This is a genomic window from Sphingomonas sp. P4_G3, from assembly GCF_056401105.1.
The window spans coordinates 281123-338591 of the sequence record NZ_JBFUJZ010000004.1; the positions used below are offsets into that span (position 1 = coordinate 281123).

General features: G+C 64.8%; 53 protein-coding genes (2 of these 53 cut by a window edge). 19 read left to right on the forward strand and 34 right to left on the reverse strand.

What is annotated here, in order from left to right; all coding sequences use genetic code 11:
• Positions 1-370, forward strand: partial view of a carbonic anhydrase gene (locus AC1DQQ_RS13180; protein WP_478045437.1) — the 3' portion only. 260 nt of this gene lie to the left of the window's left edge; only the last 370 of its 630 coding nucleotides appear in the window; its start codon lies off the left edge, out of view; the stop codon is at positions 368-370.
• 9 nt (positions 371-379) lie between these two features.
• On the opposite strand, the gene AC1DQQ_RS13185 is transcribed toward AC1DQQ_RS13180, so the two are convergent.
• The 6 genes from AC1DQQ_RS13185 to aspS form a co-directional block, all read right to left on the reverse strand.
• Positions 380-757 carry a hypothetical protein gene (locus AC1DQQ_RS13185; RefSeq protein WP_478040921.1) on the reverse strand — a complete coding sequence of 126 codons (378 nt, stop codon included), beginning with the start codon at positions 755-757 and terminating at the stop codon, positions 380-382.
• Positions 758-815: 58 nt separating this feature from the next.
• Complete coding sequence (locus tag AC1DQQ_RS13190) at positions 816-2171, reverse strand: FAD/NAD(P)-binding protein (RefSeq protein WP_478040922.1); 1356 nt, start codon at positions 2169-2171, stop codon at positions 816-818.
• Position 2172: 1 nt separating this feature from the next.
• The gene (locus AC1DQQ_RS13195; RefSeq protein ID WP_478040923.1) at positions 2173-2460 is read right to left on the reverse strand and encodes a DUF6356 family protein; all 288 of its coding nucleotides are present in this window, start codon (positions 2458-2460) and stop codon (positions 2173-2175) included.
• Between the two features lie 23 nt (positions 2461-2483).
• Positions 2484-3257 carry a polyphosphate kinase 2 family protein gene (locus tag AC1DQQ_RS13200; RefSeq protein ID WP_478030148.1) on the reverse strand — a complete coding sequence of 258 codons (774 nt, stop codon included), beginning with the start codon at positions 3255-3257 and terminating at the stop codon, positions 2484-2486.
• A gap of 43 nt (positions 3258-3300) precedes the next feature.
• A complete protein-coding gene (locus tag AC1DQQ_RS13205; RefSeq protein ID WP_478040924.1) occupies positions 3301-3906 on the reverse strand; it encodes an NAD(P)-dependent oxidoreductase in 606 nt (201 codons plus the stop codon).
• Positions 3907-3995: 89 nt separating this feature from the next.
• Positions 3996-5831 (reverse strand): aspartate--tRNA ligase, encoded by a 1836-nt coding sequence (aspS, locus tag AC1DQQ_RS13210; protein ID WP_478045438.1) that lies wholly within the window; start codon positions 5829-5831, stop codon positions 3996-3998.
• Between the two features lie 171 nt (positions 5832-6002).
• Between aspS and rnd the strand changes: the two genes are divergently transcribed.
• Together rnd and AC1DQQ_RS13220 are read left to right on the forward strand one after the other, a co-directional pair.
• Entirely contained in the window at positions 6003-7178 is a 1176-nt protein-coding gene (gene rnd / locus AC1DQQ_RS13215; RefSeq protein ID WP_478045439.1) for a ribonuclease D, read from the forward strand.
• Positions 7175-7468 carry an I78 family peptidase inhibitor gene (locus AC1DQQ_RS13220; RefSeq protein ID WP_478030152.1) on the forward strand — a complete coding sequence of 98 codons (294 nt, stop codon included), beginning with the start codon at positions 7175-7177 and terminating at the stop codon, positions 7466-7468. Before rnd ends, AC1DQQ_RS13220 begins: the two co-directional genes overlap by 4 nt.
• A 246-nt stretch (positions 7469-7714) precedes the next feature.
• On the opposite strand, the gene AC1DQQ_RS13225 is transcribed toward AC1DQQ_RS13220, so the two are convergent.
• Positions 7715-8980, reverse strand: a complete 1266-nt coding sequence (locus AC1DQQ_RS13225; RefSeq protein WP_478045440.1) for a M24 family metallopeptidase — start codon at positions 8978-8980, stop codon at positions 7715-7717.
• 75 nt (positions 8981-9055) lie between these two features.
• On the opposite strand from AC1DQQ_RS13225, the gene AC1DQQ_RS13230 reads away from it, so the two are divergent.
• Positions 9056-10363, forward strand: coding sequence for a dicarboxylate/amino acid:cation symporter (locus AC1DQQ_RS13230; protein ID WP_478030154.1), 1308 nt, complete (start codon positions 9056-9058; stop codon positions 10361-10363).
• A gap of 4 nt (positions 10364-10367) precedes the next feature.
• Here the strand turns inward: AC1DQQ_RS13230 and AC1DQQ_RS13235 are convergent, their stop codons facing one another.
• The 3 genes from AC1DQQ_RS13235 to recA all read right to left on the reverse strand — a co-directional run bounded on the left by AC1DQQ_RS13235 (position 10368) and on the right by recA (position 13179).
• A complete protein-coding gene (locus AC1DQQ_RS13235; RefSeq protein WP_478045441.1) occupies positions 10368-10994 on the reverse strand; it encodes a glutathione S-transferase family protein in 627 nt (208 codons plus the stop codon).
• 31 nt (positions 10995-11025) lie between these two features.
• On the reverse strand, positions 11026-11844 hold the full coding sequence (locus tag AC1DQQ_RS13240; RefSeq protein ID WP_478040930.1) for a class I SAM-dependent methyltransferase: 819 nt from the start codon (positions 11842-11844) through the stop codon (positions 11026-11028).
• A 252-nt stretch (positions 11845-12096) separates the two neighbouring features.
• Entirely contained in the window at positions 12097-13179 is a 1083-nt protein-coding gene (gene recA, locus AC1DQQ_RS13245; protein ID WP_478030157.1) for a recombinase RecA, read from the reverse strand.
• Between the two features lie 170 nt (positions 13180-13349).
• On the opposite strand from recA, the gene AC1DQQ_RS13250 reads away from it, so the two are divergent.
• Both AC1DQQ_RS13250 and AC1DQQ_RS13255 read left to right on the forward strand, forming a co-directional pair.
• Positions 13350-14369 (forward strand): adenosine deaminase, encoded by a 1020-nt coding sequence (locus AC1DQQ_RS13250; protein ID WP_478040931.1) that lies wholly within the window; start codon positions 13350-13352, stop codon positions 14367-14369.
• Entirely contained in the window at positions 14369-14884 is a 516-nt protein-coding gene (locus AC1DQQ_RS13255; protein WP_478030159.1) for a phosphoribosyltransferase, read from the forward strand. The genes AC1DQQ_RS13250 and AC1DQQ_RS13255 overlap by 1 nt, the downstream gene beginning before the upstream one ends.
• A 31-nt stretch (positions 14885-14915) precedes the next feature.
• On the opposite strand, the gene AC1DQQ_RS13260 is transcribed toward AC1DQQ_RS13255, so the two are convergent.
• From AC1DQQ_RS13260 to AC1DQQ_RS13290, 7 genes are all read right to left on the reverse strand, one after another.
• Positions 14916-15260, reverse strand: coding sequence for a response regulator (locus AC1DQQ_RS13260; protein WP_478030160.1), 345 nt, complete (start codon positions 15258-15260; stop codon positions 14916-14918).
• An 8-nt stretch (positions 15261-15268) separates the two neighbouring features.
• Positions 15269-16006 (reverse strand): polysaccharide deacetylase family protein, encoded by a 738-nt coding sequence (locus AC1DQQ_RS13265; RefSeq protein ID WP_478045442.1) that lies wholly within the window; start codon positions 16004-16006, stop codon positions 15269-15271.
• On the reverse strand, positions 16003-18405 hold the full coding sequence (locus AC1DQQ_RS13270) for a hybrid sensor histidine kinase/response regulator (RefSeq protein WP_478030162.1): 2403 nt from the start codon (positions 18403-18405) through the stop codon (positions 16003-16005). Before AC1DQQ_RS13270 ends, AC1DQQ_RS13265 begins: the two co-directional genes overlap by 4 nt.
• An 89-nt stretch (positions 18406-18494) precedes the next feature.
• Entirely contained in the window at positions 18495-19076 is a 582-nt protein-coding gene (locus AC1DQQ_RS13275; RefSeq protein WP_478030163.1) for an LptA/OstA family protein, read from the reverse strand.
• A 150-nt stretch (positions 19077-19226) separates the two neighbouring features.
• Entirely contained in the window at positions 19227-21242 is a 2016-nt protein-coding gene (locus AC1DQQ_RS13280) for a M13 family metallopeptidase (protein WP_478045443.1), read from the reverse strand.
• 118 nt (positions 21243-21360) lie between these two features.
• Entirely contained in the window at positions 21361-21846 is a 486-nt protein-coding gene (gene smpB / locus AC1DQQ_RS13285) for an SsrA-binding protein SmpB (protein WP_066806604.1), read from the reverse strand.
• A 41-nt stretch (positions 21847-21887) separates the two neighbouring features.
• Positions 21888-22514, reverse strand: a complete 627-nt coding sequence (locus AC1DQQ_RS13290; RefSeq protein ID WP_478030165.1) for a DUF805 domain-containing protein — start codon at positions 22512-22514, stop codon at positions 21888-21890.
• Between the two features lie 515 nt (positions 22515-23029).
• Between AC1DQQ_RS13290 and AC1DQQ_RS13295 the strand changes: the two genes are divergently transcribed.
• The 3 genes from AC1DQQ_RS13295 to AC1DQQ_RS13305 are packed head-to-tail and all read left to right on the forward strand — an operon-like array spanning position 23030 to position 27811.
• Positions 23030-25435 carry a TonB-dependent receptor gene (locus AC1DQQ_RS13295; protein ID WP_478045444.1) on the forward strand — a complete coding sequence of 802 codons (2406 nt, stop codon included), beginning with the start codon at positions 23030-23032 and terminating at the stop codon, positions 25433-25435.
• Positions 25436-25443: 8 nt separating this feature from the next.
• Positions 25444-26850: an MFS transporter gene (locus tag AC1DQQ_RS13300; protein WP_478045445.1), complete on the forward strand. Its 1407-nt coding sequence runs from the start codon at positions 25444-25446 to the stop codon at positions 26848-26850.
• A gap of 28 nt (positions 26851-26878) precedes the next feature.
• Positions 26879-27811, forward strand: a complete 933-nt coding sequence (locus AC1DQQ_RS13305) for a TauD/TfdA dioxygenase family protein (RefSeq protein ID WP_478045446.1) — start codon at positions 26879-26881, stop codon at positions 27809-27811.
• Positions 27812-27899: 88 nt separating this feature from the next.
• On the opposite strand, the gene dapA is transcribed toward AC1DQQ_RS13305, so the two are convergent.
• Positions 27900-28781, reverse strand: coding sequence for a 4-hydroxy-tetrahydrodipicolinate synthase (dapA, locus tag AC1DQQ_RS13310; RefSeq protein ID WP_478045447.1), 882 nt, complete (start codon positions 28779-28781; stop codon positions 27900-27902).
• Between the two features lie 154 nt (positions 28782-28935).
• Here dapA and AC1DQQ_RS13315 point away from each other — a divergent pair, with 154 nt between their 5' ends.
• The 4 genes from AC1DQQ_RS13315 (at position 28936) to AC1DQQ_RS13330 (ending at position 32793) form a co-directional block, all read left to right on the forward strand.
• Complete coding sequence (locus AC1DQQ_RS13315) at positions 28936-30855, forward strand: lytic transglycosylase domain-containing protein (protein ID WP_478045448.1); 1920 nt, start codon at positions 28936-28938, stop codon at positions 30853-30855.
• Positions 30856-31023: 168 nt separating this feature from the next.
• The gene (locus AC1DQQ_RS13320; protein ID WP_478045449.1) at positions 31024-31524 is read left to right on the forward strand and encodes a GreA/GreB family elongation factor; all 501 of its coding nucleotides are present in this window, start codon (positions 31024-31026) and stop codon (positions 31522-31524) included.
• 91 nt (positions 31525-31615) lie between these two features.
• A complete protein-coding gene (locus AC1DQQ_RS13325; protein ID WP_478030173.1) occupies positions 31616-32005 on the forward strand; it encodes a DoxX family protein in 390 nt (129 codons plus the stop codon).
• A 56-nt stretch (positions 32006-32061) separates the two neighbouring features.
• The gene (locus AC1DQQ_RS13330; protein ID WP_478030174.1) at positions 32062-32793 is read left to right on the forward strand and encodes an NYN domain-containing protein; all 732 of its coding nucleotides are present in this window, start codon (positions 32062-32064) and stop codon (positions 32791-32793) included.
• A 27-nt stretch (positions 32794-32820) separates the two neighbouring features.
• On the opposite strand, the gene recR is transcribed toward AC1DQQ_RS13330, so the two are convergent.
• Positions 32821-33417 carry a recombination mediator RecR gene (gene recR / locus AC1DQQ_RS13335; protein WP_066806585.1) on the reverse strand — a complete coding sequence of 199 codons (597 nt, stop codon included), beginning with the start codon at positions 33415-33417 and terminating at the stop codon, positions 32821-32823.
• A 55-nt stretch (positions 33418-33472) separates the two neighbouring features.
• Between recR and fmt the strand changes: the two genes are divergently transcribed.
• The gene (gene fmt / locus AC1DQQ_RS13340) at positions 33473-34381 is read left to right on the forward strand and encodes a methionyl-tRNA formyltransferase (RefSeq protein ID WP_478040943.1); all 909 of its coding nucleotides are present in this window, start codon (positions 33473-33475) and stop codon (positions 34379-34381) included.
• Entirely contained in the window at positions 34378-35127 is a 750-nt protein-coding gene (truA, locus tag AC1DQQ_RS13345; protein WP_478040944.1) for a tRNA pseudouridine(38-40) synthase TruA, read from the forward strand. Before fmt ends, truA begins: the two co-directional genes overlap by 4 nt.
• On the opposite strand, the gene AC1DQQ_RS13350 is transcribed toward truA, so the two are convergent.
• The 7 genes from AC1DQQ_RS13350 to AC1DQQ_RS13380 form a co-directional block, all read right to left on the reverse strand.
• On the reverse strand, positions 35117-36304 hold the full coding sequence (locus tag AC1DQQ_RS13350; protein WP_478045450.1) for a class I SAM-dependent RNA methyltransferase: 1188 nt from the start codon (positions 36302-36304) through the stop codon (positions 35117-35119). The genes truA and AC1DQQ_RS13350 overlap by 11 nt on opposite strands.
• The gene (locus tag AC1DQQ_RS13355; protein ID WP_478045451.1) at positions 36301-37695 is read right to left on the reverse strand and encodes an NAD(P)H-hydrate dehydratase; all 1395 of its coding nucleotides are present in this window, start codon (positions 37693-37695) and stop codon (positions 36301-36303) included. The genes AC1DQQ_RS13350 and AC1DQQ_RS13355 overlap by 4 nt, the downstream gene beginning before the upstream one ends.
• Complete coding sequence (locus AC1DQQ_RS13360) at positions 37692-38123, reverse strand: hypothetical protein (protein WP_478045452.1); 432 nt, start codon at positions 38121-38123, stop codon at positions 37692-37694. The genes AC1DQQ_RS13355 and AC1DQQ_RS13360 overlap by 4 nt, the downstream gene beginning before the upstream one ends.
• A complete protein-coding gene (gene ilvD / locus AC1DQQ_RS13365) occupies positions 38104-39825 on the reverse strand; it encodes a dihydroxy-acid dehydratase (protein WP_478030181.1) in 1722 nt (573 codons plus the stop codon). The genes AC1DQQ_RS13360 and ilvD overlap by 20 nt, the downstream gene beginning before the upstream one ends.
• 249 nt (positions 39826-40074) lie before the next feature.
• Complete coding sequence (locus AC1DQQ_RS13370; protein WP_478045453.1) at positions 40075-40995, reverse strand: 4-(cytidine 5'-diphospho)-2-C-methyl-D-erythritol kinase; 921 nt, start codon at positions 40993-40995, stop codon at positions 40075-40077.
• Positions 40992-42461: a tetratricopeptide repeat protein gene (locus tag AC1DQQ_RS13375; RefSeq protein WP_478045454.1), complete on the reverse strand. Its 1470-nt coding sequence runs from the start codon at positions 42459-42461 to the stop codon at positions 40992-40994. Before AC1DQQ_RS13375 ends, AC1DQQ_RS13370 begins: the two co-directional genes overlap by 4 nt.
• A gap of 118 nt (positions 42462-42579) precedes the next feature.
• The gene (locus AC1DQQ_RS13380; RefSeq protein ID WP_478030186.1) at positions 42580-44238 is read right to left on the reverse strand and encodes an electron transfer flavoprotein-ubiquinone oxidoreductase; all 1659 of its coding nucleotides are present in this window, start codon (positions 44236-44238) and stop codon (positions 42580-42582) included.
• Positions 44239-44358: 120 nt separating this feature from the next.
• On the opposite strand from AC1DQQ_RS13380, the gene AC1DQQ_RS13385 reads away from it, so the two are divergent.
• The 3 genes from AC1DQQ_RS13385 (at position 44359) to moaB (ending at position 47565) form a co-directional block, all read left to right on the forward strand.
• Positions 44359-45093, forward strand: coding sequence for a uracil-DNA glycosylase (locus AC1DQQ_RS13385; RefSeq protein WP_478030188.1), 735 nt, complete (start codon positions 44359-44361; stop codon positions 45091-45093).
• Positions 45090-46826: a lytic transglycosylase domain-containing protein gene (locus tag AC1DQQ_RS13390; protein WP_478045455.1), complete on the forward strand. Its 1737-nt coding sequence runs from the start codon at positions 45090-45092 to the stop codon at positions 46824-46826. The genes AC1DQQ_RS13385 and AC1DQQ_RS13390 overlap by 4 nt, the downstream gene beginning before the upstream one ends.
• A 211-nt stretch (positions 46827-47037) precedes the next feature.
• Entirely contained in the window at positions 47038-47565 is a 528-nt protein-coding gene (moaB, locus tag AC1DQQ_RS13395; RefSeq protein WP_478040954.1) for a molybdenum cofactor biosynthesis protein B, read from the forward strand.
• Here the strand turns inward: moaB and AC1DQQ_RS13400 are convergent, their stop codons facing one another.
• A complete protein-coding gene (locus AC1DQQ_RS13400; protein WP_478030192.1) occupies positions 47566-48066 on the reverse strand; it encodes a YbjN domain-containing protein in 501 nt (166 codons plus the stop codon).
• 60 nt (positions 48067-48126) lie between these two features.
• Positions 48127-48468, reverse strand: coding sequence for a VOC family protein (locus tag AC1DQQ_RS13405; RefSeq protein ID WP_478030194.1), 342 nt, complete (start codon positions 48466-48468; stop codon positions 48127-48129).
• 53 nt (positions 48469-48521) lie between these two features.
• Here AC1DQQ_RS13405 and AC1DQQ_RS13410 point away from each other — a divergent pair, with 53 nt between their 5' ends.
• Complete coding sequence (locus AC1DQQ_RS13410; protein ID WP_478030195.1) at positions 48522-49592, forward strand: PA0069 family radical SAM protein; 1071 nt, start codon at positions 48522-48524, stop codon at positions 49590-49592.
• A gap of 36 nt (positions 49593-49628) precedes the next feature.
• Here AC1DQQ_RS13410 and rutA read toward each other — a convergent pair whose 3' ends face one another.
• The 6 genes from rutA to dnaE form a co-directional block, all read right to left on the reverse strand.
• Positions 49629-50690 carry a pyrimidine utilization protein A gene (rutA, locus tag AC1DQQ_RS13415; RefSeq protein ID WP_478030197.1) on the reverse strand — a complete coding sequence of 354 codons (1062 nt, stop codon included), beginning with the start codon at positions 50688-50690 and terminating at the stop codon, positions 49629-49631.
• 11 nt (positions 50691-50701) lie between these two features.
• Positions 50702-51499, reverse strand: a complete 798-nt coding sequence (rutD, locus tag AC1DQQ_RS13420) for a pyrimidine utilization protein D (RefSeq protein WP_478045456.1) — start codon at positions 51497-51499, stop codon at positions 50702-50704.
• 154 nt (positions 51500-51653) lie between these two features.
• Positions 51654-52037 (reverse strand): pyrimidine utilization protein C, encoded by a 384-nt coding sequence (rutC, locus tag AC1DQQ_RS13425; RefSeq protein ID WP_478030199.1) that lies wholly within the window; start codon positions 52035-52037, stop codon positions 51654-51656.
• A 4-nt stretch (positions 52038-52041) separates the two neighbouring features.
• On the reverse strand, positions 52042-52773 hold the full coding sequence (gene rutB, locus AC1DQQ_RS13430; protein ID WP_478045457.1) for a pyrimidine utilization protein B: 732 nt from the start codon (positions 52771-52773) through the stop codon (positions 52042-52044).
• A gap of 44 nt (positions 52774-52817) precedes the next feature.
• Positions 52818-54416 (reverse strand): long-chain fatty acid--CoA ligase, encoded by a 1599-nt coding sequence (locus tag AC1DQQ_RS13435; RefSeq protein ID WP_478045458.1) that lies wholly within the window; start codon positions 54414-54416, stop codon positions 52818-52820.
• Between the two features lie 78 nt (positions 54417-54494).
• Positions 54495-57469 carry the 3' portion of a DNA polymerase III subunit alpha gene (dnaE, locus tag AC1DQQ_RS13440; RefSeq protein ID WP_478045459.1) on the reverse strand. Its footprint extends 541 nt past the window's final position, so only the last 2975 of its 3516 coding nucleotides appear in the window; the start codon falls outside the window, past its right edge; the stop codon is at positions 54495-54497.

Sequence of the window (57469 nt, forward strand, 5' to 3'; positions counted from 1 at the left end):
ATTCGCGGTGACCCAATTGGAAGTCGAAGAAGTCGTCGTGCTCGGCCACGGCTCATGCGGCGGCGTCGCCGCGGCGTTGTCGAAGGCATTTGCGGGCGCTCCTCCCGGAGCAGGCGGCTTTATCGACCATTGGGTCGACATGCTGGATGAGGCGCGCGACCGCATCGTCGCGGAATACGGCACCGGACCCGAGGCGATCCGTGCGCTCGAGCTGGAAACGGTGCGAGTATCGCTGCGCAACCTGCGGACTTTCCCGTGTATTCCCGAGCGCGAGGCGGCAGGCACGCTCAAGCTGCGCGGCGCCTATTTTGCGATCGCCGACGGCGTGCTCCACGTCATGGACGACGAGGGCAGCTTCGCACCCGCCTGACGATCAAGGTCAGCCCGCGGCGGCATTTCCGATCGCAATACCTTGCCGGTAGTGATCCCAGTTGCGCTCCGCAGACTGGATCGCGACGACGAATGTTATCGCGAGCCCGATCAGTGACACGCTGACCGTCCATTGGCGGCTCGCCTGATCGAGCAAGTCACGACGAAACAAGCGCACGCCCTCGACGAAAGTCGAGATGACCATGAGCCCCCAGAATATCGCAACGACGGTGAGGAACATCCGCACCGTCAAGCCGGCCGCGAAGAATTTCAGCCCGACGGCGCCGAGTAGGATTGATAGCGGGATTGCGACCCCGAGGCCGTATTGAGACGAGGCAAGCCAGATAGCCAATGCCCAGAAACCGATGGCGAAAAGAATTCGTCCCACGCTTTGCCCTTTCTCGCCAAGGGCTTAATTGCGCGCAGTTAATAAGGAGTGAGGGTCGTCAGAGCCCTTCCCAGCCGACCCATTGCGCGTTGGACAGGCGCCGCGCGAGGTTCCAGGTCTGCTGCCGGATGTCAGGCACCGCGACGATTTCCCAGAAGGCGCCGCGCGTCATCGGCCCAAGCGCATAGAGCCAGTCGTTGCTGGTGCCGTCGGCGGCAATCGTTTGCGCGCGCGAATCGACGTCGAGCCCGAGATGCGCGGGATCGGGTCTGATCACGCCGCGCTGCTGCAACGTCGCGAGCAACGGCTCGGTCGTGCGGGTCAGATCGCCTTGCGGGCCGGTGCAGTTGATGATGCGCTGCGCGGTCAGCGTTTCGGGCGAGTCGCTGCCGCGGCGACGCCAGCTCACGTCGATGCCGCCGGCATCCTCGACCGCCGAGATCGTCTTGCCGGCAACGATCTCCAGTTGCCCGCGCGCCTGCATCGCGGCCAGGCGATCGGCGACGCTCGGCGCCAGGCGGTGGCGGTGCACGTCCCACCAGGGACGAAGGTGGCGGAGGAAACGCGCACGATCGGCATCGCTGCCATTCGCCCACATCGCCTGAGTATAAGGGCGCAACTCGTCGACCGCATTGCGCCATCCGATCGCATCGCCGCGCTCGCGGACCCTGCGGACCAGGTCGGACGGCGGCGCGACCGGACGCTCGGCGAGCTTGGGGACCATCGGGCCGGGCGAATCGTGGCGATGCGGCACCAGCCCGCGCCGTGACAGCGCGACGATCCGTCCCTTGAACCCACTTGAGTCGAGCAGCAGCGCGATGTCGACCATCGTCAGCCCGGTACCGATCAACAGCACCGTGTCGTCGTCGCTGAGCCCGAGCGGCACGCTGCGATCCCAGGGATCGCTCTTGTAGCGCTCGTCCGACAGGCCGGCTCCGGCAAAGCCAGGCGGATCGTGCGGCGGCAGGTTGCCTACCGCGAGCACCGCTGTGTCGGCGGCGATCGTCGCGCCATCGGCCAGCGAAACGCGCGCGCCGTCGCCCGATCGCACCACATCGGTGACATCGCCGTGCACGACCTTCAGGCGGTCGCCGCCACTGGCCAGCGCCCTTGCCAGCAGGTCACGCAAATAGGTCCCATAAGTGACGCGCTGGACGAAGGTCGCGCCAGCGTCGCCCTCGCCATTCTCGGCGAGCCAGCGGACGAAATGATCGGGATCGTCGGGCAGCGCGCTCATATTGGCGGCGCGCACGTTGAGTACATGGTCGGGATAGGCCGCACCGTAAGCCAGCCCCTCCCCCGGCACGGGCGCGCGTTCGATCAGCGTTGCGCTGGGACCGTCGTGGCGCAGCAGGTTGATCGCCTGCAATGTGCCCGAAAAGCCCGCGCCGACAATGGCGACGTGGCGGATCATGTCAGATCTCGTATTCGAGCTGCCAATCGGGCTCGGTAAAGGCCGGCGGCCGTTGCTGATAAGCGGGCTGACGCGACTTCATGCGCCCATAGAGCGCCTTGACGGTGTTACTCGCGGTGCGGGTGAACAGCGCCGGCACGATCCCATGGATCAGGCAGGCGCACCCGCCTCCGATCATCCGGAGGCCGAAGCTGAACGCGGTCGCGGCATGCTCGGGATAGGATTCGCCGATGCTGCGGGGGTGGCTCAGGAAGATGCGGTCGAACATGCGCCATGGTAACGCCGACATGCCGCCGCGTGAACCGGGTGATTTCAGATCCCCAAAGCCTTGCGCGCCAGCTTCTCAAGTTCCGGGTCGAGCGGTGGCGGGTCCATCGGGACGTGCGCTTCCAGCCGGTCGGCAATGGCGTCGAGCGCGGCGATGCGTGCCGATTGCTTGTCATTGCCGTCGATCGCGATCCACGGTGCCCAGCGCGTGTCGGTGCGGCGGAACATCTCCGCCATCGCGTCGAGATAGTCGTCTCGCTTGTCGCGGTTGCGATAGTCCTCGGCGCCGGTCTTCCAGCGCTTCCAGGGATGTTCGAGCCGCGCCTTCAGCCGCTCGTCCTGTTCCTCCTGCGTCACATGGACGAACAGTTTGACGATCGTGGTGCCCGAATCGGATTGCTGCGCCTCGAACTCGTTGATCTCGTCATAGCCGCGGCGCCATTGCGCCTCGGTCGCGAAATTCTCGACCCGCTCGACCAGCACGCGGCCATACCAGGAGCGGTCAAACACGCCGATATTGCCGTCTCCGGGCAGGCGTCGCCAGAAACGCCAAAGGAAGTGGCGCGCCAGCTCCTCCGCGGTCGGTGCCTTGGTCGGCCAGACCTGGAAATTGCGCGGGTCCCATTCGGCGGTCAGGCGCTGGATGATCCCGCCTTTGCCCGCCGCGTCCCAGCCTTCGAGCAGCACGACCGCGCGGCGCTTGTGCAGGATGTGCGCGACCTGAATATGCGCCAGTCGCTTCTGCACCTTGGCGAGATCGTCGGCATAGTCGCCGGCATATTTCTCGCCTTTCTCGAAATCCTTGAGATCGATCGTCATGCGGCCGTTCTAGCCCCGCCGAACCGCCTCCGTCGAGCGGCGTTCAGGATGCGACGGCGAAACGCTCACGATGATGCCGGGGCCTCTCGATCTCGTCGGCCATGGCGATCGCATAATCGACGAAGCTGATAAAGCTGTTGCCGTCCTTGTCGGTCAGCAGGTCGTCCTTGCCGGTGCGATACGTCCCCGTCCGCGGGCCAGTGTCGAACACCATGGCAGGTGAGAGAAACGTCCAATCGGGACCGGCGCTGGCCTTGAGCGCATCGAGGAACGCGATCCCCGCCCCCGCCTCGGCACGATAAGCGTCGGGAAAATGGGGCGAGTCGAACAAGCGCTTGCCGTCGCCGGTCTTCAGGCCGGCCGCGCCGCCCACGACGAGGAAGCGCGGAACGCCCGACGCCGTGACGGCGGCGATCAGCGCCTGCGCGTCGGTATCGGCGAAGCGCATCGCGCTGACGACGGCATCCTGGCCCCGCAACGCGGTGGTCAACGCCGCCGAATCGCTCGCGTCGAGCGCCAGCGGCGTGACATGATCGGCGGCCGGACCCGGTTTCCGCGAGATCGCCAAGACGTCATGGCCACGCCGCGCGAGTTCGGCGGCGATCTCCGACCCCGCCCTGCCCGTCGCTCCCAATATTGCGATCTTCATCGTCCGATCTCCGTCTATCCGGGCACGACCCTAGGAGAGGGACGCCGGCGCGGAAAGCGGATGATCGGAAACGCTGGGTTGTCGCGCGCTCAGCCCGCAGCCGGATCCACCGCCTCGGTGACCGGCGAAGCCTTGGAGGCGCTCGGCTGGTCGACCAGGCGGATATTGAGTTCGCGCAACTGCTTCGCGGTGGCGAAGTTGGGCGCGCCCATCATCAGATCCTCGGCCTTTTGCGTCATCGGGAAAACGATGACTTCGCGGATATTGGGCTCGTCGGCCAGCAGCATGACGATGCGGTCGACGCCCGGCGCCGACCCGCCGTGCGGCGGCGCGCCGAACTTGAAGGCGTTGATCATGCCGGCGAAATTGGTGTCGACATCCTGCTGGGTGTAGCCGGCGATCTCGAACGCCTTGTACATGATCTCGGGCCGGTGGTTCCGGATCGCGCCCGACGACAGTTCCACGCCGTTGCAGACGATGTCGTACTGGAACGCCAGGATATCGAGCGGATCCTTGGTTTCCAGCGCCTCCAACTCACCCTGCGGCATCGAGAACGGGTTGTGGCTGAAATCGACCTTCTTGGCGTCCTCGTCATATTCGAACATCGGAAAGTCGACGATCCAGCAGAATTCGAAGCGCTTGTCGTCGATCAGCTCGAGTTGCTCGGCAACGCGGGTGCGCGCCAGGCCGGCGAGCTTGGCCGCCTGCGCTTCCTTGCCGGCGGCGAAGAACACGCCGTCGTCGGGGCCGAGCCCCAACGCCTCGGCGATCTTCGCCATGCCTTCCTCACCATGATTGTTGGCGATCGGCCCGCCGAATACGCCGCCCTTGCGTGTCGCATAGCCGAGACCGGCAAAGCCTTCCGACTGTGCCCAGCTGTTCATGTCATCGAAGAATTTGCGGCTCTTTTCCGCCGTACCGGGCGCCGGGATCGCGCGGACGACGTCGCCCGCCTCAACGATCGAAGCGAAGCGGCCGAAGCCCGAGCCCTTGAACAGTTCGGACACGTCGGTGATCAGGATCGGGTTGCGCAAATCGGGCTTGTCATTGCCGTATTTCAGCATCGATTCCTTGTACGGAATGCGCTTGAATGGCAGCGGGCTGACGGTGCGGCCCTTGCCCTGCCAGTTGGCGAATTCCTCGAACACGCCGTGCAGCACCGGCTCGATCGCGGCGAACACGTCGTCCTGGGTGACGTAGCTCATCTCGAAATCGAGCTGGTAGAACTCGCCCGGGCTGCGGTCGGCGCGCGCATCCTCGTCGCGGAAGCACGGCGCGATCTGGAAATAGCGGTCGAAGCCGGCGACCATCAGCAGCTGCTTGAACATCTGCGGCGCCTGGGGAAGCGCGTAGAATTTGCCCGGATGGACGCGGCTCGGGACCAGATAGTCGCGTGCGCCTTCCGGGCTCGAAGCCGTCAGGATCGGCGTCTGGAACTCGGTGAAGCCCTGATCGATCATTCGGCGGCGGAGCGACGAGATGACGTGGCTGCGCAGCATGATGTTGGCGTGCAGCCGCTCGCGCCGCAAATCGAGGAAGCGGTAACGCAGGCGAATATCCTCGGGATAGTCGGCCTCACCGGCGACCGGCATCGGCAGTTCGGCAGCCGCCGACTGAATCGTCACGGCGCGCGCGAATACTTCGATCTCGCCGGTCGCCAGGTTCGGATTGGCGGTACCCTCGGCGCGCGCCTTGACCACGCCGTCGATCGTCACGACCGATTCCGCGCGCAGCGCTTCCAGGATCGGCAAGGCCGGCGAATCGCTATCGGCGACCACCTGGGTGATGCCGTAATGGTCGCGCAGATCGACGAACAATACGCCGCCATGGTCGCGCTTGCGGTGCACCCAACCCGACAGGCGGACGTCCTGGCCGACATTGGCGGCAGTCAGTGCGGCGCAATTGTGCGTACGATAGGCGTGCATGTGTAATTCTCTGACTACGTCGCCCCAGCGAAAACTGGGGTCTCAGGCCACGAGCGAAACGGTTGTGGCACGAGATCCCAGCTTTCGCTGGGATGACGGTTGATGGAAAGCCGCGCGCATTCCCTTCACACAGGCCTTTGTCAAGCGCGCGAGCCTCGCTATGGGGTCAAGATGCATATCCATGGCCTGATCGAGGATAACGCCGCCCTCGCCAATCTCTGCGCGCGAATCTCTCAATCGAACTTCGTCTGCGTCGACACCGAGTTCATGCGCGAAAGTACCTTTTGGCCTGAGCTCTGTCTGATCCAGATCGCCGACGCGAACGAGGCGGCGGCGATCGACCCGATGACGCCGGGCATCGACCTCAAGCCCCTGCTCGACCTGCTGGTCGACAATGAGGACGTGCTCAAGGTGTTCCATGCCGGCGGGCAGGACATCGAGATCATCTACAATCTCACCGCCAAGACCCCCCATCCGCTGTTCGATACGCAGATCGCGGCGATGGCGCTCGGCCAGGGCGAGCAGATCGGTTATTCGAACCTGGTCGACAGCTGGCTGGGGATTCAGGTCGACAAGGGCGCGCGGTTCACCGACTGGGGGCGCCGCCCGCTCGAGGAACGCCAGATCGTCTATGCGATCGCCGACGTGACGCATCTTGCGGAAATCTTCCCGCGGATGCTCGACAAATTACGCAAGACCGGGCGCGGCGCCTGGCTCGACCAGGAAATGGAGCGGCTGGCCGATCCGGCCAATTACGCCAACGATCCCGATCTTGCCTGGAAGCGCGTGCGCATCGCCGGCCGCAAGCCCGACGTGCTCGGCCGGTTGAAGGCGCTGGCGCGCTGGCGCGAGATGGAGGCGCGGGGCAAGAACCTGCCGCGCGGTCGCATCGTCAAGGATGAGACGCTCGCCGACCTCGCCAGCCATCCTCCGCGTAAACAGGCTGATCTGGCACGCGTGCGCGGGCTATCCGCGACCTGGGCGGGCAACGATATCGGCGCGCGGCTGATGGCGGCGCTCGACGACGCCAAGCCGATGACCAATGACGAAATGCCGCCGCGCGACGACCGCAAGCCCGGCCTCGGCAAGGAAGGATCGCTGGTCGCCGATCTGCTCAAATTGCTGCTCAAGATCCGCTCGCGCGATATCGATGTCGCATCCCGGCTGCTCGCGCGGTCGGAGGAACTGGAAGCGCTGGCAGCCGGGCAACGCGACGGGCTGTCGATCCTGACCGGCTGGCGCTTCGATCAGTTCGGCCGCGACGCGCTCGACCTGGTCGAAGGCCGCTTGGCGTTCGCGGTCAAGAACGGCAAGCTTCGCATGACCCGGACGGAGGATGCGCAATGAAGAAGAGCCTGATCGTCGCTTTTGCCCTCACCATGTTCGTCGTGGCTGCTTGTGCACCGGTCGCACCGCTGCCCGGCGTGCCGACTGGCGAATGTTCGGCCAAGGGTCTGGGAAATCTGGTCGGGCACATCGCTACACCCTCGTTAGTCAACCGCGCCAAGCGGCGGTCGGGCGCATCGGTTACACGCGTGCTGCGACCGGGCCAAATGGTGACGATGGAATATCTGAACGGTCGTCTCAACGTCAATGTCGACGAGAAGAACCGGGTAAAGAGTTTCAGCTGCGGCTGAGTTTGCCCTCTCCCGCTTGCGGGTGCACCGGGTCGGTCATGCCCCCGGCATGACCTGAACAGCGCGGGGCGCTGTTCACCCGGTGCAGGTTGGGTGAGGGTCTTCTTTCTTCTTCCAGGCGGTTGGAGCCAAAAAAGAAGAAAGAAGACCCTCACCTTCCCACCGCTTCGCGGCGGGCCCCTCCCTCTCCCGCAAGCGGGCGAGGGAATTAAGGTCGCGAGCAGGTGGCTGCCGCCGCCCGTATGACTACCGGAACGGCGCGTCGATCGAGACAGGCGGTTCGCTGAACCATTTCGGCCCGGTGTCGGTCATGTGGAAGCAATCCTCCAGCCGCACGCCGAACTTGCCCGGAATGTAGATGCCAGGTTCGTTGGAGAAGCACATGCCCGGCGCGAGCGGGGTCGTTTCGCCGCGCACCAGATTGACCGGCTCGTGCCCGTCGAGGCCGATGCCATGGCCCGTGCGATGCGAACAGCCGGGAAGCTTGTAGCCCGGGCCATAGCCGAAACTCTCATAGAGCTTGCGGATCGCGACATCGACACTGCCCGCCGGCACGCCGAGCCGCGCTGCGGCGAGCGCGGTCTGCTGGCCCTGATGGACCTGGTCCCAGACCAGGCGCTGCTCCTTACTGGCCGCCCCGTAGACGAAGGTGCGCGAGACGTCGGATTGATAGCCCTGCACGGTACAGCCGCAATCCATCAGCACGATCTGGCCGGCATCGACCTTGTGCACCGCTTGCGTGCCATGCGGATAGGCCGCGGCCTCGCCGATCAGCACCAGGCTGAACTCCGGGCTGCCGCCCAGCTTGCGCGTCGCGGCGTCCATGACCGCGCCGATGTCGCGCCCGGTCATGCCCTTTTCGACGCGCTTATAGGTCCAGCGATAGGCCGCGATCGTCACATCGGTAGCCAGCTGCATCAGGGCGAGTTCGGCCGGCGTTTTGATCATCCGGCAGCCGCGAACGACCGGGTTGGCCGAGACGATCTTCGCGCCGGGCATGGCGTGCGCGAGCATGTCCGGGATGAAGAAGCGGACGGTTTCCTCGATTCCCACCGGTCGCGCCGCGAGCTTGCGGTCCTTGAGGAAGCCCGCGACCACCTTGAGCGGATCCTCGTCCTCCTGCCACACCCGCACCTCGGCCGGAATCGCGAGTGTCTCGCGCATCCGGGGTTCCTCGAAATAAGGCGAGACGATGCACGGCTCACCTTCGACCGGCAGCACGGCGAGCAAGGCGCGCTCGCTGCGACCCCAGCGGATGCCGGTGAAATAGAGCAAGGACGATCCCGGCTCGATCAATACCGCGCCGATGCCGTGTTGCTTCATCAGCGCCTGTGCGCGGTCGAGCCGGCGACGGCGTTCGTCGGCGCCGATCGGCACCGCGCCCATCGTCATGTCCTGCAACTCGGACAGATCGGGCTCGGCAGCGCGGGCCGCAGCTGAGACGAACAAGGGAGCGGCGGCAGCCGCAGCGAGCACCGCGCGGCGGCCGGGTAAAAAGTGGGAATTGGGCATGGCTGTAACGATAGGGTTCTTGACCGCGGCCTCGCAATCCCCTTTCCCTGCGTCACCAAAATGGGGAGAGTTATTTTGGCCAAGCGCCTGACGACCTACATCCTGATCGCCTTGGTGCTGGGCCTGATAGTGGGCTGGGTCACGAATGCTGCCTTCGGCGGCAGTCATCCCACGCCCGATCAAGCCGCCACGCTGGCGACCATCGCCAAATGGCTGGGCCTGATCACCACGATCTTCCTCAAACTGATCAAGATGATCATCGCGCCGTTGGTGTTCGGCACCCTGGTGGTCGGGATCGCGCATATGGGCGACACTGGAGCGCTAGGCCGGGTGGGGTTGAAATCGCTCGGCTGGTTCGTCTGCGCTAGCCTGTTGTCGCTCACCCTTGGCTTGGTCCTCGTCCACATCCTCCAGCCGGGTGCCGGGCTCAACATGCCGCTGCCGGCGATCAACGCCGCAACCGACATCGACAAGAGCAAGTTCGACCCGATCCAGATCATCGGCCACATCTTTCCCAGCTCGATCGTCGATGCGATGGCGCAGAACGACATCCTTCAGATCGTGATCTTCTCGGTGTTCTTCGGCGTCGCGATCACTGCGGTCGGCGAGCGCGCCGCGCCGCTGGTCAAGGCGGCCGAGGCGCTGACCAAGGTCATGCTGCAGATCACCGATTATGTGATGCGCCTCGCACCCCTCGCGGTGTTCGCGGCGGTGGCAAATGCGCTGGTCGAGCGTGGGCCGGAAGTGATCGGCAAGCTCGGCTATTTCATGCTGTGCGTCTATATCGGCCTGGCATTGCTCTGGATCATGCTGGGCCTGCTCGCCTGGCTGTTCGTCGGACGCCGTTCGGTGTCGCTGTTCCGTTATATCCGCGAGCCGGTGCTGGTCGCGTTCTCCGCAGCGTCTTCCGAGGCCGCCTTCCCGCGCACGCTGGAGGCACTCGACCGGTTTGGCGTGCCGTCACGGATTTCGAGCTTCGTGTTGCCGCTGGGCTATTCGTTCAATCTCGACGGCTCGATGATGTACATGACCTTCGCCTCGCTGTTCATCGCGCAGGCCTATGGCATCCAGCTCGATCTCGGCACGCAAATCTTCATGCTGTTGACGTTGATGATCACGTCGAAGGGGATTGCCGGCGTCCCGCGCGCCAGCCTTGTGGTCATCGCCGCGACGCTGAATCAGTTCAAACTGCCCGAGGCAGGGATATTGCTCGTGCTCGCGGTCGATCACTTCCTCGACATGGGACGGTCGGCGACCAACGTCGTCGGCAACGCGATCGCGGCAAGCGTGGTGGCGCGTTGGGAAGGCGCGCTCGATCCCGAAAAGCCCGCCGAGATCGAGCCACCGCACGCGCCCAGCCACGGGCTGAGCGGCGAGCGTTAAGCACTCAGGCGTAGGCGTAAGGACCGCCCTTTTCGAGCGCCACCTGATAGGCCGGGCGCGCATGCACCTTGTCGAGCCAGGCGATCGTCGCGGGGCGTGATGGGCCAAGTCCTGCCCGGCTTCGTGCCGCTTCGAGCGGAAAACTCATCATGATGTCGGCGGCGGTCATCTCGTCGCCGGCGAACCAGGGCCGTTGCGCCAATTCGCTTTCGACATAATCGAGATGGACGTCGATCATCGGCTGGATACGCTTCGCCGCGGTCTTGCCCATCACCGGAATGCGGTTGACCACGAGCATCACCAGCAACGGCGGCATCATCGATCCTTCGRCATAGTGCAGGAACTGGCGATAGCGCAGCACGTCGTCGCGATGCGCGGGCGGCCCCAGCCGACCATCGCCTTTCTCGACCAGATATTCGCAGATCGCCCCGGTCTCGACGACCATCCGACCGTCATCCTCGAGCACGGGCGACTTGCCGAGCGGGTGAACCTTGCGCAGCGCCGGCGGCGCGAGCATCGTCTTCGCGTCGCGCTGATAATATTTGATCTCATAAGGTAGCCCGAGTTCCTCGAGCATCCATAGGATGCGCTGCGACCGCGAATTGTTGAGATGATGGACGATCAGCGTCACGATGTTCCTCCCGGCCCTATTTATGAAATTCTCAGACGGGCCGGCACGACCATATCCAAGCCGAGGCGGGGAAATCCACCGTGTCGTTGCGGAGGCGCGTCGCCAGCGCATCGCGCAACCGCTCGCGACCGGCTTCCCGAGCCGCGTCATCGAGCCCGCGAAGCTGAGCTGCCGCGGGTCCGATCCGGCTGAAAAAGGCGAGCGCCTCGTCGACTGCGTGGCCCCCCTCGCCTGCCCGATACGAATAATCGACCGGCTGCGCATCGCCGGTCCAACCGCTCGCTTGCAGAATGGCGCGGACACGATCGGCGTCCGAGAAGGCGAAGGGCCCCGGCGATGTTCCGGGTTTTTGCGGCGCCGCGCCGGTCACCGCAGTCGCGGTCTCGATCGCCCATGGATTGTGCGTCACGTCGCGAAAGCAGGAGAAGACCAGATGCGCGTCGGCCGTTACCGCACACCGCAGCCTGGCGAAGGCGGCAATTGGATCATCGAAGAACATCACGCCATGCCGCGAGAACAGAAGGTCGGCGGTGATGTCGCCCAACTCGCTTGCGTCTCCGACCTCGAAGCGGAGGTTGGGATAAGCTGCTCCTCGCCCCCGCGCTGTCTCGACGAGGTTCCGCGAAAGATCGATCCCGAGCACCGTTAGAGCGAGGCGAGCAGCCGCCAGCGCGATCGCCGTACCGCCAGCGCCGCACCCTATATCGACCGCAGTGCCGGTCTCCGGCGCAGCGTCGAGAATCGCTGCGTTCAGATGGGGCGATAAATTGGCGAAGCTCAGATCGGTGCGGCGCCATTCGTCCGCCCAGGTATCGCCGACCCGCCCCGCCCAATCATACGCCAATGTCATTCGACTCTCCCGTTTTGATCCCCACCTGCCGCAGCGATGGATCATCCGCGGCGCTCTATGCACCGCAACAGTGGAGAGCCCAACAATATCGGCAAGCGGAAGCCCAAATATGAAAGGCCCGCCAACGTGGGCGGGCCTTTCCGGGAGTTGCGGCGGAGGGGGGAATCGCCGCTGGGGGTTGTGCCGGTAACGAAACAACTGCGAGTTGGTTGCATTGCAGCAAATTTTTTCCGCGCTGCCTCGAAAGTCGTATCAGAGTTCGTCGTCGCCGCTGTCGTCGTCCAGGCCGCCGACCATCATCTCTTCGGCAACTTCTGCCGTACGATTGCGGATGGCGCGTTCGAGCCGCTCGGCGACGTCGGGGTTTTCCTTGAGGTAATTCTTCGAGTTCTCGCGGCCCTGGCCGATGCGGATCGAGTCGTAGCTGAACCAAGCACCCGACTTCTCGACCAGCCCGGCCTTGACGCCGAGATCGAGGATTTCGCCGATCTTGGAAATGCCCTCGCCGTACATGATGTCGAATTCGACCTGCTTGAACGGTGGCGCGACCTTGTTCTTGACGACCTTCACCCGGGTGGTGTTGCCGACGATATCGTCGCGATCCTTGATCTGGCCGGTGCGGCGGATGTCGAGGCGGACCGAGGCGTAGAATTTGAGCGCGTTGCCGCCCGTCGTCGTCTCCGGATTGCCGTACATCACGCCAATCTTCATGCGCAGCTGGTTGATGAAGATCACCATGCAGCGCGAGCGGCTGATCGATCCGGTCAGCTTGCGCAGCGACTGCGACATCAAGCGGGCCTGCAAGCCAACATGGCTGTCGCCCATCTCACCCTCGATTTCGGCGCGCGGCACCAACGCTGCGACCGAGTCGACCACCAGCACGTCGATCGCGTTCGATCGCACCAGCGTATCGACGATCTCGAGCGCCTGCTCTCCGGTATCGGGCTGCGACACGATCAACTCGTCGATATTGACGCCCAGTTTCTTGGCATAGACAGGGTCGAGCGCGTGCTCGGCATCGACGAACGCCGCCGTCCCGCCGCCACGCTGGGCTTCGGCGATGACATGAAGCGCGAGCGTCGTCTTGCCCGAGCTTTCCGGTCCGTACACTTCGATCACGCGGCCGCGCGGCAAGCCGCCGACGCCGAGCGCGATGTCGAGGCCCAAGCTGCCGGTCGAGATCGATTCGACCTGCATCGTCTCTTTGGATCCCAGCCGCATCGCCGAGCCCTTGCCGAACGCGCGATCGATCTGAGCCAGCGCAGCTTCGAGTGCTTTTTGCCGGTCGGTATTTTGCGATGCCATGCCGTCGATAACTTTCAGAGAAGCTGCCATTGATAAGGCCTCCGCGCTAGCCGGGTTAGCACCGGCGTTCAATCGTGTTGGAGAGCATGTATCGTATTTGTTCTCATGGAACAATAGTGGAACATGAACTTTTTTCGCACCGAAACGGCGCTTTCCCGATATTTCTTGCCCGAGCCCCTGCCCCGCTTCATGGTTTGCTTATGCAGAGCGACCTCGACGCCTTTATCACCGGCCTGCCCAAGGCCGAGCTCCACCTTCACATAGAGGGCAGCCTGGAGCCCGAGCTGATGTTCTCCTTGGCAGAGCGCAACCAGGTCGAGATTCCGTTCAAATCGATCGAAGAAGTGCGCGCCGCCTACAGCTTTTCCAACCTGCAGGACTTTCTCGACATCTATTATGCCGGCGCCAACGTGCTCCGCACCGAAGCGGATTTCCGCGATCTCGCCCTCGCCTATTTTGATCGCGCGGCGGCGGACGGCGTGGTCCATGCCGAAATCTTCTTCGACCCCCAGACGCACACCGATCGCGGCATCCCCTTTGGCACCGTGATCGAGGGACTGCTCGCGGGAATGGCGGAGGCGGAGGCAAGACATGGCCTGACGTCGAAACTGATCCTCTGCTTCCTACGCCACTTGAGCGAGGAGGCGGCGTTCGAAACGCTTGGCCAGGCCGAACCCTGGCTCGATCGCATTGCCGGGGTCGGACTCGATTCGTCGGAAGTCGGCCATCCGCCCGAAAAGTTCGCGCGGGTGTTCGCGGCGGCGCGCGAAAAGGGCCTTAAGCTGGTCGCCCATGCCGGCGAGGAAGGCCCGCCCGATTACGTCCATCAGGCACTCGACCTGCTCGCGATCGACCGGCTCGACCATGGCAATCGCAGCCTGGAAGATCCCGTGCTGACCGCCCGGCTGGCGCGGACCGGGATGACGCTGACCGTCTGTCCATTATCCAACGTCAAATTGTGCAACGTCGCCTCGATGGACGCCCATCCGATCGACCGGATGCTCGACCTCGGGCTGCGCGCGACGATAAATTCGGACGATCCCGCCTATTTCGGCGGCTATATCGGCGAGAATTATCGCCAAGCGGCGGCGGCGCGCGGGCTTGGCAAGGATCAACTCGTCACCCTCGCGCGTAATTCGTTCCTCGGGTCGTTCCTGAGTGATGACGATGTCGCTCGCCACACCACCGCGCTCGACGCCTATGTAGCGGAGCACAGCTGATGCCGACCTTCACGCCGATCCCGCACGATGCGTTCGAAGCGCAAGTGAAGGTGCTTGCCGCCGACATCATCGACAGCGGCTGGACGCCGAGCTTCATCATCGGGATCGGGCGTGGCGGGCTGGCGCCGGCAGTCTATCTCAGCCACGCGACTGGCCTGCCGATGTTGTCGGTCGACCATTCGTCGCGCGTCGAGGATTTTTCCGACGCGCCGCTGATCAAACTGGCGGCGCGCACCCGCGACGGCGAGCGGCTGCTGTTCGTCGATGATATCAACGATACGGGCGCGACGATCGGCAAATTGCGCGCCGCATTGGCCACCGCGGGCGCAGCGCGCGACCATGTCCGCTTCGCGACCCTGCTCGACAACAAACGGTCGCGCGAACAAGTCGATTATCGTGCCGAGGTGATCGACCGTGACGAGCGCAAGGACTGGTTCGTCTTCCCCTGGGAAGCGGTCGCACCGCAGGCCTCGCTCGATGCCGATGCGGCGGAAGTGCCCGACCGGATCGCCTGATCGACGATCGTCGACAGCGCGACCGCCGCGGTCAGAGTTCCGCGAGCGCCTTGGCGACGTTTTCCATCGTGTAAGGCTTCACTAGCCGCGGGCGAGCGGCATGGGCCGGCGTGTCTTCCCCACCGCCGGTCGACAGGACGAAGGGAATGTTGCGCGCCGCCAGCGCGTCGGCAACTGGCCAGCTTTTCTCGCCGCCCGACAGATTGATGTCCAGGATCGCCGCATCGGGACGTTCGGCGTCGATCACGGCAAGCGCGGCCGTCACACTGTCGCACGTTGCGATATGCGTCTTGTTCAATGCCTCGAGGAAATCCTCGAGCATCATGGCGATCAGGGGTTCGTCCTCGACGATAAGGATACGCTGCGGCGATGCCATGACTCGCCTTAGTCTCCGCCGCTGCCGGACGCCATGCCCGGCGCACCATGATGGAGCAATTCGCCCACTGAGACCGCGCGATAGCCTCGCTCGCGTAGTCCGGCCAGGATCAGCGGCAGCGCGTCCCGCGCGGTCCCTCGCGATTGGTACATTGCGTGGACCAGGATGATCGAACCTGGCTTGACCTGACCCAGCACGCGATCGGCATAGGCGCGGGGGTCGTGCGCGCTGTCGGGATCGGCGATGTCCCAGGTAACCATGCGATATCCCGTCTGCTCGACCGCCATCGGCAGTCCCGTGAGCTTCTTGCCGAAAGGCGGGCGGAAAAGGGTCGGCCGGGCGCCTTCGGCGCGCAATAGCGCGTCGGTCTTGCGGATCTCTTCGACATAGCCGCCGGGGAAAAATCCCCACATGCGACTGTGGCTATAGCTATGGTTGCCCACTTCCTGCCCGGCCGCCAGCAGCCGCCGGGCCTCGCCCGGATGCCTGACCATCTCTTCGCCGATCAGGAAGAAGGTGGCATGCGCATCATAGGGTTTGAGCGTGTTCAGGATATAGGTCACGCCGTCCGGCGTGGGGCCGTCGTCAAAGGTCAACGCGACCAGCTTCTCGTGCGTATCGACGTGGCAGATCGGCGTGCCGACCAACTGAAAGCACAATGCCCGGCTGATCCGAAACAGGCCGATGGCGATGACGAGAATGATTATCACCGCCACCGCGGCGACCATCACGCGACGTCGGGTCATTGCTCGACCACGGACGAGGTCAGCATGTCGCGCGCCGCTTCGGCGAGTTGCTGCACTGAAAAGGGCTTGGGCAGGAACGCTACGTTGTCGAGGTCGATCGACTTTCGCAGCTGTTCCTCGGCATAGCCCGACATGAACAAGATCGGCAGATCGGGATAGCGCTCGCGGGCGTGGCGCACCATCGTCGGGCCGTCCATCGACGGCATCACGACGTCAGAAATAAGCAGATCCGGCTTTTCACCTCGCGCCAGCAATTCGAGCGCCGCTTCGCCATTCTCGGCGGTCAGCACGGTATAGCCCTGCCGCGTCAGCGCGCGCTCGGCGACTGCCCGGACCATATCTTCATCCTCGACCAGCAGGATCAAGCCGGTTCCCCACAGATCGACCGGCTTTTCCTTGGCGGCGACCTTGGCGATCTTGGGCGCCTCGGCGGCGTGGACGGGAAAATAGATCGAGAAGGTCGCGCCCTGGCCCGGTTTGGAATCGGCGAAGATATAGCCGCCCGACTGTTTGACGATGCCATAGACGGTCGACAGACCCAGCCCGGTTCCCTTGCCGATTTCCTTGGTGGTGAAGAACGGCTCGAAGATCTTGCCGAGGATTTCGGGTGGGATGCCGGTGCCGGTGTCGCTCATCTCCAGCGCCGAATAATCGGCGATTGGCAGGATGTCGGATCCCATCTTGCGGACCTCCGCCGCGCTGACCGCCCGGGAAGTAATGGTCAGCGTTCCGCCGCCATTGGGATCCTTGGACAGCATCGCATCGCGCGCATTGACCGCCAGATTGACGACGACCTGCTCGAGTTGTCCGGGGTCGGCGCGCACCGCCCCCAGGTTGCGTCCGTGCCGCACTTCGAGCTTCACCGTCTCGCCGAGCAGGCGCTTGAGCAATTGCGATACTTCCGAGATCACATCGGGCAGCTGCAGCACTTGCGGCCGCAACGTCTGCTGGCGCGAAAAGGCCAGCAATTGGCGCGTCAGGCTGGCTGCCCGGTTGGAGTTCGCCTTGATCTGCTGAATGTCGTCATAATCGCTGTCGCCGGGCGAATGGCGCATCAGCATCAGGTCGCAATGGCCGATGATCGCGGTCAGGATATTGTTGAAATCGTGCGCGACGCCACCGGCGAGCTGGCCGACGGCCTGCATCTTGGTCGCCTGCGCGACTTCGCGCTTGAGCCGGGTCTCTTCGCCATTATCCTTGAGGCTCAGCAGCACGGCGGCATCGCCCAGCCCGCGCGCGCCGGCGATGGTCAGCGCGACCGGTTCGTCGGGATGGTCCTTCAGGCGGATCGCCATGTCCATCGAATGGGTCGCGCCATTGGCGAAGCGGCGGATCGCATCGGCCACCGCGGCCTTGTCCTCACGCACCACCAGGTCGCCGGGATAAAGCGGCGGCTGCGCCTGATCCACTTGTGCCGCGCGGACGAACGGATCGTTCATCTGGACGAAGCGCCCGTCGCGATCGACCAAGGCGAGCCCGACCGGAAGCAGCGAGATCAGGCTTTTGACATGCGCCGCAGCCGATCCGCCGATCGCCGGCTGGCCATGCTCCTCCTCGTCGAGCAACACGACCAGGATCGGCGCATCCTCTCCGTCGAGGAACGGGATCTGCAGGATGCGGAGCGGGGCGCCGCGCGGGCCCTCGCGCTCGAATCGCACCTGGCCTTTGTCGTCGGCGATCAGGAAGCGCGCGAAGTCGCGGCCGACGACGACGCTTTCCTCATGCCCCATCGACCGCTCGCGCAACACGCGATTGGCAGCGAGCAGGCGACCATCGGGCGCGATCAACGCGGCCATGATGCCGGCCGCGGCCAGCCGGTCGCCTGTCGGTCCGGCGATGATCGACTGCACATTGGTGGCGAGATCGAGCCCCTGCGCCTCATGAAAGCGCCAGACCAGCATGTCCTCGCCCTCGCCCGCGCGCTCGATCGCCACCGCGAGCGGCGCGCCGCGCGTGGTGATGCGGTCGAGCTCGGCCGACCCGTCGCGCCAGGCGATGCGCCCCGCCGCCGCCAGCTCGCCCGGGCCATTGTCGTCGAGCGGCAGGCCCGGAGGCGTCGGATAGCCGGCAAAGCGCGCGCGATAGCGCTCATTGGCGCAAATGAGCCGCCCAGCCCGGTCGGTCACGGCGATCGCATCGTCGCTTGCCGCCGCGAGCGCGCGCGCCACGCTCCAGTCGGTTTCGCCGGGTATGTCGGACGCCGCCGGCGCGAACCGCGACCAGACGATAACGGCGCCGACCAGCAACAGCATGGCGGCCGCGAATCCCCCTGCAATGGCGAAATTGTGGAGAGTCATCAGCGCGATCAGCGCCGCCCCCGCACCGCACGTCGCCGCGACGATCAGCGCTTGGCGCTGACCGGGGGCGCGTGCATCGTTTGGAACAGGTCGGGAAGCCATCAGCCCCTTGTGGCGCGGTGGCTAGGCAGGTCAAGCATCGTCGGGAATCCCCGACCCGCGCCGGCGCCTCTCCGCCGCATCAGCCGATGCTATTTCTTGTCAGGGGTGCTCGGGCTGGCGGTGCTAGGCGTCGCGGGAGCGTCGGTATTGCGCTTGGGAACCGAGAAGACGCCGGTCACCCGGCCGCCCGACTTGCTCGTGCCGACCTTCCCGCCGGAATCGAGCGACGCGCCGTTATTGTTGAGATTGATCACCAGCCGTCCGCCGCGAACCACGTTGGCGCCGCGATTCAGCACGACATTGCCGATCATCGTGATGATGCGCTTGTTGAGATCGTAGATCGCATAGGAGCCCGAGGCTTTCTCCCCGGGCCGGGTCACGACGACATTGCCCGACGCGCGGATCTGCGAGATTTCCGGCGGCGCACCGCTCGAGCTCATGAGGCTCGAGGAATAAAGTACTTCGGCCCGGTCGGACGTTACCGTCATCGCTCCCTGGCGGGCGCGGACGTTGCCCTGCGCCAGCGCGCGCTGCACCTTGTCCTGGATTTCGAGATGGTCGGCATCGACGCTCAGCGTCTCGTTTCCGCCCGACTGGAACGCCGAAACGCGCGCGCCGAGCAAGGTCGCGGCGCAAGCGAGAAGGATGAACGTGGTACGCGGATGAGCCATGATTTTGCCTACAACAAGGTTTCGCGCGTTGAAAGCACCCAACCACGCCAAAAAATACCATTGAACTCCTGGCGATGAACCAAGGCTGATGAACCAACGCCGCCGGCGGGATATCCGCCGGCGGCGCCATCGATCATCTACGCCAAAAAACTACCAGATGCGGACGCGGTCGGCCGGGGCGAGATACAGTTTCTGCCCAGACTGGACTTTGAACGCGGCGTACCACGGGTCCATGTTGCGGACGATGCTGGCGCGCGCTTCCGACGGCGCATGCGGATCGGTGCGCAGGCGCTTGAGCAATTCGGGCTCGCGATAGCTGCGCCGCCACACCTGCGCCCAGCCGAGATAGAAGCGCTCGTCGCCCGAATAGCCGTCGATCATCGGCGCGGGCTTGCCGCCCAGCGCCTTGTGATAAGCGTCATAGGCAACGGTAAGGCCGGCGAGATCGGCGACATTCTCGCCCAGGGTCAGCTTGCCCTGGACATGCTGGCCGGGCAGCGGCTCGTATTTGTCATATTCCGCCGCCAGCGCGTCGGTGCGCGTCTTGAACGCCGCGACATCGGCGGGCGTCCACCAGTCGGTGAGCTGGCCGCTCTTGTCATATTTGGCGCCCTGATCATCGAAATGGTGGCTCATTTCGTGTCCGATCACCGCGCCGATCCCGCCATAATTGACCGCCGGGTCGGCATTGGGATCGAAGAACGGCGGCTGCAGGATCGCGGCGGGAAAGACGATCTCGACCATGCCGAAATTGGCATAAGCGTTCACTTCCATCGGGGTCATGCCCCATTCCCAGCGCTGGAGCGGCTTGCCGAGATGGGCGATATTGTCCTTGCGGCCCCATTCGTTGGCGCGCCATTCGTTACCGAAGGCATCGCCCTTCACGATCTTGAGCGCGCCATAATCGCGCCATTGAGACGGATAGCCGATCTTGGGTCGGAACGCTGCCAGCTTGGCATGCGCCTTGATTTTGGTCTCGGCCGACATCCAGTCGAGCTTGTCGATCCGCGCGTTCATCGCGGCGATGATGTTCTTGACCAGCTGGTCGGCAGCCGCCTTGGTCGCGGGCGGGAAATATTGCTGGACGTACAATTTCGAGACGTCGTCCTCGATCGCGTTGGTGGTGAATTCCACCCCGCGCTTCCAGCGCGCTTGCTGCTCGGGAGTGCCCGACAGCGTCTTGCCGTAGAAGTTGAAATTCTCCTCGTCGAACGCCTTGGGCAGGACATCGGCGTAATTGTCCAGGCTGCGGACGATCAGTTGATCCTGCAGTACCGTCATCGGCGCCTCGGCGACCAGCTTGACGATCCCGGTGATCGCAGAGGGCTGCGCCACCAGCAACGTATCGACCGGGGCCCCGATCCCCTTGAAATAAGTCGGGAAGTCGAAGCCCGGCGCCTTCGCCTGCAGGTCGGCGACCGACAATTTGTTGTAGCGCTTGTTGGCATCGCGGCTATCGATCCGCGACCAGCTGACCGCGGCGATCTGCGTCTCCAGATCGACGATCGCCTTGGCCCGGGCGTCGGCATTGGCTTCGCCCGCCAGGGTCAGCATCTTGGCGATATGCGCCTGATATCCGGCCTTGGCGTCGGCGAATTTGGGGTCGCTGTAATAATCCCGATCGGGCAGACCCAGTCCGCCCTGGCGCAAGCCCAGAATATAGGTTTCGGGCGCCTTGTCGTCCTGGCCGACGCCGGCCCCGAACGGACCGCCGATCCCACCCATCGACGCTTCGGCCAGCAATGCCGCGTAGCCGGCCTTGTCGGTCGACTTGACGCGATCGAGCCACGGCTTGATCGGCGTCAGCCCCTTCGCCTCGATCGACCCGGTGTCGAGAAAGGTCGCATAGGCGGTGCCGATCTTCGAATTCGGATCCGTCGCGGCTTTTTCGAGGATCCCCTTGGTCCGCGATTCGGACAAATCGGCGAGCAGGTTGAACGCGCCGTAATTGGACTTGTCCGACGGGATCGGCGTGGTCTTCGCCCAGGTGCCATTGGCGTAATTGTAGAAGCTGTCGCCCGGCGCGACCGACTTGTCCATGCCGGCTTCATCCATGCCGAAGGTGCCGAAGGTGGGCTTGCCGGAGGACGCGGCCACGGTCTGCTGGGTGAACGCCGCGGCGCCGAGCGCCGTCGCCGCAAGAAGTGCGAACGCGAAGGGTTTCATCTGGGGAGGGTCCTTTCCGAAGCGGAGGAGCGGACGTTCGCGTGACAGACCGGAGCCGTCATGTTCCCCCTTATTGATGGTGCGTGTTCTACCCCGGTGACACGCCTAGTCAATCGCGTCAGCCGTGGTCCCGCATGATGCGTCCGGCGTCGCGTTTCCACTCGCGTTCCTTGATATGCTCGCGCTTGTCATGGGCTTTGCGGCCCTTGGCCAGGGCCAGTTCGACCTTGGCGCGGCCGCGCGCGTTGAAATAGACCGTGAGCGGCACTAGCGTCATGCCGTCGCGCGCCACCGCGCCATGCAGCTTGTTGATCTCGCGTGCATTGAGCAGCAATTTGCGCGGCCGCTTGGGCTCGTGGTTGAAGCGGTTGCCGTGGCTGAATTCGGGGATGTTCGAATTGACCAGCCAGACGCCGCCGTCCGCCAACACTTCGGCATAGCTTTCGGCGATCGACCCTTCGCCGGAGCGCAGGCTCTTCACTTCGGTCCCGGTCAGCGCGATCCCCGCCTCGAACGTCTGCTCGATGGCATAGTCGAACCGCGCGCGCCGGTTCTCGGCGACGATCTTCTGCTTGTCGAACGTGAGGGGCTTGGGACGGGCCATGGGCCGGGCGATGTAAGCGCCCGCGTGCCGGAAGGGAAGCTTTAGTGGAAGGGCGGCTTCAGCGGATCGTCGCCGAAGCGGTTGGGGCCGACCGTTCCCGGCAGGACCAGGAACACGATCATCATCACCAGGATCGCGAAGCCGAGGATGTTGACCAGCGACATCAGGGTCATCGACTGCATCGCCTGCTGGAATGCCGGATTGTTGAAGTCCGGCGGGCTGCCGGGTTTCGCCGCGGACATCGACGCCATCATCGAAAAATAACGGGGAAAGAACGACGCCATGAAAATCGGCGAGACGATCTGCATCGCGTAATAAGGCGCCGACCACCAACCCGAGCGGTCGCTGTCATGCAGCCGACGCACAACCGCCGCGCCCGACAGAACGAAGAACAGCACGGCGCTCACGACGGTCATCGTGATCATGTTCTGCATCATCGGCATCATCAGCTGAATCATCGCCTGCGGGTCGTTGTCGAACCGATGCGGATCGCCCTGCATCATTGGCATCATCTGGTCGAACCACGACGTCATCAGCGGAATCATCGCGATCGCCATGACGACGAACTGGACGATGTAGACGATCAGGATCCACAGCCAGAAGGGCTGACGGTTTTCCCTGCCCTGGAAATCGACGATGCCGGTCAGATGCCTGGTCAGCAGGTTCATGGCGAATACCCCCTCGCTATGTCGGCTCAGCCTAACGCCGGCGAGCAGGATTGAAAGTCTTTGTCCTCGCCTGGCGGTTTTCGCGGTTCATTCTGCGCCGGCTCCGACCGCCAAACCCCAGCTTTAGCACCGACTAGCGCATCTACATTGACCGTTTTATATCCTATCAAGATGATGGGAATAACGGATCGAGAGGGAAATGGTCGTCCCTCTGGCGAACGCCACCGACAGGCCCGCGGCTTTTGATGGGATGCAGCTTGCTCCGCGTAACCAACGGCTAAAGCGCGATGCAGGGCTGCGTGACGCCCGGCTTCGTTGTCCCCGAGTGAAGGGAATGAAACGATGCGATGTCATGATTCCAATTGTCCGATCGGCTGATCGACTGCTCCTGATCGCCTGACGACTACGCCGACCGGCAGCGCCGGCGGCGCACGCCCGAATTCCATCGAACGCACGTGCCCTGCGAGGGCGCGGCCGGAGGCGATTGCCTGCGGCAAAGGGGACCCCTTCGCCTGATGACCAAGTATCTATTCCTGACGTCTCTCAGCCTGACGACGCTGGCGTCCGCTCTTCCGGCGACTGCCTTCGCCGACGATAAGGTGGCGCCGCCAGCCGCGACCAGCGCCGTCCCCAACGCCGTCGCCGATACCGATGCCGATCCTGAAGGTGGCGGCGACATCGTCGTTACCGCGCGGCGCCGGGCGGAAAGCGCACAGGACGTGCCGATCGCGCTCAGCGTGGTCGACGACAAGGCGCTTGCCGCGACCGGCAATTATTCGCTGGCGCAGATCCAGCAACTCGTGCCCAGCCTCCAGGTCTTCAGCTTCAACCCGCGCAACACCAACGTGAACATCCGCGGCCTGGGCTCGAACGTCGCGCTGACCAATGATGGGCTGGAGAACGGCGTCGGCATCTATATCGACAATGTCTATTACGGTCGCGTCGGCCAGTCGCAATTCGACCTGGTCGACCTGCAGCAGGTCGAAGCGCTGCGCGGCCCTCAGGGTACGCTATTCGGCAAAAACACGACAGCGGGTGCGATCAACATCACCACGCGCGCGCCGAGCTTCGATCCCGAACTATCGGCCGAGGCGTCGCTGGGCGACTATGGCTATCGCCAGTTTCGCGCCTCCGCCTCAGGCGCGCTGATCGGCGATGTCGTCGCCGCCCGGCTGAGCATCGCCGACACCAGGCGCGATGGCTTCCTGACCAACGTCCATGACGGCAGCGATTCGGCCAATTATTATAATTTCAGCCTGCGCGGGCAGCTGCTGATCAAGCCGAGCGACCGCCTTTCGATCAAGCTGATCGGCGATTATTCGCACCAGAAACAGCACCATGTGCTCCAGGTGCTGTCGGGCTTCTTCGGGACCTATGACGACGGTACGCCGATCGCCAATAATTTCCTCAATCGCACCAGCCGGGCCGGCTACATGCCCCTGCCCTTCACCCCCTTTGCGCGGCTCGGCGATTCCGACAGCCCGTACCAGGCCAACATGAAGAGCTATGGCGCATCGGGGCAGGTCGACTGGGACCTTGGCGCCGCGTCTTTGACCTCGATCACCGCCTATCGCTGGTGGGATTGGGATCCGGCTAATGATGGTGATGCCACCGGCCTGCCGGTGGTGACAAAGTCGCAACAGGCCAATCACCAGCGCCAGTTCAGCCAGGAAGTGCGGCTGGCGTCGAAGGGTGACAATCGCATCGATTACGTCATCGGCGCTTACTATTTCTGGCAAATCATCAGAGGAAATGGCGCAGTCGCTTATGGGTCGGCGGCGCCGAATTGGTACCTCCCGACCACCGCCGCAGCGGTCGCCAATGCCGCGCTAAACGGCTTTGAGGCGGATTCGACCTCGACGCCGACGACCCACAGCGCCGCCGTGTTCGGCCAGGCGACGTGGAACGCGACCAGCCGCCTCAAGCTGACTCTGGGGTTGCGCTACACGCACGAGAAGAAAGAGGGTGCGTATAACCAGTTCTGGGTCGCGGGCACCGATCCCTCGACCCTGTCTCCGGCGGCCGGCGCCGCGGTGATCGCGATCCGTAACCAGTTCAACCCGGTCACCTCCTATTCGACCAGTTTCACCGACGACAGCCTCTCGCTGCTGGCCAATCTGTCGTACAAGATCGCGCCCGACGCGCTGATCTATGCGACCTATTCGAGGGGATCGAAGTCCGGCGGCCTCAACCTCACGTCGCTACCGGCCGGCGTCACTCCCGATGTGCGGCCAGAGCGGGTCAATGCCTATGAAGTCGGGCTAAAGGCGCAAGCGCTCGACAAGCGGCTGACCGCGAACCTTGCCGCATTCTGGACCGACATATCCGATTACCAGACCGCGATCACCGAACAGGCGCCGGGCGGCCTCACCTATCGCCAATATATCTCCAACATCCCCAGCGTCCGATCGCGCGGTGCCGAAGCCGATCTCAGCTTCGCACCAACCCGCCTGGTCAGCCTCAATGCCTCGGCTTCCTATACCGACGCGGTCTATATCGATTACCCCAACGCACCGCAGGCGCCCGAGCGGCTCGACCTGGGATCGATCCAGGACCTCAGCGGCAAGCCGCTCGCCGGCGTTCCCAAGTTCACCTACACGCTGGGCGCCGATATTGCCCAACCGGTCGGCCGCATCGCCGGCCAGGCTATCCAGTTCTACGGCCATGCCGATTTCGCGCATCGTTCGTCGCTGAACACGTCGTCGACCAATTCGCGCTATGCCCAGGTGCCCGGTTATGGCGTGCTCAACGCGCGGATCGGCGTGCGGCCGGAAAGCGGCCGCTGGGACCTCTCGGTCTGGGCCCGCAATCTCATCAATACCAAATATTTTCAGACACTTGCTGCTGCCAACACCGGCGTGATCACCGCGTTGCTCGGTGATCCGCGGACGGTCGGCGCCACGCTCCGCATCAAATTGTGAGGTGAACCATGGCTAGCCTGTTCCCACCCCGACCATTGTCCTTCACCGCGCCGACCGACGACGGCGCCGGGCCCGACCGCCCGACCGCGTGGCGCCTGATGGCCCTGTCGGCAGTCGCGGTGCCGGTCGCGGCGGCCGGGCTGCCGCTCGCGGTCTATCTGCCGCCGATCTATGTCCAGAACCACGGTCTGTCGCTTGGTGCGATCGGCCTGATCTTCCTGATCGGGCGGTTGTGGGACGCCTTGCTCGATCCGCTGGTCGGCACACTGAGCGATCGCACCCGCACCCGCTTCGGCCGACGGCGCCCCTGGATCGCCGGAGGTGGCCTGCTATTCGCGCTGGCAGCGGCGTTCCTGTTCTTCCCGCAGGGCCAGGTTTCGGTCGCCTATCTCGCCGCGACCTTGTTCGTCTTCTATCTAGGCTGGACCGCGATCCAGATACCGCTGCTCGCCTGGTCGGGCGAGATTTCGGGCCGCTATCACGAGCGTACGCGGATCGCGACGTTCCAGACGGTGGTGACCGCGTCGGCGCTGTTGCTGACCCTGATTTTACCAACGATCGCCGATCAATGGCGGCCCGGCGACGGCAAGCTGAAGCTCGCGCTGATGGGCGGACTGGTGCTGGCGACGATCCTGCCCGGGCTCGCGCTTACCCTGACCGCTTTCCCCGAGCAGCCGCTGCCCGACGCGCCAGCACGCCGCCGTCCGATCGGCCAGGCGATCCGCACCGTGCTCGCCGACCCGTTGCTGTTGCGCGTGCTCGGCTCCGATTTCGCGGTGACGCTCGGTCAAAATATCCGTGCCTCGCTGATCGTCTTCTATGTCAGCTTCTTCATGCACCGGCCCGATTGGGCGGCGGGTCTGTTCCTGTTCCAGTTCGTGTTCGGAATCCTGGCCGGGCCGATCTGGCTCAGGATCGGCTATCGCCTGGGCAAGCACCGCACCGCGGTCACCGGCGAGATCGTCCAGGTCATCGTCAATCTGGGCCTGCTGCTGGTAACGCCGGATCGCTTCGGCTTGCTGCTCGCATTGACCTTGGCGCAGGGGCTGGCCCAGGGTTCGGGCAATCTGATGCTTCGCGCGATCGTCGCCGACGTCGCCGACAAGCACAGACTCGATCATGGCGAGGACCGTACCGGGCTCTATTTCTCGGTGTTCAGCCTAGCCGGCAAGGCCGCCACCGCGGTCGCGGTCGGGATCGCCCTGCCGCTCGTATCCTGGCTCGGTTTCGACCCCAAGACGGTCAACAGTCCGGCCACGCTGCAGGGGCTCGCCATCGTCTTCGCGATCGGTCCCGCCATCGCCCACGCCTTTTCCGCCTGGCTCGTCAGCGGCTTTCCGCTCGACGAGGCGGCGCATGCCGAAGTCCGCCGCGCGCTGGACGCCCAGGGGGCAGCCCTCGCCCCTGCCGAATGACCCCCATCAACCCCGAAGGAGACGTGCCATGACCAATCTTACCCATGAATTCGTGAATGCGCGGGACGCCGACGCCCTGCTCGACATCGTACCGGTCGCGGGCCGGATCGGCGCAGAAATCCGCGGCGTGAGGCTGTCCGGCGAGCTCGATCAGGTCGCCATCGCCGCGATCCGTGCCGCGCTGGTGCGCCACAAAGTGATCTTTTTTCGCGACCAGGATCATCTCGACGATGCGGCGCAGGAAGCGTTCGCGAAGAAATTCGGCAAGCCGATCGCGCACCCCACCGTGCCGGTTGTCGACGGCAGCAAATATCTGCTCGAGCTCGATTCGAAGGAAGGCTATGCGGCGTCCAGCTGGCATACCGACGTGACGTTCGTCGATGCCTATCCCGAAGCATCGATACTGCGCGCGATAACCATTCCCGAGGCCGGCGGCGACACGCTCTGGGCCAATGGCGTCACCGCCTATCAGGAATTGCCCGAGAGCCTGCGCACGCTGGTCGACGGCCTCTGGGCGCTGCACACCAATCTGTACGATTATGCCGGGACGTTCGGCGAGGCCGACCGCAAGCGGGTCGAGGAGCACCGCAAGGTGTTCGCATCGACCGTCTATGAAACCGAGCACCCCGTTGTCCGCGTCCATCCGGAATCGGGCGAGCGCGCGTTGTTGCTCGGCCATTTCGTCAAGCAGTTCGTCGGGCTGAACGCGGCGGATTCGCAGCGGCTGTTCTCGATCCTGCAGGACCACATCACCAAGCCCGAAAACACCGTGCGCTGGCGCTGGAAGCCGAACGACGTAGCGATCTGGGACAATCGTGCGACCCAGCACCGCGCGATCGCCGATTTCGGGCCGCAGCGCCGCACGCTGCGCCGCGCGACTGTCGCCGGCGACGTGCCGGTGGCGATCGACGGCAGCCGCAGCAGGGTGATCAAACCCGAACTGGTCGCCGTTGCCGCCTGATCGACTTGGCTGGGGTAGCGGCCGCTGCCCCATCCTGGCGCCGCGTCCGTGTCACGCCGGACGCGGCGTCGAAATCATCGTTGCCGGTTCACAGCCCCGCCGTCGCCATCGCCGCGTCGACCGCGGCGCGGCTGGCGTCGTTAGGCTCGGTCATCGGCAGGCGGAGATGCATCGGCCAATCCGGCTTTATCTTGCCGAGCGCGTATTTGACCGGCCCCGGCGAGGCGTCGGTGAACATCGCAACGTGCAACGGGTAAAGGCGATCGTGGAGCGCCAGCGCTTTGACATGATCGCCCGCGGCCCAAGCGGCCTGGAATTCGGCGCACAAGCGCGGCGCTACGTTCGCGGTGACCGAGATGCAGCCGACTCCGCCCATCGCGTTGAACGCCAGCCCGGTTTCGTCATTGCCCGACAATTGGACGAAATCCGGGCCGCAGCCCAGCCGCTGCTCGGTCACCCGGCCGAGGCTGCCGGTCGCGTCCTTCACGCCGATAAAGACCTCGGGGAACGCCTTGACGATCCGCGCCATCGTCGCCGGCTGGATGTCGGTGACGGTGCGCCCAGGCACATTGTAGAGCACGATCGGCAGCGGCGTTTCGCGCGCGATTGCCTCGAAGTGACGGAAAATGCCTTCCTGGCTCGGTCGGTTGTAATAAGGCGGCACCATCAAAGCGGCATCGGCGCCCGCTGCCTTGGCGGCATGGACATTGGCGATCGCGACGCGGGTATCGTTCGACCCGGCGCCAGCCAGCACGGGCACGCGGCGGTTGGTCTGTTCGGCGCAAACGCGAACCGCATAGAAATGCTCGTCGGCTGTCAAGGTAGCGGCCTCACCGGTCGTCCCGACCGGTACCAATCCGGCCGATCCTTCGGTTATTTGCCACTCGACGAGTTCGCGATACGCGTCCTCTGCGAAGGCGCCATCCGCCGCGAACGGCGTGACCAGTGCGGGGATCGATCCCGAAAACATGCTTAAACGCTCCCGCGTGGCGGCGATCCGCCGTTTTTTCGTTGTTTTATATCCTGACAGATAGGGCGCGAGAGCATATCCTGTCCACATGCTTGCGTCGTGGTTCAAAAGCGGGGTTGCCGCCGCCGCCCTTTCGGGGATGGCGGCGACGGGTATGGCGTTCCAGGATCAGCTCGAATGGGCCAAGTCCAAATTGATGGGCGCACCAAGCGCCGACCCCAGGTCGGTCAGCGCCTTGTCGGCGGCGATCACCGAGTGGCGGTCGCTCAGGCAGACCAATAGCGCCCCGTTTGAAAGCTATGCCCGTTTCCTGCTCGCGCATCCGGGATGGCCGGGTGACGTCGCGATGCGCCGCGCCGCCGAAGCGTCGCTGGCGATGCCGGGCTGGTCGCCGTCGACCGCGGTCGCCTTCTTCCGGCGCTATCCGCCACAAACCGGCACGTCCTGGGTTCGCTTTGCGGAGGCGCTGACCGCCACGGGCTCGATGGATGACGCGCGCACGGCCGCACGCAATGCCTGGGCTCAGGGCAGTCTGACGCCAACCGACGAGAGCAAGGTGCTGACGACCTGGCCTGACGCGCTGCTCCCCAAGGACCAGGATGTGCGGATGGACCAGTTGCTGTGGCAGGGCCAGACCGCCGCCGCGGCGCGCCAACTCGCGCTCACCGGCGCCACGCGGCGTCCCCTGTTCGCGGCGCGACTCGCGCTGCGCACCAATGCGCCCGATGCCGGCACTGCCGACGCGATCGGCGCCGGCGATCCGGGCTATCTGGCGGACAAGGCGATCTGGCTGACCAATTCGGGCGCCGCCGGATCGGCGCGCGCGTTGTTGGCTCGACCGCACAATTTCTCCAGCAAACCGCTCGATGTCGACCGCTGGTTCGACCTGCTGCTGCGCAATGCTCGGGCTGCGGTCGACGCGGGCGACTATTCGACCGCGTACAATATCGCCAGCCAAGTCGACGACGCCTATCCCACCGGTACCGACATCGCACTTCGCCCCCTGGCCGAGCGCGACCCGTACACCGATCTCGTCTGGCTCGCCGGGCAGACCGCGCTCAAGCGGCTGGGCCGTCCATCCGACGCGATCGGCATGTTCGTCCGCTATACCGGCGGCTCGCGGTCGACCGCGCTCAAGGCGAAGGGCTTCTACTGGGCGGGGCGGGCCGCTCAAGCCGCCCGGCAAAGCGATGAAGCGACTCGCAACCTCACCGCGGCGGCACGCTATGGCGATCAATTCTACGGCCAGCTGGCAGCCGAGCGCCTCAGTCAGCCTTTATTGGCGCCGGCCGAGCCGACGCCGCCGCCAATCCCGCCCGCAGAGCGCTCGGCCTTCTACAATAACGAGGTGGTCCGCGCGGCGCAGTTCCTCGGCACGGTCGGCGCGCATGAGGATCAGAGCCTGTTTCTGCGCCAGATCGCCAACCTCGCAAGCACCGTCGACGACCATGTGCTGGCCGACGAATTGGCCCGGACGCTGGGGCGACCCGATCTATCGGTGATGGTCGGCCGCAGCGCGCTGTTGAACGGCGTCACCGATTACACCCGTTCGGGATTCCCGACGGTCAATATCCCGGCATCGTCAGCATCGAGCTGGACGATGGCGCATGCGATCATGCGCCAGGAGAGCCAGTTCGACCGCTCGCTGATCAGCCGCGCCGGCGCGCGCGGAATGATGCAGCTGATGAACGGCACCGCGCGTGAGCAGGCGGGCAAGCTCGGGCTCGCCTGGGATCAGGGCATGCTGCTCAGCAGCACCGACTATAACATCCAGCTCGGCACCGCCTATTTCCAGCGCCTCTACAATCAATATGGCAGCTATCCGCTGGCGATCGCCGCCTATAATGCCGGCGCCGGCAACGTGAACAAATGGCTGGCGGCGAACGGCGACCCGCGCACCGGTACGGTCGACTGGATCGACTGGATCGAGGCTATCCCGTTCGACGAGACCAAGCGCTACGTTCAGCACGTGCTGGAAAACGCGGTGGTTTACGACCTGATCAATCCGCAGCGCGCGCTATCGACCGGCAATGCGCGGTTGAGCTGGTATATCGGCAACAAGCGGCCGGGCTGACGACCTGCCCGTCACCCCCGCGAAACTCCCTCCGTCACCCCAGCGAAAGCTGGGGTCTCAGGCGAAGGCGCGATACGGCTTGAGACCTCAGCTTGCGCTGGGGTGACGGGCAGGCTGGGGTGACGGAAGGAGTTTCGCCCGGGCGACGGATGGGGCTATCGAGGCGCGGTGAACGACCGACCCAATTACATCACTCCAGCCGGCTTCGCCGCGCTACGCGCCGAATATGAACAACTGTTCGCCGAGGAACGCCCCAAACTCGTCGAAACGATCGCCTGGGCGGCCGGCAATGGCGATCGCTCGGAGAACGGCGACTATATCTACGGCCGCAAACGGCTGCGCGAAATCGATCGTCGGCTGGGCTGGCTGTCGAAGCGGATGAAAGCGGCGAAGGTGGTCGATCCGGCGCAACAGCCCGATACCAGCCGTGCGTGGTTCGGCTGCACGATCACCGTCGCCGACGAGGAAGACAACCGACGCGTTCTGACCCTGGTCGGCGACGATGAGACCGACGCCGGCAAGGGCCTGATCGGTTGGAGCGCCCCACTTGCCCGCGCCTTGCGGGGAGCCGCGGTCGGTGACCTGCGCCGCGTGACCTTGCCCGCGGGCGAAAAGGAATATGAAGTGATGGCGGTCAGCTATCCCTCCGCCGATGCGACCAAAAAATAACGGCAAAACGTAACGGACCGTTTCTTGCGCGTGGCTGGTCGGTGGTCGTGATAGGCTCTAGATCGATCGCGTAACGAACAGGAGGTCATCCATGCCCATTCCCGCCAGCTGGTCGTCTCAGCTCCAATCGCTGCTGCGTATCGTCACCGCGCTCGGTTTCATGCAGCACGGCGTGTCCAAGTTCTTCGGTATCCCGCCCTTCCCGATGCCGCTCAATCCATTGCTCTACGCCGCGGGCACGCTCGAACTGGTCGGCGGCGGACTGTTCCTGCTCGGCCTGTTCACGCGGCCGGTCGCGTTCATTTTGTCGGGCATGATGGCAGTCGCCTATTTCATGGCGCACGCCCCAAAGAGCGTCTTCCCGGTGGTCAATGGCGGCGAGCCGGCGATGCTCTACGCCTTCATCTTCCTCTTCTTCGCCGCGGCGGGTGCCGGATCGTGGAGCGTCGACGCGCTGCGCAACCGGCCGGCTGCCCGATAACCTCACCCGTGCGGGCGTGATTGCGCTGGCCGCATCGCGCCCGCTACACCGGCGCCATGACCGACGAGACTCATGCCCGCAACATCGCGTTGCTGATCGACGCGGACAATGCCTCGTCGAGCACGCTGGACCCAGTGCTGACGATCCTGGCCGAACTCGGCACGGTCAATATTCGCCGGGTCTATGGGAATTGGTCCAAGCCCGCGCTCAAGGGCTGGCGTGATCAGACGGTCCGCTACGGGATCGAGCCGCAGCAGCAATTCGACCTGACCAAGGGCAAGAACGCGACCGACATGAAGATGACGATCGACGCGATGGACCTGCTCTATCGCGGCCGCGTCCATGGGTTCGGCATCATGTCGTCAGATTCGGACTTCATGCCGTTGGCGATGCGGATCCGCCAGGATGGCCTGCCCGTTTACGGGTTCGGCACGTCGAAGACACCCGAGGCGTTCCGCCAAGCCTGCACCCGATATATCGACGTCACCGCGCTCCGCCAGGCCCCTGCTCCGGAGACCATCAACGGAAACCACGCTGCCGCCGCCAATGGCAAGGCCGAGGTGGACCCGGAACTGCTCAAGCTGCTGGTCGATGCCTATGATGCCGTGAAGCGCGACGAGCGCGGGTTCGTCAACCTGTCCGAACTTGGCGAGCGGGCGGGCAACCGTTCGAGCTTCGATGCGCGCAATTACGGCTATAAGCGCCTGTCCGACCTCATCGAGGCGGTGCCCAATTTTCAGACCGAGCGCCGCGACGGCGGCCGCATCTACGTCAAGCGGGTGCGCTAGCCGCTTGCGCCTAGGCGGCAATCGCCATCAACCCACCGGCCGACGCGCCCGCATTGCCTGAGCGAGCGTACCCTCGTCTAGATAATCGAGCTCGCCACCAACCGGCAGGCCGTGCGCTAATTGCGTAAGCCGCACCGGAAAGCGCTCGATCCGCTCGGCGATGTAATGCGCGGTGGTCTGCCCTTCGAGCGTGGCGTTCATCGCCAGCACGACTTCGTCGATCCCGCCCGCTTCGACCCGGCCGACCAGCTTGGCGATCGCGAGGTCTTCCGGCCGCACGCCGTCGAGCGCCGACAATCGGCCGCCCAGCACGTGGTAACGCCCCGGAAACAGCCGCGAGCGTTCGAGCGCCCAAAGATCGGCGACTTCCTCGACCACGCACAAAGACCGCTGGTCGCGGCGCGGATCGGCGCACACCGCGCACGGATCGCTGGTATCGACATTGCCACAAGTCGAACAGGTGGCGAGCTTCTGGTCCACCGCCTCCAGCGCAGCGAGCAACGGCCCCAATGCCGCCTCGCGCTTCTTGAGCAGATGGAGCACCGCGCGGCGCGCCGAGCGGGGCCCGAGTCCGGGGAGCCGGGCCAGCGCTTGAGTCAGCGCTTCGATTTCCTGCGATGCCATGGGGAACAAATAGGGGGTTGCGTGCCCCCCTGCCAAGGGGCGAAAGGCGTGGCCCATGCGGATCGTCTTCATGGGAACTCCCGATTTCGCCGTTCCGGTGCTCGATGCACTGATCGACGCGGGTCACGACGTCGTGGCGGCATACAGCCAACCGCCCCGCGCCGGCGGGCGGAGAGGCAAGGCGCTGACCCCCTCCCCGGTCCAGGCGCGTGCCGAGACGCTGGGGATCGAGGTGCGCACGCCGCTGTCTTTTCGGAAGGAACCGGGCGCGACCGAGGCTTTCGCGGCACTGGCAGCCGATGTCGCGGTGGTGGCGGCCTATGGGCTGATCCTGCCACAAGCTTTGCTCGACGCGCCGCGATTCGGCTGCCTCAACGTCCACGGTTCGCTGCTGCCTCGCTGGCGTGGCGCCGCGCCGATCCAGCGCGCGATCCTGGCGGGTGATGCCGAGACTGGCGTTGGGATCATGCAGATGGAGGCGGGACTCGATACTGGGCCAGTGCTGCTCGAGGAGCGTACGCCGATCGATGGCAAGACGTCAGGTATCCTTTCCGCGGAATTGGCGGCAATGGGCGCGCGGTTGATGGTGCGCGTGCTCGACGATCCCGCCGCTTTTCCACCCCGGCCGCAGCCCGAGGACGGCGTCACCTATGCGTCAAAGATCGACAAGGCCGAGGCGCGGATCGACTTCACCCGCTCCGCCGTCGAGGTCGAACGCCAGGTCCGCGCGTTCAACCCTGCACCCGGCGCCTATTTCGAATATGCCGGCGAGCGCATCAAGGTGCTCAGCGCCGCCGTCATGGAGCTGTCGGGTGCGCCGGGTGAAGTCCTCGACGGCCAGCTGACCATCGCCTGCGGCAAAGGCACGATCCGTCCGCTCGCGGTGCAGCGCGCCGGACGTGGGGTCATGACGTCAAACGAACTTTTGCGCGGCTTTTCCATCGACATAGGCACGCGCCTGTGACGCGGTTCGCGCTTGCGGTTGAATATGATGGACGCCCGTTCATGGGCTGGCAGCGACAGGACCACGGACCCAGCGTACAAGCCGCGATCGAGCGCGCGGCCAAGGACATCCTCCAGGAAGATGTGACCGCTCACGCCGCCGGCCGCACCGATGCCGGCGTTCATGCGCTGGGCATGCGCGCGCACCTTGACGTCACGCGGGCGATCACGCCGTTCCGCTTGATGGAGGCGCTCAATGCGCGCCTCAGGCCCGATCCGGTGGCGATCCTCGATTGCGCAATCGTGCCCGACGATTGGCATGCACGGTTCTCGTGCCTCGCCCGCCATTACGAATATCGCATCATCTGCCGCCGCGCGCCGCTGACCTGGGAAAAGGGCCTGGCATGGCGCGTACCGCAGGACCTCGATTCCGACGTGATGCATGATGCCGCACAGATACTGGTCGGCCGACACGACTTCACCACGTTCCGATCGGCGCATTGTCAGTCGGACAGCCCGGTCAAGACGCTCGACCGCCTTGACGTCATCCGCAATGGCGAGCGGATCAGCATATTCGCCTCGGCGCGGTCATTCCTGCATCATCAGGTGCGATCGATGGTCGGGTGTCTGGAACTGGTCGGCCAGGGCAAATGGTCGAAAGGCGACCTGAAGGCCGCGTTGGAAGCGGCCGATCGCGCGGCTCTGGGGTTCAACGCACCGCCCGATGGCCTCTATTTCCTGCGCGCCGACTATCCGCCTAGCGGCTGAATCGCGCCGCAAGCTCGACATGGGTCGACCAGCGGAATTGGCCGACCGGCTGTACCCAGTCGAGGCGGTAACCACCTTCGCAAATTATCTGAGCATCGCGTGCGAAACTACTGGGATTGCATGACACATAGGCGATTACGGGAGTCGTTGCCAGTGCCAGCCCGGCCGCCTGGTCACGCGCCCCTGCACGCGGCGGATCGAGTACTACGGCACCAAATCGTCCGAGTTCCTCGACCGTCAGCGGGCGGCGGTAGAGATCGCGATGGTCGGCGAACACCTGCCGTCCCGCACGCCCGGCGGCGGCCTTCAACGACATTATGGCGTCACGCCCTGCTTCGGCGGCATAGACCCGCGCCGGCGCCAGCGAGAGCGCGAAGGTGCCGAGCCCGGCGAACAGGTCCGCGATCGTGCCTGCCTGCCCCACGGCCTCGCGCACTGCGGCAATCAGCGCCGCTTCGCCGTCGCGCGTCGCCTGGAGGAAGCTGCCCGGTGGGAACGGCACGGCGACCCCGCCCAAGGTGATGGTGACAGGATCGGGCTCCCACCGCGTTTCGGGACCCATACCGTCATCGGTCGCGAAGCGGGCGACATTGTGCTGCTGGCAGAAGGCGATAATCGCTTCCGCGGCTTCGAGCCCGTCGAAGCTCGCGCCTATCAGCAATTCCACGCCCTGATCGCATGACGTCATCTGAATATCGGCCCGGCGGCGTTTCAGTCCCAGCCGCGCCAGCAGCTTGCGCAACGGTGCCACCAAGGCGAACAATTCCGGCGCAAGTATATGACATTCCTGAATATCGACGATCGCGTGACTGCCTGACTCGGCGAAGCCCAATCTTATCCGCCCGCCCTTTGCCTCGGCGTGGAGCGAGGCCCGGCGCCGCGCATTGGGCGGCGACACGATCGGTGCTCGGATGTCGGTTTCCAACTCGTGCGCGGCGAGCGCCCCCGCGATGCGGTCGGTGATGAACGCCGCATAGCTCGCATCGTCGAGATGCTGGAGCTGACACCCACCACAGGTCGGGAAGTGACGGCAAGGCGGTATCTGGTGATGCGGGCCTCGCGTGACCGAGCCATCGGCGTTGAGCACGTCGCCGGGCGCCGCCAGCGCCGCATGACGCCCATCCGCCGTGACGCCCTCGCCACGCGCGGCGACGCGGATGATCGTGTCGACAGTCATCGCAGACACTCCGCGATCGCGCGGGGAAGGCATGGGATCAGATCGTCGGCGGCAAAAGCCGGCCCCGCGAGCTGGGCGGCGCGGCCGTGAAGCCATACGGCCGCCTCAGCCGCTGCGAGTGGCGCCACGCCTCCGGCCAGACGCGCGCCGAGCAGGCCGGCGAGCACGTCGCCGGTGCCTGCCGTCGACAACCAGGACGATCCGCCGGCATAGACCCGCACATCGCCTTGAGGCGTCGCAATGACCGTGTCCGCCCCCTTGTGCACGATGACCGCTCCGGCATCAGCCGCGGCCGCGAGTGTACGATCGATCTTGCTCCCCTTCCCCTCACCAAACATCCGGTCGAACTCGCCGCTATGCGGAGTCAGGCAGGTCGGCGCGGCGCGACTGCGCAGCCGGCCGACATCGCGCCCGATCAGGCTCAGCGCGTCACCATCGAGCACCAGCGGACGCGCCGAGGCGATCGCCGCGTCCAGCCTCTCCCTCACATCTTCTTCCCGACCTAACCCAGGGCCGATCACCACCGCCCCCGTGCGTTCGTCTCCGAGCAGCTTGTCGAACTCCGTTATCGGCCGATGGACGATGGCGTTCGGTCCGTGGCGGTCATCTTCGCCGACCCGGACGACATAGCCGGCGCCGCCATGCAGCGCCGCGTTCGACGCGAGCCTGGCCGCACCAGGCATGTGCCCTTCCAGCACGGCCACGAGGCCGCGAGTATATTTGTGGCTGTGCGGCCCGGGCTCGCTCAGTCGAGGCATCGCGACCGTCCGCCAGGTCGTGGCGATCGGGATACCGATATCATCGAGCAGGAGCTGGCCGCAGCGGTCGAGGCCGTCGCCGAGCAGATGTGCGGGCTTGAGCGCACCCAGCGCAAGCGTGACCATCGCGCCGGCCGCCCCTAAGTCGCGGCCGAAATCCGTGTCCATGCCCGAGGGCAGATCGATCGCAAGGGTGAAGTGGGCCGCAGTCACCAGTCGCTGCAATTGGCCGACGACGTCGGGCGCCAGCGGACGAGTCAGGCCCGTTCCGAATAGCCCGTCGACGACGATTGGCCGCGCCTGTGCGTCCGCAAGGTCGCTAACAGCGCCGCTCCATTCGGCGCGCATCGTGGCGGCAACGCCTTCCTTTGCCTGTCCGAGCGCGGCAACCGTGACGTCATGCCCGCTCTTGGCCAGCAGACGCGCGGCGACCCAGGCATCACCGCCATTATTGCCGGGACCGGCCAGCACCAGCACCGGCCGCCCCATCGCAAAGCGCGCCGTCTCGCGCGCCACGGCGGCCCCGGCCCGCTCCATCAATTCGGCTTGCGGAACGCCGCCGGCAAACACCGCTTCCTCCGCCGCGCGCATCGCGGCGGCGGTGACGATCGGTAAGCCTTCAATCGGAATCATTTGGCGCTATTAGCGCCCTTGCCCTTCATCGTCGCGGGCAAACGGAAGCGGTCGCCGCCGATCGCCACTTCGATCTGGTGATCGGCGATGATGGTGACCTTGGCCGCCTCGGCACCGTCAGCCGCGACCACACCACGCCCGTCCTTGACCACCAACAGGCGGCGGAACCCGCCATCGGGCTTATGCACGGTCAGGATCAGCCCCTCGGTCGATTGCACGCGATCAAGCGTGCATTGGCGCGAGAAAGCGGCATTGCCCGCGGGTGCGCAGACGATGCGGCCATYGTCCTCGGCATCCGCACTCGCCTGGGCGAGCGCGTTGTCGAATTCGCTATTGCCGTTGCCGGCCGACGATCGCGGGTCGGCCGAACAGGCAGTGAGAATCAGGATCGACCCTATCGCGAGCGCGCTAGATATCCGCGTAAACATGAGTTTCGGCCGCCGCTCCAGGATGGGTCACGGCGCCCTTATAGGCAGGGCCGACATTCTGCGCATAGCGCCACAAAGCGCCCGACCCATAATCGGACACCCGCGCTTTCCACGCCTTGCGGCGCTCGGTCAGCACATCTTCCGCGACGTCGAGATCGATCGTACCCGCCTCGGCGTCGATGCGGATCATGTCGCCGTCCTCGACCAGCGCGATCGGGCCGCACTCGGCGGCCTCAGGCCCGACATGGCCGATGCAGAAGCCGCGGGTCGCGCCCGAAAAGCGCCCGTCGGTGATCAGCGCGACTTTCTCGCCCATGCCCTGGCCGTATAGAGCCGCGGTGGTCGATAGCATCTCGCGCATGCCCGGGCCGCCCTTGGGGCCCTCGTAACGGATGACGATGACCTCGCCTTCGTTGATCTGGCGCGCCTCGACCGCGGCGAAACACTCTTCCTCGCAATCGAACACCCGCGCGGGACCGGCGAATTGCAGGTGATGGAGACCGGCGACCTTCACGATCGCGCCATCGGGCGCCAAGGTGCCGCGCAGGCCGACAACGCCGCCGGTCGGGGTGATCGGCGTCTTTGCGTCATAAATGACCTTCTGGTCGGGGTTCCAGGTGACCTGATCGATATTCTCGCCCAAGGTCTTGCCGGTCACCGTCAGGCAATCGCCATGCAGGAAGCCTTCGGTCAGCAAGGTCTTCATCAGCATATAGACCCCGCCGGCATCGTACATGTCGCGCGCGACATATTGCCCGCCGGGCTGGAGGTCGGCGCAATAAGGCGTGGTCTTGAAGATCTCGGCGACGTCGAAGAGGTCGAACTCGATCCCCGCTTCATGCGCCATCGCCGGCAGATGGAGCGCGCCATTGGTCGATCCGCCGGTCGCCGCGACGATCCGAGCGGCGTTCTCGAACGCCTGCCGGGTGCAGATGTCGCGCGGGCGGATATTCTTCGCCAGCAACTCCATCACCTGGGCGCCCGCCGACACCGCGATCTGTTCGCGCGTCGTGTAAGGAGCCGGCACCATATTGCTGTTGGGCAAGGATAATCCAATCGCCTCACCGACGCACGCCATGGTGTTGGCGGTATATTGTCCACCGCACGCGCCGTGCCCGGGACAAGCGACGCGTTCGAGCTCGTGCACTTCGGAAAGCGGGCAATTGCCGGCGGCGTAGCGGCCGACCACCTCGAACACATCCTTCACCGTGACGTCACGGTCGTGAAAGCGCCCGGGCAGGATCGATCCGCCATAGACGAAGATCGACGGGATATTGAGGCGTAGCATCGCCATCATCATCCCCGGCAGCGACTTGTCGCACCCGGCAAAGCCGACCAGCGCGTCATAGCAATGGCCGCGCACCGACAGTTCGACCGAATCGGCGATGACCTCGCGGCTGACCAAAGACGCCTTCATCCCCTGGTGCCCCATGGCGATGCCGTCGGTCACGGTGATCGTATTGAACCGCCGCGGCATGCCCCCGCCCTGCTCCACCCCGCGCCGCGCGGCATCGGCCTGCGCGTCGAGCGTGGTGTTGCACGGTGCCGAATCGTTGCCGGCGGAGGCGAGCGCGACAAACGGACGCGCGATCTCCTCCTCGGTCAGGCCCATGGCGTAATAATAGCTGCGGTGCGGGGCGCGCTCCGGACCGACCGAGACATGGCGGCTGGGGAGTTTCGATTTGTCGAATGTGTGGGTCATGGCGCGACGCCTATGTCGCGAGAAGGTCCGTTTGCGCAAGACTATTGCTGAGAAAGGTGTGGCGGGGAGCGGCCGAAGCCGCTCCCACGACCGATGACGTCCGGTTTTGTGGCCGGAGACCATGCGCGGGCGCGGCGTGGAGACGGACCTGCGTAGCTGTCACCCAGCAAGTTGGGGGCCAGTTGAGGACTCGCGCGGCTGACGATGGTTAAGCGCGGTTCGGCGGTCCCGCCCTGGTACGCAAATCTGTCACGCGAGTGTCGATTCGAGACACCACCAATCGGGTTGGACGGCGGCGATCGCGTGGCGCGCTGCGGTGCGCGCGATCTGGCTATCGAACAGAGCGAAGCAGGTGGCGCCCGATCCGGACATGCGGGCGAGAATGACGCCGGGTTGTGCGGCGAGCAAGCCGACCACGGCTTCGATCACAGGAGCGATTCTGCGCGCCGGAGCTTCGAGATCGTTGCGACCCTCGATTGCAACCCCAAGCCATTCCGTCATTCCGGGCTCGTCCCGGCATCCACCGTGCAACACAGCCCCGGCGCTGGGGTTTTGCGGCACGGTGGACCCCGGCACAAGGCCGGGATGACGGGGGAATAGAGGGCCGCGATCGATGTCGTCCCAGCCACGGAACACCGCACCGGTCGAGACGGCGACCCCGGGGTTCACCAGCAACACGGGAATGCCCGACAACTCGTCGATCAGCTCAAGCCGCTCGCCTCGCCCGCCTCCGATCGCGCTTTTGCCGAGCAAGCAGGCAGGAACATCCGACCCAAGTTCGAGTGCGATATCGGCCAGATCTGCCGGATCAATGCCCTTCAGCCGCGCCAGCGCTCGCAACGTGGCGGCAGCGTCGGCCGACCCACCACCGATTCCCGACGCCACGGGCAAATTCTTGTCGAGGGTGATCGCGAGCGCGGGCAACGGCCCGTGCACGGCCGCGAAGGCATCGCGTGCGGCAAGCACCAAATTGCCGCTCTCGCCGGCTAGCGCGGGGCCGAACGGGCCGGTCAGCGCGAAGCTGTCGCGATCGGCCTCTTCGATCGACACGCTGTCGCCATCGCGCAGGAACGCGAACAATGTCTCGATCTCGTGATAGCCATCGGCGCGCCGGGCGCGAACGTGGAGGGCGAGATTGATCTTGGCCGGAGCCGCTTCGACGATGGTCACGAGCGTTTCGTGGCCGGGCCGTTGAGGATCTTGGCGTCGAGTCTCGCCGTCGCTCCGGGCGTCGCCACCACCCGCGCAGCTTTCCAGGCGTACCGTGCCTCGTACCGGCGCCCGACAGCCCAATAGACGTCGCCGAGATGCTCGGCGATCTCGGCATCGGCGGGGGCCGCGGCCCCGGCCGATTCGAGCAGGGGTAGCGCGCGGTCGGCGTCGCCGCGCCGGAAATAGGCCCAGCCGAGCGAATCGGCGATGGCCGGCTGGTTCGGCGCCAGGGCATTAGCCTTTTCGAGCATCGCGAGCGCGCGCACCGCGTCGCCGCCATGCTCGATCAGCGAATAGCCGTAATAATTGAGCGCGACCGCCTGATCAGGGCCCAACGCCACGGCGCGTTCGAGCGCGGCTCGGGCCAGTTCCCAACGGCCGGCCTTGTCGTACGCCGATCCGATCTGCAGCCAAACCGACCAGCCGGCATCGTCGCCCAGCCGGTCGCGCGCCTTCTCATACGCCACCGCAGCCTCGAGCGGACGGTTCGCGATCAGCAGCATGTTGCCGAAATGCTCGGCGCTATCGGCATCGCCGTCGGGGGCTTCTGCGAGCGCCTTGGCGGTGGCGATTGCCCCCGGCATGTCGCCCTTGGCCCGCAGCACCTCGACGCGGATCGACTGGGCGAGCGCGCGATAGGCCGTGCCCGGCGCAATCTCGCCCAACACGGTCAGCGCGCGGTCGTGCGCGCCCTGACGTTCGAGCGCGGCGGCAAGCAACAGGCGCGCGCGTCCGTCATCGGGATCGAGGATCAGCGCCGAGCGCGCCAGCGTGATCGCGATCGGGGTCGTGCCAGGGTCGGTCAGATCGGCGGCAAGGCGCGTGTAGAGCCGCGCGATACCGATCATCGGCGTCGCCTTGACGGCACGAAGGTGACGTCGCACCGTCGCCACTTCGGGATCGGGGCCGCTGAGCAGGTCAGCTGCGAGAGCGTCACTGCCCTGCCCCATCAGCAATTCCGCTGACGAATAGCGCAAATCGAGGCCCCCGCTGCTGCCGCGCAATTCCGCCGACAGCGCCTTGGCGGCACCCGGAATATCGTTCCGCGCGATCAGGATCAGCGCGCGCTGTTCGAGCAGGATATGCTGGACAGCGCCGGTGCGGTCGGTCGCGGCGAGTCCGGCGGTGGGATCGCCACCGCGGCCGAATTCCTGCCAGGCGCGGACCGCGGGCACGAAGAAATCGAACGGCGTCTTGTCGAGCGACGCCAATGCCTTGTCGACGGCGGCGGGACTGCCGCTCTTCAGAGCATCGGCGAGGAGCAGCAGTTTGGCATCGTTCGGCGCGTCGGCGCCCAAAGCTGTCACCGCACGACGCGCGAGCGCCAGGTCGCCCGCCGCCATTGCCTGGCGAAACGCACGGTTGGCGACGGTCGGATCGCCGGGAGCATTGGTCAGCGCAATGCCATATTGCTGGGCCGCCACGCCGACATTGCCGTTCGCCGCCGCAATCCGCGCGCGGCCGAACGCGCCATAGTCGTCGGCCTGCGCGCTCGCCGGAACGAAGGCTGACGCCAGCGCGGCGCAGGCGACAAAAATGGGCTTACATATTGGGATAGTTCGGTCCTCCGCCGCCCTCCGGCACCACCCAAACGATATTCTGGGTCGGGTCCTTGATGTCGCACGTCTTGCAGTGGACGCAATTCTGCGCGTTGATCACGAAGCGCGGATTGCCTTCTTCCTGCCCGACGATCTCGTAAACGCCTGCCGGGCAATAACGCTGCGCCGGTTCGTCATACATCGGTAAATCATAGTCGACCGGGATGTCCGGGTCCTTCAGCGTCAGGTGGACCGGCTGATCCTCCTCGTGATTGGTGTTCGACAGAAACACCGAGGACAGACGGTCGAAGGTCAGCACGCCGTCGGGCTTGGGATAATCGATCGGCTTGACCAGATCCTTGCGCCACAGGGTCGTGTGATCGGCATGGTGCTTCATCGTATAGGGCATTTTGATGCCCCAGCTTTCGAGCCACATGTTGATGCCCGACAGGATCGTGCCGAGGAATTCGCCATATTTCTCGACGAGCGGCAGGACGTTGCGGACGACCGACAGCTCCTTCTTCACCCAACTGGCATCATAGGCGTCGGGGTAAGCGGTCAACTCGTCACCCTCGCGTCCCCCCTGGACCGCCTCGAACGCGGCCTCGGCGGCCATCATCCCCGTCTTCATCGCGGTATGCGTGCCCTTGATCCGCGGCACGTTGAGAAAGCCGGCGGAGTCGCCGATCAACGCCGCGCCCGGCATCACCAGCTTGGGTACCGACTGAAAGCCGCCGTCGCTGATCGCCCGCGCGCCGTAGGACACGCGCTTGGCGCCCTTGAGGATCTCGGCGATCGCTGGATGCGTCTTCCAGCGCTGGAGTTCGTGGAACGGCGAGAGATACGGATTCGAATAATTGAGCCAGGTGACGAAGCCCAGTGCGACCTGCCCGTTCGCCTGGTGATAGAGAAAACCGCCCCCGTCCGATCCGCTCTCGCTGAGCGGCCAGCCCTGCGAGTGGATCACGCGGCCGGGGACATGGTTCTCGGGATCGATATCCCACAATTCCTTGATGCCGAGACCATAGACCTGCGGCTCGCAATCGGCGCGCAAATTGAAACGGTCGACCAATTGACGAGTCAGATGCCCGCGCGCGCCTTCTGAAAAGAACGTGTATTTGGCGTGGAGTTCGAGCCCCGGCTGGTAATCGGGCTTGTGCGAGCCGTCGCGCGCGACGCCCATATCGCCGGTGGCGACGCCCTTCACTTTGCCGTCGTCACTGTAAAGGATTTCGGCCGCGGCGAAACCGGGGAAGATTTCAACGCCGAGTTCTTCGGCCTGCCCCGCCAACCAGCGGCACAGATTGCCCAGGCTACCGGTATAGGTACCCTTGTTGTGCATGAAGCCCGGCGAGATGAACTCGGGCAGCTTGAAGCGGCGCTTTTTCGTCAGCACCCAATGCTGGTTGTCGGTGACCGGCGTCTCGGCCATCGGGCAGCCCTTGTCGCGCCAATCGGGGATCAGCTCGTCGAGACTTCGTGGGTCGACTACGGCGCCCGACAGGATGTGCGCGCCAACCTCGGAGCCCTTTTCGAGCACGCAGACCGAAATCTCCGCGCCTTTTTCGGCCGCGAGTTGCTTCAGGCGGATCGCCGCCGACAGGCCCGCCGGCCCGGCGCCGACGATCACCACGTCGTACGGCATCGACTCGCGTTCGCTCATCCCTTTTCCTCCCTTGGGACCTTTTTGAGACCAGTCATCGTAAGACGACAACGGTCCGTCGGCGAATGCGGTGCCAACGAATTGACCCCGCGGTCAAGCTGGGACTCTATGCCGGCAGCTATGGGGGCTGACCAGAATCACGATTGGCGGGCAAGTATCGCCAGTGCGCTCGAATGGTGGCGCGACGCGGGAGTCGATTGCGAGATCGACGATTTGCCGCGCGACTGGCTCGCGCGCGCGCCCGCTCCATCCGTCGTCGAGCGGCTGCCCGGGCAAGTAGCGGAAGCCGTTGCCGCGCCGCCCACGCTGCCGGCGACTTTGGACGAATTCGCCGCCTGGCGGCTTGGCCCCGCGGCGCCCGAAGCGGGCTGGCCGGGCCAGGCGCTCGGCACGCAAGGCGACGTCGCGAGTGGGCTGATGATCGTCGTCGATATGCCCGACCGAGAGGATGATGCCGCCGGCTCATTGCTGTCGGGCAATGCCGGTGCGCTGTTCGACCGCATGCTCGCCGCGATCGGCCGCGACCGACAGTCGATCTATCTCGCGGCACTCGCGGTAAAGCGTCCTCCGGCCGGCCGCGTGAGCGAGGAAATGAGCCAGAAACTCGAGGCGTTGATCCGCCATCACCTGTCGTTAGCCCGCCCTAAACGCGTACTCGCCCTAGGTAATGCGGCGAGCCGTGCCATCACGGGGCTGGATGTCGCCCATGCCCGTGGAAGTTTACGTCAGGTTAACCTTGATGGCGGGACAAGTGAGTTAGTGGTAAGCTTCCATCCTCGTTTCCTGCTGGAGAAGCCTGTCGCCAAAGCCGATGCCTGGAAGGACCTCAGAGTGTTGATGGGGGGATTTGAGTGAAAATCGCGCGTTTTCTCGTCGCTTCGGCGCTGGTGTTCGCCCCTGTGCTGCCCGCTTTTGCCGCYGGCGAGCCACCTGCATCCACGACGATGGCGCGCGGCATTCCGGCCCAACTCGATACCGATCAGCGCACCGGCTATGCTGCGGTGTTCAAGGCGATCCACGAAAAGCGCTGGGACGATGCCCAGTTGCAGCTGACCGCGATGAAGCCGGGCCCGCTCCATTCGATCGCGCTTGCCGAACTCTATACCGCCAAGGGCTCGCCCAAGGCCGAAAACGACCCGCTGGTCGCGGTGATCACCGCCGCGCCCGAACTGCCCGAGGCACCGAGCATCGCCCGTATCCTTGCCGCGCGCGGCGTGGTCGCCCCGACGCTTCCCTATCAGCAGCGCCTGATCTGGGCCAATGGCGCTTCGACTCGCGGCCGCGCCAAAGCGACCAAATACGACCTCGCCGCGGCCGAGCTCGCGCTCAAGATGCAGCCGCTGATCAAGAGCGATGACGGCCCCGGGGCCCAAGCATTGCTCGAATCGACGACCGGCCTCACGCCCGATGCCCAAATCGAGTGGCAGCAGCGCGTTGCCTGGATCTATTATCTTCGGGGCGACGACACCAATGCCCGGATGATGGCAACCAAGGCGCGCGTCGGCGCCGGCGACTGGGCAGTCCAGGGCGAATGGGTCGGCGGACTCGCCGCCTGGCGCCAGGGCGATTGCACCGAGGCGGCGCGCGCTTTCATCAACGTCGCGGCACGGGCGAGCGATGTCGAACTCCGTGCGGCCGGGCTCTATTGGGCAGCGCGCGCCGACATGAAGTGCGGCCGGCCGCAATTGGTCGAGGCACGGCTCAAGAACGCCGCCCAGCTCGATGAGACCTTTTACGGCATGCTCGCGCGCCAGCAGCTAGGCATCAAGGAAAAGCCCCCGGTTCCGGACGAGCTGATGCTCGCCGATTGGGCCAAATTGCAGAACCGTCCCAATGTCCGCGTCGCCGCCGCTCTGGTCGAGATCGGCGAGACTGGCTTGGCCGATGATGTGCTCAAGCAGCAGGCGAAGATCGGCCCCAAGGACGAATATGCCTCGCTGGTGCGCCTGACCGAGACGCTCAATCTGCCCGAAACGGTGATGTGGCTCGGCAATAATTGCCCCGAGGGAACCAAGGCGCCGACGATCGCCCGCTTCCCCGCGCCGAAATGGGCGCCAGCCGGCGGCTGGACCGTCGACAAGGCGCTGGTCTACGCCCACGCGCTCCAGGAATCGCGCTTCCGCAAGGATGTGATCAGCCCGGCGGGCGCCTATGGCCTGATGCAGATCATGCCCGCCGCCGCGGTCGACTATGCCCGCGAACGCGGCATCACCGTCGATCGCGGCGCGCTGTCGCTGCCCTCGGTCAACATGGCGGTCGGGCAGCGCACGCTCGAGCGGTTGCGCGACCAGAGCTTCACCGGCGGCTATCTGCCCAAGGTGATCGCCGCTTATAATGCAGGCCCGGTGCCGGTCATGGAATGGAACGGCATCGTCAAGGATGGCGGCGATCCCCTGCTCTATATCGAATCGATCCCTTATTGGGAAACGCGCGGCTACGTCACCACGGTGCTGCGCAATTACTGGATGTACGAGGGCAAGGACGGCCGGCTGAAATCGCCGAGCCGCGAGGCGCTGGCGCAGGGCATGTGGCCGAAATTCCCGGGCCTGTCCGGGCCGAGCGCGGTCAGGCTGACGTCCAGCCGGTAACTATCGCGTTCTAAACGCCGCGGACCTGTCGAGTCTCCTCCCCGACGGAACGGCGATCTCAGCTCCGGGCATAAATCCGCCCCGTCATCCCAGCGAAAGCTGGGGTCCCGTGGTTACGAAGCGCTCGCGCCGTCGCTTGAGATCCCAGCTTTCGCTGGGATGACGGTTTGGGGTTAGGTATCAGCGAATCAACGCGGAACGGGAGCGGCGAGTGCCGATTGATGAAAACCGGGACTTCGTACCAGTCAGGATCGCGGTCCTGACCGTTTCCGACACGCGCGGACCTGCTGACGACAAATCGGGCGACACGTTGGTCGAGCGGCTGACAAGCGCTGGCCATGTCCTCGCCGCTCGCACGATCGAGCGGGACGATCTCGACACGATCGTCGAGCGCCTCGCTCAGTGGATCCAGGATCCCGAAATCGACGTCATCCTCACTACCGGGGGCACCGGCGTGACCGGTCGCGACGTCACGCCCGAGGCAGTCGAAGCCGTCGCGGAAAAGATGATCCCCGGCTTCGGCGAACTGTTCCGTTGGCTGAGCTATCAGACGATCGGAACCTCGACGATCCAGTCGCGCGCCTGCGCCTGCGTGGCGGGCGGCACGTACATCTTCGCCCTGCCCGGCTCGACCGGCGCGGTGAAGGACGGCTGGGACCTGATCCTCAGGGACCAACTCGACAGCCGTTTCCTTCCGTGCAACTTCGTCGAACTGATGCCGCGGTTGACGGAGCGATAGCTATTTCGCCGCGGTCGGCGCCGCCGCCTTGCGACGCTCGGCGACGAACTTGACCAACTCGGCGTCGGTCGAGCCGTACCAGGCGACGTAATCCTTGAAATTGTCGTAGGTCATTTTGCCGATGGTGGAGATGTAGGCGTATTCGGACAGATCGCCGTCCGAATCGATCGCGACCTTCAGGAAACGGTGATTGGCGTTCCATTCGTTCGCCATTTCGGTGGAGAAGAACGGCTCCTTCTTGAACCAGCTGTAGAAATCAAACGAATCGCAGCCGACCTTGTTCTTGCAACCGTAAAACAGAACCTGAAAATCGTTTCCGCCGATCGCGCTCTGGATATACGGGTCGCCGTCCTTGCCGACCTTGATCTCCGCTCTGTACCCCGCCTCGCGCAACAACGCGGCGACGCCATCAACGCTGCTCACGTCGACGATCCGATCTGCTGCCAAGGCCGGCGCCGACACGGCCATGGCGGCAGCGACAGCCAAAATCTTGCCCCACATGTCAATTCCCCCTTTTGCGTGCCGCGATCCTAAGGCCCGCTCTGCTGGCCGCAAGACCGTTCAGTGCGAATCCGCCTGCATCGCGGCCAATTCGTTGCCGTTGGGATCGCGAAAGTGGAAACGGCGGCCGCCTGGAAAAGCGAAGATCGGCTGGGTGATCGTTCCGCCCGCCGCCTTCACCGCGTCCTCGGTCGCTTCGAGATCGTCGACCTGGATCACCGCCAGGGGCGCCGCGGTCCAGTCGGCGCGGTCGCCTTGCAGCCCGAGATCGGTCTGGCCGCTCATGGTCGCCGCATAGGTCGGACCGAAATCGGTGAAATCCCAGCCGAACGCGGCGGCGAAGAACGCCTTGGTGCTCGCGACGTCCTGGACCGGCAGTTCGACATAATTGAGTTTCGCCATCTCATCTCTCCATTGTTCTTGATATGTTCTACATCGTGGCGTAGACTGGGGCAATGGCAAAAGCCCGTCCGGTCCGCGGCGCGACGGTCAATCGCGAAAGTAGCCGCTTCAGCCTGCCGGAGCGTCTCGCCGATGGCGATTGGCTCGACGCGCTGGAGGAGGTGGACGGCGCCCTACCCCCCTTGCGGACCAGCGTCACGGTCGAGACCCCGCGCACGATCATCACCCGCAACCAGTCGCCCGACATAGGATTCGACCGCTCGATCAACCCGTATCGCGGCTGCGAGCATGGCTGCATCTATTGTTTCGCGCGGCCGACCCATGCCTATCTCGATTTGTCGCCGGGGCTCGACTTCGAATCCAGGCTGTTCGCCAAGCCGACCGCACCCGAACTACTCCGCGCCGAACTGATGAAGCCTGGCTATAGCTGCCGGCCGATCGCGTTCGGCACCAATACCGATCCATATCAGCCGATCGAGGCGGAGTGGAAGATCACACGCGGCTGTATCGAGGTGCTGGCGGAGACCGATCATCCGCTGACCATCACCACCAAATCCGACCGTGTGGTCCGCGACATCGACCTGCTCGCGGCCATGGCGGCGAAGGGGCTAGCGGCGGTCGCGCTGTCGGTGACCTCGCTCGACGCCAAGGTCGCGCGGACGGTCGAGCCGCGCGCGCCGCACCCCGAGCGCCGGCTGACCGCGGTGCGGCGCCTCGCCGACGCCGGCATCCCGACGATCGTGTCGATCGCGCCGGTCATCCCGGCGATCACCGATCACGAGATCGAGCATATCGTCGAACGCGCGGCCGAAAGCGGGGCGCGGACGATCAACTACCTGCCGGTCCGGCTTCCCCACGAAGTCGCGCCGCTGTTCCGCGCCTGGCTCGACACGCATTTTCCGGACCGCGCCGGCAAGGTGATGGCGATCATCAACTCGATCCGTGACGGGCGTGACAATGATCCCAATTTCTTCACGCGGATGCGTGGTTCGGGGCCATGGGCCGACCTGCTCCGCACGAGATTCCAGATCGCGATGAAAAAGCACGGGCTCAACCGCGAACGATTGAGTGTGCGGACCGACTTGTTCCACCCGCCACGCGGGCCGCAGGGGGAGTTGTTCTGATTTATCTCCCCGCCCGCTTGCGGGAGGGGAAGCGTCCTAACCCCGCCGGCTCTTCATCAGCGGCTGGATCTTGGTCCCGAAATCCTCGACCCCTTGGACGAAATCATCGAAGGTCAGCAGCACGCCGCCGGTATTGGGCACCTCAGCCATCTCGTCGAGCATCCGCGCGATGCTGGCATGGCTGCCGACCAGGGTTCCCATGTTGATGTTGACCGCGCCCTCGGGCGCGGCGAGCTGGCGGACATTGGTGGTCGTATTGTGCTTATCGGCCGCGCCCTGATCCATCAGCCAGGAAATGGCGGCGATATCGACGCCGTCATTGTACGACTTCCACTTCGCCATCGCTTCCTCGTCGGTGTCGGCGGCGATGATCATCACCAGCACAAATACCGACACGTCGCGCCCGGTCTTGGCGGTGGCGGCCGCCAGCCGGTCGTTATTGGAAGCAAACGCGGTCGGCGTATTGACGCCCTTGCCGAGACAAAAGGCATAATCCGCCCATTTGGCCGAGAAGGCGAGGCCCTCGTCCGATGAGCCGGCGCAGATGATCTTCATGTCGCCGTCGGGCTTGGGCCGGACAAGGCAATCGTCCATCTGGTAATACTCGCCCTTGAAGTCGCTCCGCCCGGTTTGCCATAGCTCGCGCAGGATGTGAGCATATTCATCGAGCATCTTGTATCGGTTACGAAAATGCTCGTCCCCCGGCCACAACCCCATCTGGCTGTACTCGGGCCGCTGCCAGCCGGTGATCAGGTTGAGCCCGAACCGCCCATGGCTGATTGAATCGATCGTGTTGCACATCCGCGCGGCGAAGGCGGGTGGAATGACGAGCGTCGGGCAGGTCGCGTAGATCTTGATCTTCTCGGTGACGGCGGCGAGCCCAGCCATCAGCGTGAAGCTCTCCAGCCCATATTCCCAGAATTCGGTCTTGCCGCCGAACCCGCGCAGCTTGATCATCGACAGCAGGAAATCGAGCCCGTGCTTTTCGGCCGATTGCGCGATCGTCTTGTTGAGGTCGAACGACGGCATGTATTGCGGCGCGTTCTCGCTGATCAGCCAGCCATTGTTGTTGATGGGCACGAAAACGCCGACCTGCATCGCATTCACTCCTATTGGGGCATCACGCCCGTCATCCAGTCGACCAGAAAACCGTTGAAATTGTCCGCATCGGTGACGTTGACCGCGTGGCCGCCATAAGCTGGCCGACCGATCCCCGACTTGGCGATTCCCATCGCCAGCGCCTCACCCGCGCGCGGCGGCACCAGCATGTCGTCCTGGCTGGCGATCACCAGCGTCCGCGTGGCGATCTCGCCAAGCCGATCGGCGATATCGAACGATCCGAGCGCGAGGATGCGCTTTTCCATCGTGTCCGTGCCGGGAAAGGTCTCCATTTGGTGCGGCAGCTCGGCGTCGATGTCTTCGTCGTGGCTCGATACCCAATCCGGGGGGTAGAGAAAGATCGGCTGGGCACGCAGATACGCCCTGGGGCCGGCCAACCGCAGCAACGCGAGCCGAATCTCGAAGCAGCGCAGAAAATGCGGATCCGGGCTGGCCCAGCCATTGACCACGACAAGACGATCGAGCCGCTCCGGCGCCTTGAGCGCGAGCGCGAGCCCGGCGACTCCGCCCGCGGCGTGGCCGATCAAATGGGTGCGATCGAGGCCCAGCGCGTCCATCAGCATCAGGATATCGTCGGCAAAATCGTCGACCGACACCCGCGCCGGCAAGGCGCGGTCGCTGCGTCCGGTGCCGCGATGGTCATAGGCGATGACCCGGAAATGCTCGGCCAGCGCGGGGATATTGGGTGCCCAATAGCTCGCCGACCCGCCCAGGCCAGAAGACAGGATCACCGGCGGGGCGTCGGGCGCGCCGTGTTCCTCATAATAGAGGCCTGCCGCTTCCGGCATCAGCGCGCTGCTCCCGTCACCCCAGCGAACGACCACTCCGTCACCCCAGCGAAAGCTGGGGTCTTGTTGTTACGGCGCGCTCGCGCCGCCGCATGAGATCCCAGCTTGCGCTGGGATGACGGAAGAAGCTGGGATGACGGGTTGGGTCCGGGCATCAGACGATATGCGCCACGCTGGCGATCTCTACCAGGCAATCGGGCTTCACCAGCTCCGCCTTGATGCAGTAGCGCGCCGGCTTGTTACCTGGAAAATACTCGGCATAAACTTGGTTGAAGACCGGATAATCGTCCAGGTCCTTCAGAAAGATGTGGTTCATCGCGATATCGGACATCGACGCACCGGCCGCCTCGAGCGTCACCTTGATCACCTCGAGCACATGCCGCGTCTGCTCCGCGGCGTCACCGACATGGAGCACAATGCCGCCCTCGCCCAACGCGAGCACGCCAGAGACGTAGACGACGTTCCCCGCCTTGGCGCCGGCCGAATAGGGCGCGATCGGGGTCGGGAATTGCTGCGGGTTGATGGGCTCGAACGCCATGACGTCAGTCCTTGCTATCTGATTGAGGAAGCTGGCCAAAACTGCCGCAGAAATCGGCTGTCGTCGAAACCCAGCCGAAGAATTTCTCGACGTTATAGACGGTAGCCTCCTGCATCATCGGCGGGCCGAGATGGTGCGTCGCGTCCTCCAGCATCACGCCGAAATATTCGAGATGGAAGCCGTCGCGCAGCGTGCTTTCGACGCAGACATTGGTGGCGATGCCGACGAACACGATGTTGCGAATGCCGCGCGCACGCAGCGTCGAATCGAGCTGCGAATTGAAGAAGGCGGAATAGCGCGTTTTGTGGAGCGTGATATCGCCCGGCTGCGGCTTGAGCGCGTCGACCAGGTCGTAATCCCAGCCGCCACGCGCCAGCAGTTGGCCGGAAAGCTCCGGCCGGGCGCGCATCGTCTTCAAGGCATTGGACTTGTGCCAATTGGGCGAACCCGGACCGCCGGCTTCCTGGTACTCGGCGTCCCAGCCATTCTGCAGGAACACCACCTGGACGCCCGCTTTGCGCGCAGTGTCGAGCACGGTAGCAATCTTACCGATCACCCCCGCCGCACCCGAAATGTCGAACCCGGCGAGATCGACATAGCCGCCCTCGCTCGCATAAGCGTTCTGCATGTCGATCACGACGACCGCGGTTTCGTGCGGGGCGAGGCGCAGCGCTTCGGGTCGGGCCGCCAGCGTCACGCCATTTTCACCAGCGGAGCCGGTCGTCACCATGTCCATTCAGCGCAGCCTGCCGCCGCGCGGGACGAAAGGCAAGTCAGGCGTCAAGCGGCTGACGTCAGGCGGTATTCCTTATATTGTTCCCTCAACACCGTTTTGAGCAATTTGCCTGTCGCGGTGTGCGGCAGATCGTCGACGAACAGGATCTCGTCCGGCAGCCACCATTTGGCGACATGCTGGGTCAGATGCTGAGTGATCTCCTGCGGAGTCACCGCGCTGCCAGGCTTGCGGACGACAAGCAGCAGCGGGCGCTCGTCCCATTTGGGGTGATAGACACCGATCGCCGCCGCTTCGCCGACGCCGGGGCAGCCTATCGCTGCGTTTTCCAGGTCGACCGAGCTGATCCACTCGCCTCCCGACTTGATCACGTCCTTCGAGCGGTCGGTGATCTGCATCGTGCCATTGGGGTGCAGCACCGCGACGTCGCCGGTATCGAACCAGCCGTCGGTGCTCGCGGCATCCTGCTCTGCCTTGAAATAGCGCTTCACCACCCAGGGCCCGCGGATCTGCAACCGGCCCGACGTCTCGCCGTCGCGCGGCAATTCCCTGTCCTCATCATCGACGATGCGCAGTTCGACCCCGAACGGGATCGATCCCTGCTTGCAGACGATGTCGAGCTGTTCGTCGCGGCTGAGGTCGTGCCAGTCCGGCCCCGGGGCGAGCGCGGTCGCGATGGGCGAGGTCTCGGTCATCCCCCAGAGGTGGAGCGGCTTGATCCCCATGTCCATGAACCGCGCCAGCATCGCGCGCGGCGCCGCCGACCCGCCAACGGTGATCTGGCGCAGGAAACGCGGTTCTTCACCGGTCGCGTCGATATGCTGGAACAGTGCCAGCCAAACGGTCGGCACACCGCTGCCGATCGTCACTTTCTCGCTGTTCATCAGTCCGCACAGCACGGCCGCGTCATTGGTCTGCGAATAGACGAATTTCGTGCCCGCCAACGCGCCGGCAAACGGCAGCCCCCAGGCCGCGGCATGGAACATCGGCACGATCGGCAGGATGACGTCCGACGCCGACAAGCCCATCACCCACGGCTCGGCGGCGTGCATTGCGTGCAGCACGGTCGAGCGATGCTCGTACAGCACGCCCTTGGGATTGCCCGTCGTGCCGCTGGTGTAGCAGATCATGCACGGCTCGCGCTCCGGGCCTTCGTGCCAGGCATAGTCGCCATCCTCGGCGTCGAGCAGCGCCTGAAAACCGTCGGGGCCGAGGTCATCGAACGCTACGTAGCGCTCGATCGAGGTCCAATGCGGCTTGAGCCGGTCAACCAGCGGCTGGAACTGTTTGTCGTAGAACAGCACGCGATCTTCGGCATGGTTGGCGATGTAGATCAGTTGCTCGTCGAACAGGCGCGGGTTGATCGTATGGATTACCCCGCCCATCCCCATCGCGCCATACCAGGACGTCAGATGATGCTCGTGGTTCATCGCCAGCGTGGCGACGCGATCGCCCGGGGGGATGCCCCATTTCTCCAGTCGCTGCGCGAGCTTGCGCGCGTTGCGATGGATGCCGGCCCAGTCGTTGCGAGTCTCGCGCCCATCGGCCCAACGCGTCACGATCTCGCGGGTCGGATGCTCGCGAGCGACATGGTCGAGCAGCCGCATCACGCGGAGCTCGAAATCCTGCATCGCACCCACCTGCATCCCACTCTCCATACTCTATGTTTGAAGAGTGTTATTCCGCCCCAAGCGGTCGAAGTCTAGGGGCCGTGTCCGCTGCCTCTAGCCAACCAATGCAAGCCGTTGCGGCGGCGCGATTGCGACCTCGGCCGATCGCACTCCCGGTAGCGTGGCAATGCGGTCGGCAAGTTCGGGATCGAGCAGGAAATCGCGCCCGATCAGGATCGTTGCCGTTCCGCCCGCCGGCAGCGGAACAACGAGGCGTGCTTCGCCGCGCGCGCCGCGTGCCTCTGACAATAATGCACCGATCGCCGGGATCGCGACCGCATCCTCGATCTCGATATCGAGATTCATCCGCGTCGCGCTGGCCAGTTCGTCGAACGGCTGGATACGCTTGACCGTTACCCGCGGCTGTTCTTCGCCCGCGCGGCGGTCGAGCTCGACCGTGATCAACCCGCAACCGCCGTTGCGCGCCGCCTCCTCCAAGTCGACCGCGACCGAATCGTCGAAACAGGTCGCGACGAACTGGCCCGATGGGTCGGACAAGGTCGCCATCAGATAGCGCCGCCCTTTGGCCGACGTCCGCCAGCGCGTATCCTCGACCATCGCCGCCATCACCGCACCGGCGCGACCGCTCTCGGGGATCTGCAGGTCGCCGAGATCGGCATAGCGTCGCGCACCGTGCATCCGTGCGAGCTGCGTGAAGCGATCGACCGGATGCGCCGAGAAATAGAAGCCGAACGCTTCTTTCTCCTGCTCCATCCGCTCGGCCAGGCTCCATCGCGCCGACTGCGGCAACTTGATATGCGTACCCGACGCCTCGCTCTCGCCGAACAGACCACCCTGGCCGCTATTCTTCTGGTCATGGACCCGCGCCGCGGTCGCCAGGATGGTTTCGGCGCAGGCGTAGATACCGGCGCGGTTGGGGTCGATCGTATCGAACGCTCCTGCCGCCGCCAGTGTTTCAAGCTGGCGCTTGTTGAGCAGGCGCGGGTCGACGCGATGGGCAAAGGCGTCGAGGCTGTCGAACGGCCCGGACGCGTCACGTTCCTCGACCAGTTTCTCCATCGCGCCTTCGCCGACCGATTTGAGTCCGGCCAGGGCGTAGCGGACGGCAAGCTGTTCCGTCTCCCCCTCGGAAGCAGAGCCGATTACCTCGACGTCGAACTCCGCCAGACTGCGGTTCACATCCGGCGGCAGGATGGCCACGTCCAATCGCCGCATATCGTCGACGAAGATCGCGAGCTTATCCGTCAGGTGGATGTCGTAGCACATCGACGCGGCATAGAATTCGTGCGGATGATGCGCCTTCAGCCAGGCGGTCTGGTAGGCGAGCAGCGCATAGGCTGCGGCGTGCGACTTGTTGAAGCCATAGCCGGCGAACTTGTCGATCAAGTCGAACAGCTCGTTGGCCTTGGCAGCATCGATCTTGTTGTGGGTCGCGCAGCCCTCGACGAAAGTAGCGCGCTGCGCGTCCATCTCGGCCTGGTTCTTCTTGCCCATCGCGCGGCGCAGCAGGTCGGCGCCGCCGAGCGAATAGCCGGCCAGCACCTGGGCGGCCTGCATCACCTGTTCCTGATAGACGAAAATGCCGTAGGTCTCGGCCAGGATCGGCTCGAGCAGCGGATGCGGATACGTGATCGGTTCCTGCCCGTTCTTGCGCCGGCCGAACGACGGGATGTTGTCCATCGGGCCCGGGCGATAGAGCGAGACGAGCGCGATGATGTCGCCGAAATTCGACGGCCGCACGGCGCTCAGCGTGCGCCGCATGCCTTCCGATTCCAGCTGGAACACACCGACCGTGTCGCCCTTCTGGAGCAATTTGTAGACGCCCTCATCGTCCCAGGTCAGCGCATCGAGGTCGCAGGCGATGCCGCGCTTGGCGAGCAGTTCGACCGCCTTCTTGAGCACCGACAACGTCTTCAAGCCGAGAAAGTCGAACTTCACCAGGCCTGCGCCTTCGACATATTTCATGTCGAATTGGGTGACCGGCATGTCCGATCGCGGATCGCGATAGAGCGGGACGAGATCGGCAAGCGGACGGTCGCCGATCACCACGCCAGCGGCGTGGGTAGAGCTGTGGCGCGGCAGCCCTTCGAGCTTCATCGCCAGGTCGAACAGATGGCGGACGTCCTTGTCGCCGCGATATTCGGCCGCGAGTTCGCTGACGCCGTTGAGCGCACGATCGAGCGTCCAGGGATCGGTCGGCAGATTGGGAACGAGCTTGGCGAGGCGGTCGACCTGGCCATAGCTCATCTGCAGCACGCGGCCGGTATCCTTGAGCACCGCGCGCGCCTTCATCGTCCCGAAGGTGATGATCTGCGCGACCTGATCGCGGCCATACTTCGCCTGGACGTAGCGGATCACTTCGCCACGCCGGGTTTCGCAGAAGTCGATGTCGAAGTCGGGCATCGACACGCGTTCCGGGTTGAGGAAGCGTTCGAATAGCAGCCCGAGCTTGATCGGATCGAGATCGGTGATGGTCAGCGCCCAGGCGACCACCGAGCCGGCGCCCGACCCGCGGCCAGGCCCGACCGGGATATCGTGCGCCTTCGCCCATTGGATGAAGTCGGCGACGATCAGAAAATAGCCTGGGAACCCCATCTGGATGATGACGTCGAGCTCGAATTCGAGCCGGTCGCGATAGGGCTGTTGCCAATCGCCTTCGCCCGCATTGCCGAGCTCGACGATGCGATCGAGCCGCTTCTGCAAGCCCTCTCGCGCCGCCTCACGCAGCGCCTGCGATTCGCCCTCACGATCGCCGGCCAGGCTAGGCAGAATAGGCTTGCGCTTCGGCGCCGCCACCGCGCAGCGCTGGGCCACGACCAAGGTATTGGCGATCGCCTCGGGCAGATCGGCGAACAAGGCGCGCATGTCCTTGGCGGGCTTCATCCACGCATCGGGCGAGCTCTTGGGCCGGTCGTCGCTGGCGACGTAGGAAGAATTGGCGATGCACAGCATCGCGTCATGCGCTTCGAGGAATTCCTCATCGGCGAAACAGCACGGATTGGTCGCGACGATCGGCAAATTGCGCGCATAGGCCAATTCGAGCAATTCGGCTTCGGCCTTGGCCTCGA

Coding starts and splice junctions, on each gene's coding strand:
- AC1DQQ_RS13280 (WP_478045443.1), bottom strand. CDS start 21,242: ATGAAACCCTTCGCGTTCGCACTTCTTGCGGCGACGGCGCTCGGCGCC.
- AC1DQQ_RS13380 (WP_478030186.1), bottom strand. CDS start 44,238: ATGAGCGAACGCGAGTCGATGCCGTACGACGTGGTGATCGTCGGCGCC.
- recR (WP_066806585.1), bottom strand. CDS start 33,417: ATGGCATCGCAGGAAATCGAAGCGCTGACTCAAGCGCTGGCCCGGCTC.
- ilvD (WP_478030181.1), bottom strand. CDS start 39,825: ATGACCCACACATTCGACAAATCGAAACTCCCCAGCCGCCATGTCTCG.
- AC1DQQ_RS13200 (WP_478030148.1), bottom strand. CDS start 3,257: ATGACGATCGATCTCAAGGATTTCGAGAAAGGCGAGAAATATGCCGGC.
- AC1DQQ_RS13350 (WP_478045450.1), bottom strand. CDS start 36,304: ATGACTGTCGACACGATCATCCGCGTCGCCGCGCGTGGCGAGGGCGTC.
- AC1DQQ_RS13225 (WP_478045440.1), bottom strand. CDS start 8,980: ATGCCCAATTCCCACTTTTTACCCGGCCGCCGCGCGGTGCTCGCTGCG.
- AC1DQQ_RS13270 (WP_478030162.1), bottom strand. CDS start 18,405: ATGGCTTCCCGACCTGTTCCAAACGATGCACGCGCCCCCGGTCAGCGC.
- AC1DQQ_RS13330 (WP_478030174.1), top strand. CDS start 32,062: ATGACCGACGAGACTCATGCCCGCAACATCGCGTTGCTGATCGACGCG.
- AC1DQQ_RS13325 (WP_478030173.1), top strand. CDS start 31,616: ATGCCCATTCCCGCCAGCTGGTCGTCTCAGCTCCAATCGCTGCTGCGT.
- AC1DQQ_RS13190 (WP_478040922.1), bottom strand. CDS start 2,171: ATGATCCGCCACGTCGCCATTGTCGGCGCGGGCTTTTCGGGCACATTG.
- rutA (WP_478030197.1), bottom strand. CDS start 50,690: ATGCAGGTCGGCGTTTTCGTGCCCATCAACAACAATGGCTGGCTGATC.
- AC1DQQ_RS13305 (WP_478045446.1), top strand. CDS start 26,879: ATGACCAATCTTACCCATGAATTCGTGAATGCGCGGGACGCCGACGCC.
- AC1DQQ_RS13300 (WP_478045445.1), top strand. CDS start 25,444: ATGGCTAGCCTGTTCCCACCCCGACCATTGTCCTTCACCGCGCCGACC.
- AC1DQQ_RS13410 (WP_478030195.1), top strand. CDS start 48,522: ATGGCAAAAGCCCGTCCGGTCCGCGGCGCGACGGTCAATCGCGAAAGT.
- AC1DQQ_RS13355 (WP_478045451.1), bottom strand. CDS start 37,695: ATGATTCCGATTGAAGGCTTACCGATCGTCACCGCCGCCGCGATGCGC.
- AC1DQQ_RS13315 (WP_478045448.1), top strand. CDS start 28,936: ATGGCGTTCCAGGATCAGCTCGAATGGGCCAAGTCCAAATTGATGGGC.
- AC1DQQ_RS13240 (WP_478040930.1), bottom strand. CDS start 11,844: ATGACATTGGCGTATGATTGGGCGGGGCGGGTCGGCGATACCTGGGCG.
- rutD (WP_478045456.1), bottom strand. CDS start 51,499: ATGCCGGAAGCGGCAGGCCTCTATTATGAGGAACACGGCGCGCCCGAC.
- AC1DQQ_RS13400 (WP_478030192.1), bottom strand. CDS start 48,066: ATGTGGGGCAAGATTTTGGCTGTCGCTGCCGCCATGGCCGTGTCGGCG.
- AC1DQQ_RS13405 (WP_478030194.1), bottom strand. CDS start 48,468: ATGGCGAAACTCAATTATGTCGAACTGCCGGTCCAGGACGTCGCGAGC.
- AC1DQQ_RS13435 (WP_478045458.1), bottom strand. CDS start 54,416: ATGCAGGTGGGTGCGATGCAGGATTTCGAGCTCCGCGTGATGCGGCTG.
- rutC (WP_478030199.1), bottom strand. CDS start 52,037: ATGGCGTTCGAGCCCATCAACCCGCAGCAATTCCCGACCCCGATCGCG.
- rutB (WP_478045457.1), bottom strand. CDS start 52,773: ATGGACATGGTGACGACCGGCTCCGCTGGTGAAAATGGCGTGACGCTG.
- rnd (WP_478045439.1), top strand. CDS start 6,003: ATGCATATCCATGGCCTGATCGAGGATAACGCCGCCCTCGCCAATCTC.
- AC1DQQ_RS13275 (WP_478030163.1), bottom strand. CDS start 19,076: ATGGCTCATCCGCGTACCACGTTCATCCTTCTCGCTTGCGCCGCGACC.
- AC1DQQ_RS13255 (WP_478030159.1), top strand. CDS start 14,369: ATGCCGACCTTCACGCCGATCCCGCACGATGCGTTCGAAGCGCAAGTG.
- dapA (WP_478045447.1), bottom strand. CDS start 28,781: ATGTTTTCGGGATCGATCCCCGCACTGGTCACGCCGTTCGCGGCGGAT.
- AC1DQQ_RS13250 (WP_478040931.1), top strand. CDS start 13,350: ATGCAGAGCGACCTCGACGCCTTTATCACCGGCCTGCCCAAGGCCGAG.
- AC1DQQ_RS13385 (WP_478030188.1), top strand. CDS start 44,359: ATGGGGGCTGACCAGAATCACGATTGGCGGGCAAGTATCGCCAGTGCG.
- fmt (WP_478040943.1), top strand. CDS start 33,473: ATGCGGATCGTCTTCATGGGAACTCCCGATTTCGCCGTTCCGGTGCTC.
- smpB (WP_066806604.1), bottom strand. CDS start 21,846: ATGGCCCGTCCCAAGCCCCTCACGTTCGACAAGCAGAAGATCGTCGCC.
- aspS (WP_478045438.1), bottom strand. CDS start 5,831: ATGCACGCCTATCGTACGCACAATTGCGCCGCACTGACTGCCGCCAAT.
- AC1DQQ_RS13195 (WP_478040923.1), bottom strand. CDS start 2,460: ATGTCGGCGTTACCATGGCGCATGTTCGACCGCATCTTCCTGAGCCAC.
- AC1DQQ_RS13205 (WP_478040924.1), bottom strand. CDS start 3,906: ATGAAGATCGCAATATTGGGAGCGACGGGCAGGGCGGGGTCGGAGATC.
- AC1DQQ_RS13265 (WP_478045442.1), bottom strand. CDS start 16,006: ATGACCCGACGTCGCGTGATGGTCGCCGCGGTGGCGGTGATAATCATT.
- AC1DQQ_RS13295 (WP_478045444.1), top strand. CDS start 23,030: ATGACCAAGTATCTATTCCTGACGTCTCTCAGCCTGACGACGCTGGCG.
- AC1DQQ_RS13220 (WP_478030152.1), top strand. CDS start 7,175: ATGAAGAAGAGCCTGATCGTCGCTTTTGCCCTCACCATGTTCGTCGTG.
- AC1DQQ_RS13290 (WP_478030165.1), bottom strand. CDS start 22,514: ATGAACCTGCTGACCAGGCATCTGACCGGCATCGTCGATTTCCAGGGC.
- recA (WP_478030157.1), bottom strand. CDS start 13,179: ATGGCAGCTTCTCTGAAAGTTATCGACGGCATGGCATCGCAAAATACC.
- AC1DQQ_RS13260 (WP_478030160.1), bottom strand. CDS start 15,260: ATGGCATCGCCGCAGCGTATCCTTATCGTCGAGGACGAACCCCTGATC.